Origin of the sequence: Halomonas sp. DP4Y7-1 (assembly GCF_019800705.1) — a bacterium.
GTDB classification, from domain to species: domain Bacteria; phylum Pseudomonadota; class Gammaproteobacteria; order Pseudomonadales; family Halomonadaceae; genus Halomonas; species Halomonas litopenaei_A.
In genome coordinates, this window is the sequence record NZ_JAHVKS010000003.1 from 1 (window position 1) to 57,671 (window position 57,671).

Annotated in this window: 49 protein-coding genes (1 of these 49 running past the window's edge); 8 read left to right on the forward strand and 41 right to left on the reverse strand. The window is 60.7% G+C overall.

All coding sequences use genetic code 11. The annotated features are described in order from the left end of the window. Window positions 1-471: integrase core domain-containing protein (locus KUV72_RS06400; RefSeq protein ID WP_222237813.1), on the forward strand; the 471-nt coding region annotated here is incomplete at its 5' end. Between the two features lie 231 nt (window positions 472-702). Here the strand turns inward: KUV72_RS06400 and KUV72_RS06405 are convergent. The 19 genes from KUV72_RS06405 to KUV72_RS06495 form a co-directional block, all read right to left on the reverse strand. After that, window positions 703-3,048 carry a hypothetical protein gene (locus tag KUV72_RS06405; RefSeq protein WP_222237814.1) on the reverse strand — a complete coding sequence of 782 codons (2,346 nt, stop codon included), beginning with the start codon at window positions 3,046-3,048 and terminating at the stop codon, window positions 703-705. Between the two features lie 21 nt (window positions 3,049-3,069). Next, on the reverse strand, window positions 3,070-5,958 hold the full coding sequence (locus KUV72_RS06410; protein WP_222237815.1) for a glycosyltransferase: 2,889 nt from the start codon (window positions 5,956-5,958) through the stop codon (window positions 3,070-3,072). An 81-nt stretch (window positions 5,959-6,039) separates the two neighbouring features. Next, window positions 6,040-7,320: a UDP-N-acetyl-D-mannosamine dehydrogenase gene (gene wecC, locus KUV72_RS06415; RefSeq protein WP_222237816.1), complete on the reverse strand. Its 1,281-nt coding sequence runs from the start codon at window positions 7,318-7,320 to the stop codon at window positions 6,040-6,042. A gap of 145 nt (window positions 7,321-7,465) precedes the next feature. Next, complete coding sequence (gene wecB, locus KUV72_RS06420; RefSeq protein ID WP_222237817.1) at window positions 7,466-8,596, reverse strand: non-hydrolyzing UDP-N-acetylglucosamine 2-epimerase; 1,131 nt, start codon at window positions 8,594-8,596, stop codon at window positions 7,466-7,468. Window positions 8,597-8,777: 181 nt separating this feature from the next. Then, on the reverse strand, window positions 8,778-9,272 hold the full coding sequence (locus tag KUV72_RS06425; RefSeq protein WP_222237818.1) for a hypothetical protein: 495 nt from the start codon (window positions 9,270-9,272) through the stop codon (window positions 8,778-8,780). A 3-nt stretch (window positions 9,273-9,275) separates the two neighbouring features. Next, window positions 9,276-11,063 (reverse strand): class I SAM-dependent methyltransferase, encoded by a 1,788-nt coding sequence (locus tag KUV72_RS06430; RefSeq protein WP_222237819.1) that lies wholly within the window; start codon window positions 11,061-11,063, stop codon window positions 9,276-9,278. Next, on the reverse strand, window positions 11,060-11,656 hold the full coding sequence (rfbC, locus tag KUV72_RS06435; RefSeq protein ID WP_222237820.1) for a dTDP-4-dehydrorhamnose 3,5-epimerase: 597 nt from the start codon (window positions 11,654-11,656) through the stop codon (window positions 11,060-11,062). Before rfbC ends, KUV72_RS06430 begins: the two co-directional genes overlap by 4 nt. Continuing rightward, entirely contained in the window at window positions 11,653-12,543 is an 891-nt protein-coding gene (gene rfbA, locus KUV72_RS06440) for a glucose-1-phosphate thymidylyltransferase RfbA (RefSeq protein ID WP_222237821.1), read from the reverse strand. Before rfbA ends, rfbC begins: the two co-directional genes overlap by 4 nt. A gap of 51 nt (window positions 12,544-12,594) precedes the next feature. Then, window positions 12,595-13,521, reverse strand: coding sequence for a dTDP-4-dehydrorhamnose reductase (gene rfbD / locus KUV72_RS06445; RefSeq protein ID WP_222237822.1), 927 nt, complete (start codon window positions 13,519-13,521; stop codon window positions 12,595-12,597). Next, complete coding sequence (locus tag KUV72_RS06450; RefSeq protein WP_222237823.1) at window positions 13,511-14,749, reverse strand: dTDP-glucose 4,6-dehydratase; 1,239 nt, start codon at window positions 14,747-14,749, stop codon at window positions 13,511-13,513. Before KUV72_RS06450 ends, rfbD begins: the two co-directional genes overlap by 11 nt. 9 nt (window positions 14,750-14,758) lie before the next feature. Beyond that, window positions 14,759-15,892 carry a chain-length determining protein gene (locus KUV72_RS06455; protein ID WP_261317381.1) on the reverse strand — a complete coding sequence of 378 codons (1,134 nt, stop codon included), beginning with the start codon at window positions 15,890-15,892 and terminating at the stop codon, window positions 14,759-14,761. A 52-nt stretch (window positions 15,893-15,944) separates the two neighbouring features. After that, entirely contained in the window at window positions 15,945-16,628 is a 684-nt protein-coding gene (locus KUV72_RS06460) for an ABC transporter ATP-binding protein (protein WP_222237824.1), read from the reverse strand. Then, window positions 16,625-17,362 carry an ABC transporter permease gene (locus KUV72_RS06465; RefSeq protein WP_261317414.1) on the reverse strand — a complete coding sequence of 246 codons (738 nt, stop codon included), beginning with the start codon at window positions 17,360-17,362 and terminating at the stop codon, window positions 16,625-16,627. Before KUV72_RS06465 ends, KUV72_RS06460 begins: the two co-directional genes overlap by 4 nt. A gap of 101 nt (window positions 17,363-17,463) precedes the next feature. Beyond that, complete coding sequence (locus tag KUV72_RS06470) at window positions 17,464-19,185, reverse strand: polysaccharide biosynthesis/export family protein (protein WP_222237826.1); 1,722 nt, start codon at window positions 19,183-19,185, stop codon at window positions 17,464-17,466. Further along, entirely contained in the window at window positions 19,182-19,595 is a 414-nt protein-coding gene (locus KUV72_RS06475) for a DVU3141 family protein (protein WP_222237827.1), read from the reverse strand. Before KUV72_RS06475 ends, KUV72_RS06470 begins: the two co-directional genes overlap by 4 nt. A gap of 1,488 nt (window positions 19,596-21,083) precedes the next feature. Then, a complete protein-coding gene (locus tag KUV72_RS06480) occupies window positions 21,084-22,388 on the reverse strand; it encodes an arsenic transporter (RefSeq protein WP_222237828.1) in 1,305 nt (434 codons plus the stop codon). Window positions 22,389-22,401: 13 nt separating this feature from the next. After that, window positions 22,402-23,130, reverse strand: a complete 729-nt coding sequence (gene arsH, locus KUV72_RS06485; protein WP_222162361.1) for an arsenical resistance protein ArsH — start codon at window positions 23,128-23,130, stop codon at window positions 22,402-22,404. After that, the gene (gene arsC, locus KUV72_RS06490; protein ID WP_206941850.1) at window positions 23,127-23,549 is read right to left on the reverse strand and encodes an arsenate reductase (glutaredoxin); all 423 of its coding nucleotides are present in this window, start codon (window positions 23,547-23,549) and stop codon (window positions 23,127-23,129) included. The genes arsH and arsC overlap by 4 nt, the downstream gene beginning before the upstream one ends. Before the next feature lie 16 nt (window positions 23,550-23,565). Beyond that, on the reverse strand, window positions 23,566-23,919 hold the full coding sequence (locus tag KUV72_RS06495; protein ID WP_206941852.1) for an ArsR/SmtB family transcription factor: 354 nt from the start codon (window positions 23,917-23,919) through the stop codon (window positions 23,566-23,568). Window positions 23,920-24,085: 166 nt separating this feature from the next. Here KUV72_RS06495 and KUV72_RS06500 point away from each other — a divergent pair, with 166 nt between their 5' ends. Together KUV72_RS06500 and KUV72_RS06505 are read left to right on the forward strand one after the other, a co-directional pair. Then, a complete protein-coding gene (locus tag KUV72_RS06500) occupies window positions 24,086-24,535 on the forward strand; it encodes a DUF2946 family protein (protein WP_222237829.1) in 450 nt (149 codons plus the stop codon). A gap of 269 nt (window positions 24,536-24,804) precedes the next feature. Further along, a complete protein-coding gene (locus tag KUV72_RS06505; protein ID WP_222237830.1) occupies window positions 24,805-27,084 on the forward strand; it encodes a TonB-dependent receptor domain-containing protein in 2,280 nt (759 codons plus the stop codon). A 194-nt stretch (window positions 27,085-27,278) separates the two neighbouring features. Here KUV72_RS06505 and flgL read toward each other — a convergent pair whose 3' ends face one another. The 11 genes from flgL to flgB all read right to left on the reverse strand — a co-directional run bounded on the left by flgL (window position 27,279) and on the right by flgB (window position 38,063). Continuing rightward, window positions 27,279-28,514, reverse strand: coding sequence for a flagellar hook-associated protein FlgL (flgL, locus tag KUV72_RS06510; protein WP_222237831.1), 1,236 nt, complete (start codon window positions 28,512-28,514; stop codon window positions 27,279-27,281). Between the two features lie 13 nt (window positions 28,515-28,527). Next, window positions 28,528-30,168, reverse strand: a complete 1,641-nt coding sequence (flgK, locus tag KUV72_RS06515; protein WP_222237832.1) for a flagellar hook-associated protein FlgK — start codon at window positions 30,166-30,168, stop codon at window positions 28,528-28,530. A gap of 94 nt (window positions 30,169-30,262) precedes the next feature. Beyond that, window positions 30,263-31,378, reverse strand: coding sequence for a flagellar assembly peptidoglycan hydrolase FlgJ (flgJ, locus tag KUV72_RS06520; RefSeq protein ID WP_261317415.1), 1,116 nt, complete (start codon window positions 31,376-31,378; stop codon window positions 30,263-30,265). Between the two features lie 110 nt (window positions 31,379-31,488). Further along, entirely contained in the window at window positions 31,489-32,628 is a 1,140-nt protein-coding gene (locus KUV72_RS06525) for a flagellar basal body P-ring protein FlgI (RefSeq protein WP_261315742.1), read from the reverse strand. Between the two features lie 10 nt (window positions 32,629-32,638). Then, complete coding sequence (locus KUV72_RS06530; protein WP_224851953.1) at window positions 32,639-33,292, reverse strand: flagellar basal body L-ring protein FlgH; 654 nt, start codon at window positions 33,290-33,292, stop codon at window positions 32,639-32,641. Between the two features lie 175 nt (window positions 33,293-33,467). After that, the gene (gene flgG / locus KUV72_RS06535) at window positions 33,468-34,250 is read right to left on the reverse strand and encodes a flagellar basal-body rod protein FlgG (protein ID WP_206941865.1); all 783 of its coding nucleotides are present in this window, start codon (window positions 34,248-34,250) and stop codon (window positions 33,468-33,470) included. Between the two features lie 60 nt (window positions 34,251-34,310). Beyond that, entirely contained in the window at window positions 34,311-35,066 is a 756-nt protein-coding gene (gene flgF / locus KUV72_RS06540; RefSeq protein ID WP_206941867.1) for a flagellar basal-body rod protein FlgF, read from the reverse strand. Between the two features lie 62 nt (window positions 35,067-35,128). Next, a complete protein-coding gene (flgE, locus tag KUV72_RS06545) occupies window positions 35,129-36,382 on the reverse strand; it encodes a flagellar hook protein FlgE (protein WP_222237834.1) in 1,254 nt (417 codons plus the stop codon). 120 nt (window positions 36,383-36,502) lie between these two features. Next, window positions 36,503-37,198 carry a flagellar hook assembly protein FlgD gene (gene flgD, locus KUV72_RS06550; RefSeq protein ID WP_222237835.1) on the reverse strand — a complete coding sequence of 232 codons (696 nt, stop codon included), beginning with the start codon at window positions 37,196-37,198 and terminating at the stop codon, window positions 36,503-36,505. 4 nt (window positions 37,199-37,202) lie between these two features. After that, window positions 37,203-37,607 carry a flagellar basal body rod protein FlgC gene (flgC, locus tag KUV72_RS06555; protein WP_222237836.1) on the reverse strand — a complete coding sequence of 135 codons (405 nt, stop codon included), beginning with the start codon at window positions 37,605-37,607 and terminating at the stop codon, window positions 37,203-37,205. A 39-nt stretch (window positions 37,608-37,646) separates the two neighbouring features. Continuing rightward, window positions 37,647-38,063 (reverse strand): flagellar basal body rod protein FlgB, encoded by a 417-nt coding sequence (gene flgB / locus KUV72_RS06560; protein ID WP_206941875.1) that lies wholly within the window; start codon window positions 38,061-38,063, stop codon window positions 37,647-37,649. Between the two features lie 192 nt (window positions 38,064-38,255). On the opposite strand from flgB, the gene flgA reads away from it, so the two are divergent. The 3 genes from flgA to KUV72_RS06575 all read left to right on the forward strand — a co-directional run bounded on the left by flgA (window position 38,256) and on the right by KUV72_RS06575 (window position 39,936). Beyond that, window positions 38,256-39,035, forward strand: coding sequence for a flagellar basal body P-ring formation chaperone FlgA (gene flgA / locus KUV72_RS06565; protein ID WP_222237837.1), 780 nt, complete (start codon window positions 38,256-38,258; stop codon window positions 39,033-39,035). Between the two features lie 152 nt (window positions 39,036-39,187). Continuing rightward, entirely contained in the window at window positions 39,188-39,490 is a 303-nt protein-coding gene (gene flgM, locus KUV72_RS06570; RefSeq protein ID WP_222237838.1) for a flagellar biosynthesis anti-sigma factor FlgM, read from the forward strand. Then, entirely contained in the window at window positions 39,487-39,936 is a 450-nt protein-coding gene (locus KUV72_RS06575) for a flagella synthesis protein FlgN (protein ID WP_222162350.1), read from the forward strand. Before flgM ends, KUV72_RS06575 begins: the two co-directional genes overlap by 4 nt. Window positions 39,937-40,075: 139 nt before the next feature. Here KUV72_RS06575 and KUV72_RS06580 read toward each other — a convergent pair whose 3' ends face one another. From KUV72_RS06580 to KUV72_RS06610, 7 genes are all read right to left on the reverse strand, one after another. After that, on the reverse strand, window positions 40,076-41,851 hold the full coding sequence (locus tag KUV72_RS06580; RefSeq protein WP_222237839.1) for an EAL domain-containing protein: 1,776 nt from the start codon (window positions 41,849-41,851) through the stop codon (window positions 40,076-40,078). A gap of 280 nt (window positions 41,852-42,131) precedes the next feature. After that, complete coding sequence (locus KUV72_RS06585) at window positions 42,132-42,878, reverse strand: SDR family NAD(P)-dependent oxidoreductase (RefSeq protein WP_222237840.1); 747 nt, start codon at window positions 42,876-42,878, stop codon at window positions 42,132-42,134. Window positions 42,879-42,881: 3 nt separating this feature from the next. Then, complete coding sequence (locus KUV72_RS06590; protein ID WP_222237841.1) at window positions 42,882-43,733, reverse strand: fumarylacetoacetate hydrolase family protein; 852 nt, start codon at window positions 43,731-43,733, stop codon at window positions 42,882-42,884. Then, entirely contained in the window at window positions 43,730-44,728 is a 999-nt protein-coding gene (locus KUV72_RS06595; RefSeq protein WP_222237842.1) for an aldo/keto reductase, read from the reverse strand. The genes KUV72_RS06590 and KUV72_RS06595 overlap by 4 nt, the downstream gene beginning before the upstream one ends. Next, a complete protein-coding gene (locus KUV72_RS06600; RefSeq protein ID WP_222237843.1) occupies window positions 44,725-45,516 on the reverse strand; it encodes an amidohydrolase family protein in 792 nt (263 codons plus the stop codon). Before KUV72_RS06600 ends, KUV72_RS06595 begins: the two co-directional genes overlap by 4 nt. Further along, the gene (locus KUV72_RS06605; protein WP_222237844.1) at window positions 45,516-45,950 is read right to left on the reverse strand and encodes an RbsD/FucU domain-containing protein; all 435 of its coding nucleotides are present in this window, start codon (window positions 45,948-45,950) and stop codon (window positions 45,516-45,518) included. The genes KUV72_RS06600 and KUV72_RS06605 overlap by 1 nt, the downstream gene beginning before the upstream one ends. Further along, window positions 45,947-47,269, reverse strand: coding sequence for an L-fuconate dehydratase (locus KUV72_RS06610; protein WP_222237845.1), 1,323 nt, complete (start codon window positions 47,267-47,269; stop codon window positions 45,947-45,949). Before KUV72_RS06610 ends, KUV72_RS06605 begins: the two co-directional genes overlap by 4 nt. Before the next feature lie 97 nt (window positions 47,270-47,366). Here KUV72_RS06610 and KUV72_RS06615 point away from each other — a divergent pair, with 97 nt between their 5' ends. Then, a complete protein-coding gene (locus tag KUV72_RS06615) occupies window positions 47,367-48,092 on the forward strand; it encodes a FadR/GntR family transcriptional regulator (RefSeq protein ID WP_222237846.1) in 726 nt (241 codons plus the stop codon). Between the two features lie 46 nt (window positions 48,093-48,138). Here KUV72_RS06615 and fucP read toward each other — a convergent pair whose 3' ends face one another. The 4 genes from fucP to KUV72_RS06635 form a co-directional block, all read right to left on the reverse strand. Next, entirely contained in the window at window positions 48,139-49,485 is a 1,347-nt protein-coding gene (gene fucP / locus KUV72_RS06620; protein WP_222237847.1) for an L-fucose:H+ symporter permease, read from the reverse strand. 517 nt (window positions 49,486-50,002) lie between these two features. Next, complete coding sequence (locus KUV72_RS06625) at window positions 50,003-50,194, reverse strand: hypothetical protein (RefSeq protein WP_222237848.1); 192 nt, start codon at window positions 50,192-50,194, stop codon at window positions 50,003-50,005. 58 nt (window positions 50,195-50,252) lie between these two features. Beyond that, window positions 50,253-52,727, reverse strand: coding sequence for a flagellin (locus KUV72_RS06630; RefSeq protein WP_222237849.1), 2,475 nt, complete (start codon window positions 52,725-52,727; stop codon window positions 50,253-50,255). Between the two features lie 263 nt (window positions 52,728-52,990). Beyond that, a complete protein-coding gene (locus KUV72_RS06635) occupies window positions 52,991-54,325 on the reverse strand; it encodes a FliC/FljB family flagellin (RefSeq protein ID WP_222237850.1) in 1,335 nt (444 codons plus the stop codon). 641 nt (window positions 54,326-54,966) lie between these two features. On the opposite strand from KUV72_RS06635, the gene KUV72_RS06640 reads away from it, so the two are divergent. After that, window positions 54,967-57,671, forward strand: partial view of a bifunctional diguanylate cyclase/phosphodiesterase gene (locus KUV72_RS06640; RefSeq protein ID WP_222237851.1) — the 5' portion only. The gene runs 1,282 nt beyond the window's last position; 2,705 of the gene's 3,987 nt are visible here — the first part of the coding sequence; the start codon lies at window positions 54,967-54,969; its stop codon lies off the right edge, out of view.

Sequence of the window (57,671 nt, forward strand, 5' to 3'; positions counted from 1 at the left end):
ACCCATGTGTGGTGCGGTAAGGATCGGCGGGCCAGCCTGGCGGTGATCATCGACTGTTGCACCCGAGAGATCCTTGGTTGGCGATTGTCGGACAACGGCAGCAGCAAGACGGCTGAAGCCGCGCTGGAAGAGGCTCTGGTACATCGATTCGGCGCACTGGGTCGGATTCATCAACCGCTGGCCCTTCGCTCTGACAACGGCCTCGTCTTCAGCAGTCGGCACTATACGGCGACAGTGAAGGCCTACGGGCTCACACAGGAATTCACGACGCCCTACACCCCGGAGCAAAACGGCCTGGTTGAGCGCTTCTTCCGGTCCCTGAAGGAAGAATGCATCTGGCAGCACCGGTTCGAGTCGCTGGGCCAGGCCCGAGCGGTAATCAGCCGCTGGATCCGGTACTACAACGAAGAGCGGCCACATCAGTCTCTAGGCTATGTGGCACCCCGAGCACACCCGGCGTTAGCGGCGTAGGGTGTGCAGAAACCAGGGGGGGCATTACATTTTTTTTCATAACTTGTAGAGATCGAGCTAATAGATCACATTTGGCCTCGAAGTACTCCGGAGCCATCTTCTCGATTGTATTTCGCCAGCGATACTGATTGTAGTCTCGTTAAAAATATTCAAACACCACACGCTTCATGCTCTCTTTAGCCTCAGATTATTCGTCATGACCCACGTCAATGTAGAGGCTGTAGAGGTGACTTAATTTTCGAAAACAGATCGTCTCAAATGCGTATACCATTTGGATCCACTGCTCAACGCAACATCTAAGGTTTCTGGCCAAAAGCCTTCCACTAAATCATAAAAAAGTTTTGCCGAAACCCTATCTTCCATAGAGATACTAAGAGCTGCATTAAGTATCTTCCTATTATTAAAAAGCATAACTGTTTCATGAATAGGCCTTTCTCTTTTTGCAACATTAGCAACAAAAACCCCCATACGATGCTCCCAATAGAAAAGATCGCTATAATGGTACCCTTTTCCCGCTGTTTTATGGAACTGTATGTCTCTCAAGAAAGAATCGAATACAGGCGTTAATTCATCGCGAGAGCCAGATCTAAAAAGTGATGAAATTTTTCTAGAGGTATATGCATTTTTATGATTCGCTATGTTAGAAAGGTAATAACCGCGCGCAATCTCCATTAAGTTGCTTCTTATGTGAACCCTATCTTCATCACATCCAAAAAAATTTATGTAAGATTGAATTAAATCGGCATTAGCCGTGTTACCTGGAGAATTTATTTCAAGCTGTTGATACAGTTGAGAAGATACTTTATCTCCAGCTTTTACTTTTATCTCCGAGTGTTTCAAACCAAAAACATTCGATAACTCTCGTGCAATTTCCAAGTCTCTTTTTAGATACCTATTTCCTCTAATTGAATACGTAAAATACGTTATTTTATCTTTAAAACGTCTGCTAGCTGAAAGACTAACTCTAGAGTCTAAGCCACCAGAAATAGACATGGTTAGTTTGTATCTCGATGAAAAATTCAACAACTGGTTTTCAATCGCATGCTTTATGAAATTCAAAGTACTTTCTACAGACTCATCTGCAACTAATTTATTTCTAGGAAAGTACCTTATTGGGTTTCTTTCAAAGGAAGATAAATACGTATTTGGCGTTAATTGAAAAACAGAATTAAATTCCGTAAGATTACCTGGGTAATACTTACCTCCAGCTGAAAAAACAGGGTGGTTAATCCAATATCTTTGAAAGTCCGAAGTAATAGTTCCTATTACTTTAGAAACCAAATATGCGTGAGAAGAGACACAAAATTTCGAGTTTTTATCGCTATAAAAAATCCCATATGTACCACACGCATCTGTAAAAGCATACGAAATATTGCTGGAATCAAAGACCAATACGACAAAAGACCCTGCCAAGAAGTCTAGAGCTTCATAGAACTGTGTTTTCCCCTTCTTCCAGCTTACTTGTAGAAAGTCTGCCACATCTGACTCATTCATCTCTGGTTTATCTATGTGTGTAGCGACTCCTATGATAATCAAGTCAACTTCTGCGCTTTTACATAAATAGTACCGGAGGCCTTCAGAATAATAGAAAAGAAAACCTCGGCATTCTTCTAAATTATAATTATCTTTCAGCCAGGACGCGACTGATACATTTTTTTTTGTTACAAAAAAGGATTTTTTTAATATTGAGTACTCGTTTTCTTCCCTCCAAGCCCTTTGTAGTGTTTTTTTTGTCGGAGTCCTAGAAATTTCTACGCTTTTATTTACTATTTCCTCAACCATGGACATTGGCTCCGGGCCATGACCATTTTCAGCTGAATATAGCCATGTATAAATTCGACCGTTTTCGCTTTCTCCTCCAAGTAACTCCCCCCCATTGACATCACAGAAATGAGAATAATGACTTTCTAGGTGAGAATAATCTTTAATATTTTGCACTAACAAACATTTATTGTTTTTTCCTGTCGAAAACTGAATCGCAGCATCCATTCTCTCTTTTTCGTCATGATGCAATTCCGTATCACTCTCAACTCCGAGAGAAGCTGACAAAAACTTATTATAGAAAGCCTCAGGGTAATTTTTTAGCACTACCTGGGGATTAATTGCTACAGCCGTAGCCCCTTCAATCAATGATGAGATCGTTATCGCAGCAAAACCACCAGCGGACGAACCGTAAAAAATAATATTCGAAGCATCTACTTCAAAAAATGCAGCCAGTTCTAAAACGACCTCAGCTATTAAACTCGAGAAATTATTTTTTCGATCCCCAAAGTACCAACCTATTCTTAACCTTTTATTATTAAAATACAATGAAGGATCTGAAATATTTACTACTATCCCAGGGAACTTTTCACGCCATTTCCATCTGTCAAACTTAGGCAAGGGGTGTCGATTGGGATCGCGCGCTCCAGAGAAAAGAACAAAAATCCTGTCTGGGTTTCTCAAAGACGTGTTCTGGATAAGAGTTTCTATTTTAGTATTATGTTTATAGATATTATATCTTCCATCCCCCTTATAGGACGATGAAAACACGTCCATATTTTCTATTTCTATAATGTTTGACAGAAGGTCATTCACTTCTCTTCTCCAGCTTCAGTCCTATTGAAAATAGACATCTTTCATTATTTTACTTTCAAAAGTATTAGCAATTTTTTGCCAATTCCTATTGCTTACCACCCAATCTCTAGCGTTTTGACCAAGCAATTTTCTCTTCTCTTCACTTTTTATTAATGTCGATAGAGAAAAATATAAATGTTCTATTGAACCTTTCTGAAAAATCACTCCCGTTACATCCTCAATAACCATCTCAGATAAAGCCTTCACACTTGAAACAATAACTGCTTTTTCCATAGCCAATGCTTCAAGAGGTTTCATCGGAGAAACCATTTCACATACTGGCCATGCTTTTCTCGGGAAAGGTGCTATATCAACAATAGAATAATATTTTTCTGCTATAGAGTGTGAAACTCTTCCTGTTATTAATATTTTCTTACTTATGCTACTTCCGCTAGCCTTTTGACAGATTTTTTCAAAATAGGGACCATCTCCAACGAGAAGTAACCTAAAATCCATGTGAGGATCTCTTTCAAACAATAAACTACATGCATCGATTAAATCATCCAACCCCTCGTAATCTTGGAAAGATCCTATATAACCAATCACCGGCGTATCTTTAGGTATCCCTAACTCATCTAGAAGAGATCGCGATTTTTTTTGAGGTAAAAACTTATCAGGATTCGTACTGTTCGGCAAGATTTCGATTTTATGGCTTTCAACTCCCCGTGAGATTAGCTCTTCTTTCATAGCCTCAGTCAAAGTAAAAACCACATCAGATTTCTTCGCTGTCATCGTCTCGAGGTGCCGCATTTTCTCCGTTTCATATTTTCGCTGTAGTGCTGTACTACGAGACTCATGAACTACTTCCCATAGACCAGAAATTTCATAAATGAAAGGGATGTTTTTCTTCTTAGCAGCGATAAGAGCAGGAAATGCTATTTGGTAAGTAGATCGTCCATGTACATATCCAGGGTTTTCCTTATCAAGGATATCGCTAAACACATCTAAACATTCCCTCATGTAACTTCCTTCGTTTTTTAATCTTACAGCGCTGCACGAAGTTTTACTATAAACCACGCGATCTACTTTTACCGATTCAGGTTCTTGTGTCAGACCCTTCTTGACGTCATAAGGAAAGTTCGGACGAGTATATGCTTTAACGTCGAGACCTCTATCAAGGAGTGATCTTGCCAGTCCCTGTGCTCTAGTCGCATACCCGCCAGAAAAATATGGCAGCGAACTATGTAAAAAATAAATAGATTTTTTTGAAAGAGGAGCTTTCTTTTCTTTCACACCGATGTAAAAACAATCAAAGTACTCATCAAATAACGAGAGATATCCCTTACTTTTTTCTTTAAAAACATCAAGTTCTTTTCCTATATCTCCATAGTTATTACATCTATCTATAAGCGTGTTATACTTCTGGGCATAAAAGAGAGACTTTATATAACTCTTAAATGAATACCAGCTTCCTGTTATGTGATATAGCTTTTTGGATATAGCAAGAGCTTTGCTTATTTCCCCTCTTGAGCGCAAGTCCTCTATGTAAGCTCTCAACTCTTTTTCTTTTTTAGAACAGACTTTTTCTTTACTTATGGAATCATACTCAGCCAAAAACTCGCTTTTTTCAAGAGGACTTTTAATTATTTGCTCAACTATTGGAACAACTTTATGAACAATTCCCAATATCTCTGACTTGTCATCGTTATATTTCCCACACTCGGTATAAGGTAAAACTTTCCTCAGAGCACTAGCCAATGATTCACTTTTGTAGAAAAAAACACTATCCAGACAATCCCCAACTGCATCTTCACAATAAGCCGGAAGCAAAGTTGGGATGTTTTGCGAAACAGCTTCCAAGAACTTTGTTGGCTGTACTAGACGACATACAGGATGGTTATTCCTAGGAATTACTAGAATGTCCAGCACAGAATAATACTTTATTATTTCTGAATGAGGTACTCTATGAATCGAGATCAACCACTCTGAAAAATTAGGAAAGTTCCCTATAGTTGCTAACCCAGTATTACCACTGACCAAGGACGTCTCACTACCTATCAGTAATAGTTTAAGCCTTATCCCTTGGGCGACTAACTGGCCACAAGCTTCTATCAAATCGTCGAGCCCTTCGTACGAGTTGAAAGTGCCAAAGTAACCAACCACTTTTTCATCCTCTTTGATACCTAATTTTCTCTTAAGGAAGGCATCTGGATGCATGAGCTTTGGATTTAAATCAACTCCTATAGGTACAATATCGATACACTCGTTTGAAACCCCACGCCTAGTCAACTCGCCCTTCATGGACTGGTTCAGGGTAAAGACCTTCTCGGCCTGCTTGGCGACGAAGGCGTCTCTGGTCGCCTCCTTCCTGCCCGCGGCGCTATCAGCGTAGCCAGGCTCCCGGGCGTCACGAGACAGCTCCCAGAAACCACGCACTTCGTTGTAGAACGGCAGGCCCAGGCGCCTGGCGGCGATCCAGGCGGGTAGGCCGACGATGTAGTTGCTCGCCGCCAGCACGACCGAAGGTCGATAGACGCGAAAAAGCTCGATAAACCGAGCCACCGAGGCTTCCAGGTGCTGCTTTTCGTCGCCTGGCTCCCCCCCAGCTATGCCTCCTGGCCCTCCGACGTTTGTTTCACTACCAGGCCAAGCGCTATGAATGTAGCGAACGCCGCCGATATTCGTCTCGGGCGCTATCTCACCCCGCCAGCCTTCCAGCTCCCAGGGACGACCAGGGCGAACAAAGCAAAGGGTCTCGAGGCCATGCTCATTCAAGGCCCTGGCGATGCCCTGGGTACGAATGGCATAGCCGTTGCTGGCGTAGCTTTGCCCGTGGCTGACCACATAGGCAACGCGCCCCTTGATGGGCGCGATCAGAGGAGTCGCCGGCTGTGCAGCAAGTTGGCTAGCGTGGTAGAGCAGTTCATCCATGGCGCGGGGGTACCGATATGTAAAAGATCAGGGGGGTAGCAGAGGGCTGGGGCAATGGGGGTGAAGGGCTACGACGGAGACCTAGGCGAGCAGTCCGACGGCGTCGATCACCTGCTCCTTCTGGAGCAGCACCTCTCTCTGCCGCACAAAAGGCTTGTGCTTGACCAGCACGCAGACCACGTCGGCCTGGGTCACCGCTTCCTCGAGGCTGACCAGCTCTACATTGGCGATACGCAGGCTATTGGGCAGTTCCGCCACATTGGGCTCCACCACCATGGTGCGACAGCCAAGCTCGGCGATATCCTCGGCGATCCCCAGGGCGGGGCTTTCGCGCAGGTCATCGATGTCCGGCTTAAAGGCAATACCCAAGCAGGCCACGGTCAAGTCCCTGCGTGTCGAGCCTGGCTGCTGCTGGTGCAGGTTTTCCAGTGCGGCCTTTACCTGACCCAGGACCCACTTGGGTTTGTTGTCGTTGACCTCTCTAGCAGTGCGAATCAGCCGTGCCTGTTCGGGGCAGGCACCGACGATAAACCAGGGGTCGACGGCAATGCAGTGGCCACCCACGCCGGCACCGGGCGAGAGGATATTGACGCGGGGGTGGCGGTTGGCCAGCGCGATCAGCTCCCACACATTGATGTCCAGCTCGTGGGCAATGGTAGACAGCTCATTGGCAAAGGCGATGTTCACATCGCGGAAGCTGTTTTCGGTCAGCTTGGCCATCTCGGCGGTGCGGGCCGTGGTGGGCACGCACTCCCCTTCCACTACGATCTCGTAAAGCGCACAGGCGACTTCGGCACACCTGGGCGTCATGCCCCCGATGACCCGGTCATTCTCCACCAGTTCACGCACCACGTGACCTGGCAGCACCCGCTCCGGGCAGTGGGCGATACGGATGTCCGAAGCCTCGCCATGGGTCTGTGGGAAGGTCAGATCCGGGCGCGCCTCCGCCAGCCACTCAGCCATCTGCTCGGTGGCACCGACGGGGCTGGTCGACTCCAGCACCACCAGGTTCCCGGGCTCCAGCACTCGGGCGATGGACTGACTCGCCGCCTTGATGTACTTGAGATCGGCCTGGTGGTTCTGGCCCTTGTCATCGGTATAGAACGGCGTCGGCACCGCCACCATAAAGGCATCGGCAGGTTCAGGCCGGGTCGTGGCACGCAGGTAGCCTTCGTTTACCGCCGCGTGCACCACCATATCGAGCTCAGGCTCAACGATATGAATTTCACCACGATTGATGGTATCGACGGCATTCTGGTCGATATCGACACCGATAACCTTCTTGCGGCGCGAAGCGAAGACGGCCGCGGTGGGCAGGCCAATGTAACCAAGCCCGATCATTGATATCGTATTGAATTCCATTCTGACGTTCCTTTAATAACAGTCTTGTGCCCACAAAAACACCCGAGCGAGGTCGGGCGTGGTGGCCATAGGTGGGTCAATAGGGGGTAAAGAGGGGGTAAAGAGGGGAAAAGTCGCTAGAAGCCGTTCAGCCGTCATGCGTGCTTCAGGCGTGCGCCTCGCTCTTGGCGACCAGCGCGTCCATGATGCGCTCGCAGGCCCAGCCATCGCCGTAAGGGTTGTGGGCATAGCTCATCGCCCGATAGGCGTCGGCGTCTTCAAGCAGAGTCGCAATCTCGCTGGTGATGACCTCTACATCGGTGCCCACCAGCTTGACGGTGCCTGCCGCTACCGCCTCGGGGCGCTCGGTGGTGTTGCGCATTACCAGTACCGGCTTGCCCAATGACGGGGCCTCTTCCTGAATACCGCCGGAATCGGTAAGGATGATGTGGGCCCGGTTCATCAGGTACACGAACGGTAGGTAGTCCTGAGGCTCGATCAGATGGATATTGTCGATGCCCTTCAGCAGGCGGTTCACCGGCTCGCGAACGTTGGGGTTCAGGTGCACCGGGTAGACGACCTGCACGTCGGGATGGCGAGTCGCAATCTTGGCCAGCGCCTGGCAGATCCGCTCGAATCCGCCGCCAAAGCTCTCGCGACGGTGACCGGTCACCAGCACCAGCCGCTTGTCATCATCCAGGAAGTCGAACTTGCTCGCGTAGGTCTGCGCCAGGGGCCCGGTTTCCAGCTTCTTCACCACCTGGAACAGCGCATCCACCACGGTATTGCCGGTCACGTGAATATGCTCCGGTGCCACGCCTTCGCGCAGCAGGTTGTCTCTCGAGGTGGTGGTCGGGGCGAAGTGCCTTGCCGCCAGCGCCCCGGTAAGTTTGCGATTACCTTCCTCGGGCCAAGGCGAGTAGAGATTACCGGTTCGCAGGCCGGCTTCCACGTGCCCCACCGGAATCTGCTGATAGTAGGCGGCGAGGCTAGTGGCGAAGGTCGTCGCGGTATCCCCATGTACCAGCACCATGTCAGGCGCGAACTCGCTCAGCACATCCTTGAGTCCCTGAAGAATGCCGCAGGTAATATCGTTTAGGTCCTGTCCGGGCTTCATCAGGTTCAAATCGTAGTCCGGCACCAGCTCGAACAACTCCAACACCTGGTCGAGCATCTCGCGGTGCTGGGCAGTCACACAGACCCTGGCGTCGAAGCGCTCGTCCGCGGCGAGCTTGAGGGCGAGAGGCGCCATCTTGATGGCTTCGGGGCGGGTGCCGAATACGGTAAGTACTTTCATGGGAGTCCTTGCGCTAGGCGCTGCAGAGCCCGACCCGGACTTGCGCCTGGGCCGCTATTTTCATGAGGATTTAGGGGGAAATGCGGGAAAAATGCAGAGAGCAGGAACCGCAAGTGGCAGAGGGACAGGCGCAGCAATAGGCAGAATCAGCGCCTACTACTTGTACCAACCTGACGCTAACTCACTTCCTGCTGCGCTGCTGGACCTGCCATTCCAGCTCCTGGCAGCGCACAAAGTAATGCTCCAGAAGCTTCTGGGTATGCTCGAGCTGAAGCGCCGTCCGGGCTTCCTCGGAAGCGGGCAGCTCGCCTTCTGGTAGGTGGAGCGCGGGCAGTGTAGCGCCTTGTGGCCCTGGCGAGCCGGCCGTCCAGCCGTCTGCTAGCTCGAGTACCGGTGCCCTTTCCACCACGGGCGCCGTACGACCTTCCTGTTCACCGCGCAGCAGGTAGTGCACCAGCGGGTTGACATTGCTGCGCGCGATATCCTGATACTTATCGCGATAGCCACGGGTATGGAAGTGACGCGAAGGATTGCGCCCTAGGCGCCAGCCAAGCCTGGCGAAGTGCTTGGCAGCCGGCATGCCGGCCTTAGCGACATCCGGGTAGGTCTCCAGATACCACTGTTCGTCGAAGAGCGACGAATTCTCGATTAACTCGATCTGCTGTTGGAGTTCCATGAATTATCCTTGCTGAGCAGACGGCATCGGCAGTCGCTGTTCCTGCCGGCCAAATCTCAGGTAGTGCACGAGGGGGTTGATATTGGAGTCCACGACATCCGGGTACTCGTTCAAGTACCACTGAGTGTCGAAACGCTCGCTGGGGGAGCGACCTTCCTGCCCGCCGAAACGCACAAAGTGCTCGATCGCCGGGATACCGCTGTCCTTGACATCGGGGTTCTGGGCCAGATACCACTGGCTGTCGAAAAGACCTGAGGCCTTGACCAGTTTCAGGTCCTCCTTCAACTGACGCGCCTTGGCACCGCGAGACTTGCCCGACAACGGAGGAAACGCCGGGAACGCCGAACGAAAGCCACGAGGCTCCTGGGCAGGCTTGGGTTCCGGTGAGCCAGCGTTCTGCTCTTCCAGCATGCGCGTCAGTTCCGCCAGTTCTTCGAACCTGTCGTCGAGCTGCTGCTGCAGCGCTTGATGGCTGCGCTCGACGAGTCGCTTTTCGCTCTCCAGCTTTAGATTGCGCTCCCTGGCTTGAGCGCAGTCGCTCTGCGCTCCGGCAAGCCGCTCTTCAAGCTCGGTGACACGCTGGCGCGCCTGGGCAAGCTGCGACTGGTGCTGCTTGTCGTGCTCCTTGCCCTGGGCCTTGAGCGCGGTGAACTCTCGGTCCTTGGCCTCCAGCTCCTGCTTGAGCCGGCTATTGGTCGCTTCAAGCGCCTGCTTACCTTGCTCGGCGGTTTTTTGCTGGACCTGAAGCCGGATCAATTGCTCCTGCAGGTGGTCGGTCTGGGCGGCTTTCTGATTGGCTTTGGCGAGCTCTGCAGCCATCTGCTCGAGCCGCAATGTCATTTTGGCCAACTCGCGCTGCTTGTCTTCGCCTGCCCGCGCCTGCTCGTCGCGCTGAGCTTCTGCCTGCTCCATCAGCATGGTGAGCTGGCTAAGTTCGTCGAAGCGCTGCTCGCGATCGGCCTCCAGCGCCGCCTTTTCTTGCAACAGTAGGTCTCGTTCCTGGCACAGGGTCTCCACCGAGCGCTCGACTTCTCTTAGCCGCGCGCTGCTGGCGGCCCCGGTGCCTATCCCGCTGCCGTTGGTACCACAGCAGGCCAGCCCCAGGCGCTGAAACACCTGCTGAATCAGCCGGGTGCTCTGCTCTCTGGCCTTGAACTGACAAAGTCGCTGGATGGTCTCGCTGTGCTTGGTGCCGACCGCCACTAGACCGAGGCCCTGACCCTGGTCAAAGCGGAAGTTCGGGTACTGCTCGGCGAGTTCGCGAAACAGCGCCTCCCCCGGCTGATTGCGCCCGGCCTGGCTGATCACCACCAGGCCGTGGGACGACAGGCGGGCCTTCCACTGCTCCCACTCGCGGGCGACAAAACGCGCGACCCCAGGGGCGATATGCAGAAGATCGACACTGCCTTCCGCCACCGCAGCCAGCGCCTGTAACTGCGAGGCCTGTTCTATCGCCGCGAACTCCTGATACTGGGTCTCGGTGTATTCCAGCACCTCGAGCGCGGGTTCCGTGGCGCTGAACGCCAGACACTCGGCGAAGGGCACCAGGCGTTCCACCGCCTGACACCAGGCAAACCAGGAGGCACCATCATCGGTACCCAGTTCGACCACGCGCTGGGGCAGATGGGCCTCCACCAGCCAGAAGGCGGCCGGCAGGTGGACCTGCCAGGACGAATCACTGGTGAACTTGGGCCGCCAGAACATCGACTGCAGCGAGAGCTGCGGAATAAGGACTTGGGCGGGGGCCTGACTCGCGCCTTCGGCCGCGATATCCTGAACGTATTGGGTCATGAGTCTGTCTTTTCACTGAAGGTGGAAATGCTTGGCCCGATCTTGATGAGCGCGGCAAAGTCGCCAGCCTGCCGGTCCTTGTCGGACAACAGCGGCACGTCGCCCCATTGCCAGCTATCGCGCTGCCAGTCGATGGCGAGCAGGGGGTCGTCCCAGCGCAGCGACCGCTCGTGCTCGGGGGCATAGTAGTCGGTGGTCTTGTAGAGCACCTCGGCCACATCGCTCAGCACCAAAAAACCATGGGCGAAGCCTTTCGGTACCCATAGCTGGCGCTGGTTGTCCGCACTCAGGCGAACGCTGTGCCAGTGGCCGAAGGTGGCGGAGCCCGTCCGGATATCCACAGCCACATCCAAGATCTCCCCATGGATAACCCGCACCAATTTTCCCTGGGGCTGATGCACCTGATAGTGCAGGCCGCGCAGTACCCCCTGACGTGAGCGGGAATGGTTGTCCTGAACAAAGGTGGGCGTTGTGCCAGTGGCCGCCTCAAAGTCCCGCTGATTGAAGCTTTCCATGAAAAAGCCGCGCGCGTCACCGTGCACGGTGGGCGCCATCTCCAGAAGGTCTGGGATAGGCGTCTCGATTACCCTCATCCTGGTCCTCCCAAATGCGGTTGCAGCAGGCCGATCAGATACTCGCCGTAGGACGTCTTGCTCAACAGCTCCCCTCGCCTACGCAGGTCATTGCAGGTGATCCAGCCCTGACGCCAGGCGATCTCTTCCAGGCAGGCGATCTTCAGTCCCTGGCGATGCTCGATGGTCTGCACGTACTGGGCGGCTTCCAGCAGGCTTTCGTGGGTCCCCGTATCCAGCCAGGCGAAGCCCCGTCCCAGAGACTCGACCCTGAGGTCCCCTCGCTCAAGGTAGGCGTTGTTGATCGAGGTGATCTCCAGCTCGCCACGAGCGCTGGGCGTCACCGCTCGGGCGATCTCGACCACGTCGTTGTCATAAAAGTAGAGCCCGGTGACGGCGTAGTGGGACTTAGGTGTGGCCGGCTTCTCCTCAATAGAAAGCGCACGCCCCTTGGCGTCCATTTCCACCACACCGAAGCGATTGGGCTTTTTGACGTAGTAGCCAAAGATGGTAGCGCCGCTGGTGCGTTCGCTGGCCTTGCGAAGTTGGCCGGTAAAGTGCTGACCGTGAAAGATATTGTCACCCAGCACCAGACACACCGGGTCGTCACCGATAAAGGACTCCCCGATCAGAAAGGCCTGGGCCAGGCCATCGGGGCTAGGCTGAACGGCGTATTCCAGACGCAGGCCCAGCTCGCTGCCATCACCCAGCACCCGCTGGAACTGCGGTAGATCCTCGGGGGTGGTAATGATCAAGATCTCTCTGATACCCGCGAGCATCAGCACCGACAGTGGGTAGTACACCATCGGCTTGTCGTAAACCGGTAGCAACTGCTTAGAGACGCCGTGGGTCAGGGGAAACAGCCGGCTGCCCGTTCCCCCGGCCAAAACAATGCCTTTACGGCTCATGGGAGACGCTCCCTTTAGGACGAGTGACGGCGAATACAGGTGAAGGGCGATTCATGATGACCGATGCATGGTCTGCAGCGTCTGCTTGAGTAGCGCCTGCCAGGACGGCAGCACCACCTCGAAGGTGTTGGCGAAGCGTGACGTGTCCAGACGCGAGTTGAGAGGCCGCCGTGCGCTAGTGGGGTAGTCATCGCTGGCAATGGCTATGATGCGTTCCGGCGTTATGCGAAGCGCGTGGCCAAGCTCCGGCCCCTGGCGAAAGATCTCGCAGGCGACCCCATGCCAGCTGGTCGTGCCCTGGGGGGCAAGATGATAAAGCCCCGCCACGCTCGGGTCCTGCCGGTAGCGCTGCAGCGCCAGCGACGTGGCCTCGGCGATCATCCTGGCGGAGGTCGGGGCGCCCCATTGGTCGCTGACGACCCGCAGGCTGTCATGCTGGCTTGCGTGCGAGCTATCATGATCACTACCAAGGCGCAGCATGGTCTTTACGAAGTTACGCCCGCGCTCGCTGTAGACCCAACTGGTCCTGAAGGTAAGGTGATCACAGCCGCTATCGATGATCGCCTGGTCCCCCGCGAGCTTGCTGCGCCCGTAGGCCGACAGAGGGAGCACGACGTCGCTCTCCCGCCAGGGCGCATTTCCCTCGCCGCTGTAGACGTAGTCGCTGGAATAGTGAACCAGCAGGGCGCCCTGCGCTGCGCAGTAGTCAGCAAGCAGCGCTGGCAAACGAGCATTCAGCAAGAATGCCTGGGAGGAGTCCTGCTCGGCCTGGTCTACCGCGGTGTAGGCGGCTGCGTTGACAACCACGGCGGGAAGATGTTCGGCCAGCCAGGCCTCGACGCACTCAAGATCGCTCAGGTCGAGCCGGGTGCGGTCAGGCGCATGGCCATCACCCAGCCACCATAGCGTTCTGGCAAGCTCAAAGCCTACTTGGCCCGTCGCGCCCAGCAGCAGCCACGGTGAAGCACTAGCGACCATCGCAAGCCCCCTTCTTGAGCGAAGGGGAAAGAGACAACTCTTGCTGCCCACTGCCGTCCTGATAACTCCCATCCAGAATCACTTGCCACCACTGCGGTGACGCCAGGTACCAGCCCACTGTCTTCTCGAGACCGCGTTCAAAGGTGTGGCTAGGCGTCCAGCCAAGCTCGCGCTGAATCTTGCCGGCATCAATGGCGTAGCGCAGATCGTGGCCCGGACGGTCCTCCACGAATTCGATCAGCTCCTTGTGGGAGACGATTCCCTTCGGCCTGTCTGCGAGAGCACCATCCAGCAGTTCACAGATCGCCTCGACCACCGCCAGGTTGCGTTTTTCGTTATGGCCACCGATGTTATAGGTCTCGCCGGGAACGCCCTTTTCCAGCACCTGCAGCAAGGCACTCACGTGGTCCTCCACGTAAAGCCAGTCACGGGTCTGGCGGCCATCGCCATAGACCGGGATCGGCCTGCCCGACAAGGCATTGAGGATGGCCCTAGGTATTAGCTTTTCCGGGAACTGCCGCGGCCCGTAGTTATTGGAGCAGTTGGTCACCAGCACCGGCAGGCCATAGGTTCTCGCCCAGGCCCTGACCAGATGATCGGCGCCCGCCTTGCTGGCCGAATAGGGAGAGCTGGGCGCGTAGGGGGTGTCTTCGCGAAACAGGGCGTTGCTCTCGCCCGACTGTGCACCCGGCTTTTCACACGGGTCCGCTCCCATGTCTTGCCCCATGTCTTGCCCCAGATCACCAAACACCTCATCAGTGGAGACATGCACCAGCCGGAAGGCCTCCGCCCTGTCCGGGTGCTGTCGCTCAAGCCTCGCCCAGTGTTTCCGGCTGGCCTCAAGCAATTGCCAGGTACCGATCAGGTTGGTCTGCATGAACTCAGCGGAGCCATCGATGGAGCGATCGACATGGCTTTCCGCCGCCAGGTGAAAGACCACATCAGGGGAAAATTCGGTAAACACTGCCTCCAGCGACTTGGCATCACAGATGTCGACGCGACGAAAATGGTACCGCGGGTGGTCCGCTACCTCGGCCAGCGAATGCAGGTTACCGGCGTAGGTCAGCTTGTCGACGTTGATGACCCGGTAGTCCGTCTCAGCCAATAGCCGCAACACCAGGCAGGAGCCGATAAAGCCTGCGCCGCCGGTGACCACCACACTACCACCATCACCGGCGCGAAAGCCTGTCTGTTCGAGGCTACTCGTTGTCACCCATTCGCTGTGCATCGCCCGTCCTCAGTCCCGGTGGTCACGGATGATCAGCATCAGCATGCTGGCGATGAACGCTAGGAAGATCACGACGATGGCAAACACCGTAGCGTTGTAGAGTCGCTTGGGGCTGGTCGGGTACTCCGGAAATAGCGGGCTCTGCAGCACGCTGACCTGCTTCAACTTGCGCGCCGCCTCGATGCGCGTGCTTTCCAGTGCGGCCAGGGCGTTGGAATAGGTCTGCTGGGCGAACTCCGCCTTGAGCTCCAGGGTCTTGTACTCCGAGGCGGTACGGTTGAGCGCATCCCCGGTCGCCTGGGCAAGCCGCGAGCGTTCGCTATCGATCTGCTCGCGCAGAGCGGCTATCTCGCTTTCTACACGCACGACCTCGGCCGAGCTCGCACTGGAGAAGCTGCGCAGAGCATTTTTCTGGGCGCGAAGCCGTGCCAGTTCGCCTTCCAGGGTGGCGACCACCTGATTCAGACTTTCCATGGTGGCGGTGGGTGACACCAGACCGTGCTCGTTCTGGTAGGCCAGCAGGCCAGAGCGCGCCTCTTCCAGGCGCTCGTCGAGCCGTTCGAGCTGGGACTCCAGAAACTCGACCTGCTCGGTCGCCAGGCGCTGGCCCATCTCGTTCATGTGCTGCTCGCCGGCCTTCAGCAAAAGCGCGACCAGCTCGTTGGCAAACTCCGGCGTGTAGGCCTCCGCACGGACCTCCAGCACGCCGGCGTATTCGTCCATCTCTACGGAGACGCGTTTCAGGTAGTACTCGTGCAGTGTCTCGATCGGCGCTTCGGCGTTCCACAGCGAGGCGAAGACGTCGCCGTTCTCGCTGAAGTGGGTGCGAAAGTCCAGCTCATCCTGCACCTGCTTGAGCATATCAACGGATAGCAGATATTCGCGCAGCAGCAGCAGATCACTGTCGTTCTTGCTGCCGGTCAGTAGCGATGAAAAGGACAGCTCCGGCTGGGCGATCTGCGGGCTTTCCAGCACCACCGTGGCCCGCGAGACGTAGCGATCCTCGGCCCACACCAACCAGTAGAAGGACACCACAACGATCGAGATCAGGGCCAGGGCCCAGTGAGGATTGCGCTTGATAAAGCCGGTCATGAAGACATCATCCAGTACATCGATGACGGCGCCTCGAGAGGCCCGTGTCATCCTTGATGGTTTATAACGGTAGGAACAAACCTGAAGACAAACATCGCAGGCCTTATGCCTTGCGATCAGCAGCCGCCTTATCGGTCTCTTCGTGGTAGTGGCCAATGGCGTCATTGATATCGTCATACCAGATGGCCTCGCCATCCTTGAGGTAGACTCCGGACTGACACAGGTCCTTCAGGATCCCCTCGCTATGGGACACCATGACCAGGCTGGCCTCGCCTACCTTATCCTTGAACGCCTTGGTGGCCTTGGCCTTAAAGGCGCGATCTCCCACCGAGGTGGCCTCGTCGGATAGGTAGACGTCGAAGTCAAAGGCCAGTGAAAGCCCGAAGTTGAGACGAGAGCGCATGCCCGACGAATAGGTACGGATCGGCTCATCGAAGGCCTTGCCGATCTCGGCGAAGGCTTCGACCCGCGCAATGATCTCGTTAACGTCACGACCACCGCCGTGGACACGGGCCACGAACTTGACGTTCTGCCGCCCGGTCATGGAGCCCTGAAAGCCACCGCTCAGGCCGATAGGCCAGGACACGCTGGCCTGGCGAATGATCTCACCACGGTTCGGCGTATCCATTCCCGCAATCAATTTGAGCAGGGTCGACTTGCCCGCACCATTGCGCCCCAGCAGTCCGACGCTGGTACCACGGGGAATGACGAAGTTGATGTCCTTGAGCACCCAGGCACTGCGGCTGTGCTTCTGGTAACGCTTGTAGAGGTTGCGAACTTCGATCATTTGGCTTTCAACTTGTCACGAAAGCGAATCTGCAGGATCAGACCCAGCGAGATGGTGGCCAGGGTAAACAGCCAGAAGTACAGCATGCTGGTGCCATGGACCACCTTGTAGCCATCGAAGAAACCGTGGCGGATAAACTCGAGCCCGTGGACGATGGGGTTGAGCATCAGGTATTCGAGCAGCCAGTGGGGCAGATGATTCAGCGGCATGATGACGCCGGACAAGATCAGCAGCGGCAGGGTGATCATCCGCACGATGATGGCGACCTCCTTCACCAAGGTGCCGAGCACAGAGACAATCAACCCGACCCCAAGCCCCAGGCACCACAGTGACAACCAACCAGCCATGGCGTGAATGGCATCGTCCGGCGTCATATCGACGCCAAGCATCAAGGCGCCGACAATAAAGATCATAAAAATAAAGGTACGCAGCATCCCTTCAAGAAAGTTGCGCACCAGCACCGGGTCGATGGGCTGCACCTGACGATAGGCAAACAAGGCCTGGCTGGCATCGATGGCGCCTAGGGCCCTCATCATTCCCTCACGCACCAGGAAGAACCCCATTAGGCCGACCACCATCCACGGAATAAAGGGCGCCCCCACGATGAGTCGATCACCGCGGATAAAGCTGCGAATACCTACCATAATGAGAATGAACGCCATGGGCTCGGCGAGCATCCAGAACCAGCCCATGCGGTCGGCCATGGTGCGCGAGATGGCCTCGCGCATGAACATGGCGTACCACACGCTTCGGGTCACTGCCCAGGACGAACGCGGCTTGAACGCAGAGTGGCCGCCTCGCGGGCGGCCAGCTTGGGGTGAGTCAGACTGCGCCATTAGAGGTCCACTGCCACCTTGGTGGCGACGGCGATCTGGTAGAGGATCTGGGTCAAGCTGGTGGCCAATTGCAGATTCTTGGTCGGCACTTCCGGCATCACCAGGATCTCGTCACCTGGGCGCAGGGTCACGTCCTCGGCGTTACGCACCGCACCGTTCTGGCGCACCACCAGGATATGGTCGTCGTCGCCACGCTGGGTCAGGCCACCGGCGCCGTTGATGTAGTCCCACACGTCCTGGCCGGAGCGATACACCACCGCCTGAGGCACCACCACTTCGCCGCTGATCAGCACCGAATCGGTGACCTCCGGCAGGGTGATGACGTCACCGTCCTGCAGGCGAATGTCGCTGATGCCTGCATCGTGGGCCACCACCAGACGACCGCTGGGCTCCAGCGTCCGCGCACGCTCAACGAACTTCTGGATCAGCTCGGCCTCGCGCACGCGGATCTGCGCTTCCTCGTTGGTGGAAGAGGAGGCGCCTAAGTACGTGGTCTCGAGCCGACGCAGGCTTTCCTTAAGCGCGTCCTCTTGCTGGACGGCGACACTCTCGCGCTTGATCGAGACGCTCTCTTCGGCGGTCATGTCCGCCGGTACCGCGATGGCGTCGAGGAACTCGCCAAGGCGGGCGTTACGCGGCAGGGCGTAGCGCGAGGGACCGAAGAAGCTGCCTTCCAGCGAAACGACGATGGTCTCGGCGCGGCCATCGGCGCTGAACAGCACCTCGTCACCGCTGTGCACGTTGTAGCTGGCGAACTCGTCCAGTGACACGTAGGTGGCGAAGGGCCCGGACGGCCGGTCACCGCGCAGCAGCACGTGAGAGACACCGCTCTTGAGGCGTGCCAGGTCGACGATGTCGCGACCGCCCAGGCTGGTGCCCAGCAGTTCGTAGCGATACTCGCGCTCGACGTCACCGGTCACCGCGATGGCGGGGCCACGCTCCTCGACCACGACGGTGTCACCGTCGCGAAGCTGCGGACGCGGCAGATCCCCACGCAACAAGAAGTCGTAAAGATCGATATTGGCGATGGTGCGCCCCTGGCGCATCACGCGAATGCTGCGGTAGCTGCCCAGGGCGTTGTCGATGCCGCCAGCCTGATCGAGGAAGTAAAGCACCGAGTCCGAGGGCGTTCCGGCGAAGCGTCCCGGGTTCTCCACGTAACCGGTGACGAACACGCCCACCGGCTGCACCCCTTGCAGGTTGGTGTAGACCTGGACGTTTTCGGGGTAGACGCTCTGGATCGCCTGGCGCACGCGGCCGTCGAGCTGACCGTTGCTCAAACCTTGCACCGCCAGAGGCCCGATGGAGGGAATGAAGATGTTGCCCTGGGCGTCGACCGGCATGACCCGATCAAACTCGACCGCGCCCCAGGCACGCAAGGTGATCTGATCACCGGGCTTGATCCGGTAGTCGGCGTTCAGGCCGTCGGCCATCGTGCCGCGAAAACCGCCCTCGAACAGGTTGGCGCCAAACGGCGGCAGTGCTTCCATGTCGGCCTTGGGCGCGCGGGCCACCGGGCCGTAATTGTCGTTGGACCAGTCGGCGCGGGGGCTTGAGTCGATCTGCTCGGGCACCTGCTCGGCCTGCTGTGATTGCGGCAGCACCTCGCCCGGCTGGCTGATGCTCTGAGCCTGGGCGGACAGCGAAACAGCCGCGATGGGCAACGCCAGCAGCAGTGCCTTGAGGCCGGTGACTCGCGGACTCATCGGTTGAAGGCTCATAGACTTGGCTCCATACCGTTGTAAAGCGCCGTTACCCGACGATGGGAGACCCAGCCACTAGGTGTTTCACAGGCGACCACATCTTGCTGAGAAGCATTGGACTGGCGCTGCACTGTCAGGTGACGGCAGAGTCGACCACTGGCGGCCCGGTAGGGCGCATCGGCCATGACCTCGACGGCCCCACCCCAGGGGCTGGAGGCAAGATTGACGATCGCCCCGGCGGGCGCATTGGCGAGAAAGCCGTTGAGGCTGGCATCCAGTGAGGTGCCCTGGGGCTGACCGACGATGACCGAGCCACTCGGGTTGGTCGATGTTGCAGGCTGCATGACGCAGCCGCTGAGCAGCAACAGCGCCCCCATGGCACCCAGCCACGCAACGCGTGGCGTATGGCGTGTTGTTTCGTTTGACATGACGTGTCCTGATAGCACTTGCGATGCCCACGAGGGCGACAACGATAAATCTACAAACGGTGCACAAGACCAGCACCGTCTAACCTTATTCAGTGCGGTAGTGTCTCACAGAGCGGTATGAGAGAGGGGACCACGCAGCTAACGCCTACGGCTCAGGCCTCTGGGGACCCATGGAGTGGCTCTTACCAGAAAAAGCCTGACTTGACAGTAGAACCGGGCGCAACGCTGCGATACCGCTAACCCAAATCCAGTGACGCCGCACCCGCTTGAGCAAAATTTTGGCACGCTACCGCCCTGGGATTGATTCCGGGCAATTCCCTTGCCACTCCAGCCGTCACCCTGACAGCCCATTCAACGCTAGATAATCGATAAAAAATTCTGTTTCTTTCGCGGGCGCACAGTGTAATGTGTAGCAAATGAGGATTCCATACACTCCTTTATTAATTTTTATTTTTTCACAACAATTTTTCAGATCTTTTACAAAGATTTTCCATTGACAAGCTTTAACCATTAGCTCTTACTCGAAAGCGCACGGGAAGACAAAAAAATACATAAAAATCAATATTTTGATAAATACACAGCACCATAAAGCAAGCAACTCTTACGACTAGGCCTTGCAGGAAAAGTCAAGACTATCCCTAACCATCACCTGATCATTTTTATCAAACACTACGGAATCCGAGTCATTCCTTTCGTAACTCATGAAGAGATAACGTTGTATATGCACTTGCTTCGTAGAGGAGATATCGAGGACTAAAGGAAGTAAAGCCCCATCCCTTTTTTATATAAAAATTTCCAAATAAAAAAACACTCATCGATGATAAGACGCAACATGGAAAAATATTTTTACTTATAAATAAAGTTGAAAGCAATCAACACCCATACACATAAAACATTACAAAAAAAAGGCTTGAGGCCTCTCAAAAGAATAGCAGGAAGACGTATCCCTCTACGAAAGAATAACGATATGACATCCTGTAACTTAATGATTGTTTTGGCAAAATATTGCCTGCAGCGACTACCCCAGAAGTACTAGAAGAATGTGGCCAGAAGAAGGTAATACTTTTCGACCTAGGAGGTATCTACCAAAAGGCCGAAGACACCAGCCGTAAGAAATCAACGAGGCAGGGGCCAAGCGTAAGCCCGCCAGAGGAAAAACGCTGCTGAAGGCGACTGAAAGGCTAGCCTAGCTAGCGAATATTTTATTCACGGCTAATTTAGCGTATATCCGATCCGGACTTACCCGAACGGTACAGCAGCGAGCAGTATTTGGACACTGCGCTTCGATAATGCCTTCCTGCAGTGCGTCTTGAACATGGGATTAAGACATCACCTTGGAAGGCTACCTTTCAACGACAGTGTCGCTTGGGCATCGTCTGGCTAAAAACGGACGACGTTGATGTCGAACGCAAGAGATATCGGGCGATGCAGATGTTCGGTCGACTGCTGCCGGACTGGCCTGCAACGAGAGTCAGCCCGGTGGCGGCTTCACGGCGATACCACCGGCAACCACAGCCATAGCGCCAGCAGTGCCGCCAGCAGCACGGGCGGGGTCATGACGATGCCGACCTTCATGTACTGCCCCCAGCTGATATGGGTGCCCTTGTCGGCCAGTACGTGCAGCCACAGCAGCGTCGCCAGGCTACCGATGGGGGTGAACTTGGGTCCGAGATCGTTGCCGATCACATTGGCGTAGACCATCAGCTCCCGGGTCAGATCGCTGACCTGGGCCTGGTCGATGGCCAGCGCTCCAACCAGGGTGGACGGCATGTTGTTCATGACCGACGCCAGCAGCGCCGACGCCAAGCCGGTCCCCAGGGTGGCTACCAGGGTGCCCTGTTCACCCAGCCAGGTCAGCAGGGCGCTGGCATCTGCCGTCAGCCAGGCATTGCCGAGCCCGTAGACCACCAAGTACATGCCCACGGAGAACAGCACGATCTGCCAGGGCGCTCCCTTGAACACCTTGGGCAGGGAGATCACGCTACGCCCACCCTGGACCCAGCGCCCCGCCAGCGCCACCAGGATCAGCGCGGCGGATCCGGTCACCACCGCCACCGGCACGCCCAGCGGTGCGGTGACAAAGAAGGCCACCAGCAGCGCCGTCAGCACCGGAAAAGCGGCGCGAAACACCAGCGGGTCGCGAATCGCCTGACGCGGCTCTTCCAGCAAGGCCACGTCGTACTGCCCAGGAATGTCGCGACGAAACATCCAGCCCAGTACCACCAGGGTGGCCGCCAGCGACACCAGGTCCACCGGCACCATCACCATGGCGTAACGATTGAAGGAAATGTCGAAGTAGTTGGCGCTGACGATGTTGACCAGGTTGGAGATGATCAACGGCAGGCTGGTGGAGTCGGCAACAAAGCCCGTGGCGATGATGAAGGCCAATGACGCCTGGGGAGAAAACTTGAGGCGGACCAGAATGGCCATGACGATGGGCGTCAGTAGAAGCGCCGCACCATCGTTGGCAAAGAAGGCCGCGATGACCGCCCCCAGCAAGATAATCAGCGGAAACAGGCGACGGCCGTTGCCACCGCCCCAACGGGCCACGTGCAGCGCCGCCCAGGCAAAGAACCCGGCCTCATCCAGGATCAGCGAGATCAGGATCAGGGCGACAAAGGTGAAGGTCGCGTCCCACACGATATCCCATACCACCAGCACATCGGGCAGGTCGACGACGCCAGCCACCAGGGCAACCAGCGCGCCGCCGAGGGCGCTGGTACCGATGCCGAGCCCCTTCGGCTGCCAGATCACCAGCACCAGGGTCACCACAAAAATAGCAAAGGCCAACATGCTCGACTCCCTGTCAAAGACTGTCCTGATTGACCCGCGCCGACAGCGCTTCGGCGCTTTCCACTCGCTCGGAGTAGCGCTGGGTCAGGTAGCGCGCACGGTCGCGATTAAGCCAGGTGAACTTCACCAGCTCTTCGCAGACATCAACGATACGCAGATACAACGGTGACAGACGCATCCGGCCCGCCTCGTTGAATTCATTGAATGCCTTAGGCACCGAGGACTGATTAGGGATGGTCAGCATGCGCATCCAGCGCCCCAGAATGCGCATCTGGTTGACGCTATTGAAGCTCTGACTACCGCCACATACCTGCATCAACGCCAGGGTCTTGCCCTGGGTGGGACGTACCCCGCCCAGTGACAGCGGCAGCCAGTCGATCTGTGCCTTCATCACCGAGGTCATGGCGCCATGGCGTTCCGGACTGACCCACACCATGCCTTCGGCCCAGGTCGCTAGCTCACGCAGCTCGGCCACCTTGGGATGATCGGCCTCGGCGCCGTCAGGCAACGGCAGTCCTGCCGGGCAAAACGTGCGCACCTCTGCGCCGAAAGCCGTCAGCAGCCGCGCCGCCTCCTCGGCGACCAGGCGCGAGTAGGAGCGCTCGCGCAGCGAGCCGTACAGCACCAGAATGCGCGGGGCATGGCGCGGAGCATCGGCGGGTACCAGGGCATCTACATCGATGGCCTGGAAGTGCTCGGGATCAATGTTCGGCAGATCATGCAACAAGGATGCTGCGGTCATGAGTTGCCCTCCTTGAGGGTCACGATATCGCCATCTTCCTTGGTGAAGGTGCCACCCACCCGCGACAGCGGAGCCGCCAGCAGGTCTAGCACGCGCTCGGAGGGCCGGCACAAGGCGGTGCCCAGGTCGGTGACCACGATGGGCCGATTGATCAGGATGGGATGCGCCATCATGGCGTCGATCAACGCCTCGTCCGACAGGTGCGGCTGTTCAAGGCCCAGCTCTGCGTAGGGCGTCCCTTTCTGGCGCAGCAATGCCCTCGGCGTGATGCCCATGGCATCGATCAGCGCGACCAGGCGTTCACGGCTGGGCGGCGTCACCAGGTACTCGATGACCTCTGGGGTCTCGCCGGAGGCCTTGAGCATCGCCAGGGTATTACGTGAGGTACCGCAGGCTGGGTTGTGATAGATCAGGGTCATGGTCGGGGTCGCTCCGTCAGGTGGGGTCGCTACAGCCAGGCGTCATCAGGTCGGCCAGCGGATGACACACCTCAGGACGTCCGGCGCAGCAATCGCGCACCAGGAAGTCGAGTGTCCTGGCCATGTGCGCCAGATCTGCCCGATAGACGATCGAGCGACTTTCCCGGCGCTGGCTGACCAGCCCAGCGCGGCTGAGCACGCCAAGGTGGGCCGATAGGGTGTTGTGGGGCACCTCCAGCAAGCGCGCCAATTCCCCCGCCGGTAGGCCATTGGGCTCATGCCGCACCAGCAGGCGAAAGGCCGCCAGCCGAGTAGGCTGGGACAGCGCCGCGAAGGTATCGAGAGTCGGTTGAAAGTCTTTAGTGTCCATATGTCCGGAATTATGGACATATTAAATGGCACGTCAAGGGTCTCTTGATCCACGACATCCCAAGCCCCGTCATCACCCTGGCTGCGACATCGCACCGCGCGTGAGGCCTCACTCACTGATCGGAACATCGCTAGACTGGCACAGTCTTGTGACCGGTAAGCCCTCGATGCCCTCATCACCTCCCCACGCCTTTCGTTCGCGCCATGCCCTCTGGTGGGCTCTGGTGGCGATGTGCCTGGTGGTGCTGGGACCGCTGATCGGGCAAGTCAGCGGCCACACCGGTGGACAGATGCACGGTCATCATGCGGCTCACCCTACCAGCGCTGATGCGGGGGTTCTCACGGCCCACCACACCAGCAGCCACTCTAGCCGCCACATAAGCCGCCAGGCGAATAGCCACAAGGGCCACGCCACCGACCAGGGTATCGGCCTGGCCGATGCCTGCGGCTACTGCTCGCTGTACCAGCACGTGCCGGTGCTGACCCTGCTGCTGGTGCTTGCCGCCCTGGCCGGACCGGTCCGGCGCCAAGGTGCCCGTCACAGGCCCGCACGCGGCCATTCCCGCCCCGCCATCTTTCCCCAGGCGTTGACGCGGGCGCCCCCCTGCTCTCCCTGACCATCCAGACCTAGGGAAGCGCTGAATAAATCAGCCGAGCGGCATGAGGCGCCAGGCGCCCGCAGCGCAGAACCCGGAGCCTATGCGGTATAGGTGAGGAGTTCGAGCAGCGCGTAACGCAGCGAATCGGCGGCGCAGGCATTTATGCAGTGTTTCCCTAGCCAGCCTGACCACCAAGGCTTTTATACGGGCCCCTCGCTTCCACTCTTGCGGAAGTGCTGACGGCCCCTGGATCACATCGTGCTTTTTCGCACCTGTCAGGGAAGCCCATGACCGCTTTCTGTGAACCCCTGCGCGCTCGGCGCGCCCCTCTGGCCACGGCCATCACCGTGGCGTCGCTGGCGCTGGCCGGCTCCCCGGCGCTGTATGCCAATGACGCCGCTATCGACAACACCGTCGCTTCCGGCGCCGAACCCTTGCTGTCGACGCCGACCATGGTGATTACCGCGGTGCCCCTAAGCTCGCCGGTCACCATCGTGACCGACCCCCGTGTGCCGCGTCAGCCGGTGCCGGCCAGCGACGGAGCCGACTACCTCAAGACCATTCCCGGCTTCGCCACCCGGCGCACCGGCGGCACCAACGGCGACCCGGTATTCCGTGGCATGTTCGGCTCGCGCCTGCGCATCTTGACCAATGGCAGCGAGATGCTGGGGGCCTGTCCCAATCGCATGGATACCCCGACCTCCTACATCAACCCGGAAAGCTATGACGAGCTGACGGTGGTCAAGGGGCCACAGTCGGTGCTGCACGGGCCGGGCGCCTCGGCGGCCACCGTCAACTTCGTGCGTGGTCCAGAGCAACTCGATGAGGACGGCATGCGCTTCGATGCCAGCGCCACCCTGGGCACCTACGGTCGCTTCGATCGCCGCATCGACACCGCCATCGGCGGCGACACCGGCTACCTGCGCGTCGTCGCCAACGAGTCCGAGGCCAACGACTACCAGGACGGCGACGGCGACACTATCCATTCCGAATGGGACGACCGCTGGAACGCTGACGTGGCGCTGGGCTGGACCCCCAACGATGACACCTGGCTCGAGCTGGCCGTCGGACGGGGTGACGCCGAAGCCGCCTACCCCGGGCGCATGATGGACGGCAGCAAGTTCCTGCGCGAGACCATCGACCTGCGCTTTGAAAAGCGCAATATGAGCGAGCACTGGACCAAGCTGGAAGCGAGCCTCAATTACGCCTACGCCGACCACGTGATGGACAACTTCCGTCTGCGCGAACCCAAGCCGATGAACATGGGCGGAGGTCATGGTGGTGGCCACGGCAGCGGCGGCATGGGCGGCATGGGCGGCATGGGCGGCATGGGCGGCATGGGCGGCATGGGCGGCATGGGCGGCATGGGCGGCATGCCGATGATGGCCGGTGCCATGGCTGATCGCATGCAGATGGGTGGCATGGGCGACATGTCCATGGATGACCCGCGCATGGAGAGCGAGCTCGACCGCCGTACCCGCGGTGGCCGCATCGCCTCCACCTGGGAATTCGAGGACCTTACCTGGATCGCCGGGATCGACGGCAGCACCGAGGACCATCGCAAGCGCAGAAGCGCCATCGACGATGACGGCGACTTCCTCGGCGCCGGGCACTTCGCCTGGGACAAGGACTACACCCGAGGCCAGGCCGGACTCTTCAGTGAACTGACCTGGTATGCAAGCGATATGGAGCGCTGGATCGGCGGCGCCCGCTATGACTACTACCGGGTCCAGGACGAGAACGACGAAGGCCACAGCGACAGCGCCGGCGAGGTGCGCCATGACCGCCTGCCAAGCGGCTTCTTTCGCTATGAGCGCGACCTGGCCGATACACCGGCGACCTTCTACGCAGGCCTCGGCCACGTCCAGCGCTTCCCCGATTTCTGGGAGCTAAAGCCCGACAACCTGGGGCCAAACGGTCAAGAAACGGCCTTCGAGGGCGTCGAACCGGAAAAGACCACCCAGCTCGACATCGGCCTGCAATACCAGGGTGAGCACCTGGGCGCCTGGATCTCTGGCTACGCCGGCTACGTGCAGGACTTCATCCTGTTCGACTACAACGGCGGCCCTGGCGGAGATGATACCCAGGTGACCAACGTCGATGCCCAGATCGCCGGTGCGGAAATGGGAGCAAGCTACGCCTTTACCGACGCACTGAGCGGCGACGCCAGCCTGGCCTATGCCTGGGGACGCAATGCCGATGATCACGAGGCACTGCCACAGATGCCACCGCTGGAGGGCCGTTTCAGCCTGAACTGGCACCGCGGTGACATGTCGGTGGGCGCACTGTGGCGCTTGGTCGCCGCCCAGCACCGTACCGACGAGGGCAAGGGCAACGTGTCCGGCAAGGACTTTGGTGACTCCGCCGGCTTCGGCACCCTTTCCTTCAATGGCGCCTACGACGTCAGCGAGTCAGTGACCCTGAGCGCCGGTGTTGATAACGCCTTCGACAAGACCTACGCCGAGCACTTGAATGTGGCCGGAGATGCGGGCTTTGGCTTCGACGCGAACGAGCGCATCAACGAGCCTGGACGCATGTTCTGGACCCGGGTCGATCTGCACTTCTGATCACCGCTCTTGATCACCACTCTTGTCACCACAGCCAGGCAGTCGCCGTAGAAACCCCATAGGCAATAGAGAAGAAGTCGCAAGACCCAAGGCAAGAAAAACAGCGCGCCCCGGAGAGGACGCGCCGTTTTTGCATGGGGATGGGAAGAGACATGGGGGGAAGAGACGTGGGGGCAAGCCCCACACCACCCCCTTTACAGATAGTTGAACAACGACAGGTCACGAATGCCAATGAAGGCCTGCTGGGCGGCCTGCATGCCCACCTGGCGCAGACTGTACTCAGAGATCGCCTGGTTGTAGTCCAGGTCGACCAGATCCGACATGGTCTGGGCGTAGTTGAGTTCACGGTTGCCGCTGACCGAGTCGATCACGTCCAGCTCATTGAGCCGTGCGCCGACCGAGGCGCGCTTGGTCAGCACGTTGTCGAGGCTGGCGTCCAGCTCGCGCATGGCGCCGTTGAGGGTGTTCTCCAGCGTCGCTTGCTGGGCGGGTGTGTCCGCCGGCGCTTCGAGCACCGCCAACACCTTCTCGAAGGTGGTAAAGACGTTGGTGTTCATCTCGTCGGCGGGGCCGAACACGACAGTATCGCCTGCCACAGGCTCGCCTTCGAGCTCGAGGCGCAGGCCTCCCACCTCTACCGTGGTGCCATCGGCTGCAAAGGGCTGATCCTCGAACGCAGCGCCGGCGCTGACCCAGTTGCCGCTGCCATCATCGACCTCCACGCTGTAGGTGGGCGCATCCGCCGTGCCACCGAACTCGACCCGGTAGCGATCGCCATAGCCGGCATTATCGGTGTCGACGACATCGGGGCCGGCAAAGGTCACGCTACCGGCATTGGTGCTGCCCTGCTCAGCCACGTAGCCCGCGCCGCTGGGCACGCTGGTGAAGATGTCGGCACCGGTATCCCCCACCGGCATCTTGCGCGAGGCGTCGACCTGCTGCTTGCGCACCTGATCGGAGCCAGCGTACTCGATGCCACTGCCAGAGTCCTTGAACGGTTCGCTGCCATCGGCATAGCCACCGAACAGGTAGCGTCCATTGCCATCGGTCGCATTGGCCTGACCGATCATCGTCTCGTAGATACCGCGCAAGTCGCTGGCGATGGACTGACGGTCGGCATCGCTGAGGGTGCCGTTGGCCGCCTGAATCACCAGGGTCTTGGCACTGGCCAGCGCGTCGCTGACGCTATTGAGCACGCTTTCTTCCTGGGACAGCGCATTGCGTGCGCTGACCCTGGCATCGGTGTACTGCTGGGTCACCGCCTGGGCCTGGCTGACCGACACCGCGCGGGAGGCCGCCTGGGGATCATCCGACGGGTTGACCACTCGGCGCCCGGTCGCCAATTGCTGGCTCAGGTGCATGAAGTCGGACTGCTGACGGTTCAGTGAGCTGACGCTCTGGTCAAACATGGTAACGGTGCTGATACGCATGACCTGATGCTCCTTAGCCTCTCAGTCCAAGAATGGTGTCGACCACCGAGGTAGCGGTGTCGATGACCTTGGCATTCGCCTGGTAATACTGCTGATAGCGGATCAGATTGGCCGCCTCTTCATCCAGGTTGACCCCGGACTCGGACAGCTTGACCGCGCTGAGCTGCTCGGTCAGCCCCTGCTGCGCCGCCAGATTGACCTGCACCACATTGGTCCGGTTGCCCACGTCGCTGACCAGTGACGCGTAGGCCTGGCTGAGCGTCGCGCTGCCACCGACAGTGAGCGCATCCTGCAGCCCCTGCATGGCCAGCGCATTTTCGTTGTCGCCGCTGGCTCCGGACAGGCCAGCCGCAATCTTGTCGGGATCGCTGATGGCGGTCTCGAATTCACCGGCAGCGCGACGCACCGGCTGAATCTCGAAACGGTCACCATCGGCCAGTGCCGTGGGATCGTCGATGGTGAGCGTCACGCCGCCAAAACTGAGGGTGTTCTCGACCGCATCGAAGGTCGTGGTGATCGTCTCTCCGGTATCGCTGCGGGTGACCTCGAAGGTCGGTGGTGTGGCCGCGGCATCGGTGACCAGCACCTGGTAGTCCGCCGCCTCGAGCTCGCTGATATTGGCGGTGTCGAAGCTCGCCGTCAGGGTTGCACTGCCCGTATTGGCATCGTGGGTGAAAACCCTGGGAGCGCCGATATCAAACATCGCGCCACCGTCCATTCCCTCCAGGTCTTTGCCGAGGGCGTGCTGTTCGTTGAAGGCCACCGCCATGGACACCGCCAGCTGGCCGATCTGGTTCTGAGTGCGATCCAGCGTCTCGGAGCGGAACTGGATCAAGCCTCCCAGGGAGCCGCCCTGCAGACCGTCTTCATCCAGCACCTGCAGGCCACCCCCGGGATCCTGGTAGCCAACGACGATGCGCTGGGGGTCGCTGGGAGACGATACCGCCTTCAACTGATAGGACTGAGTGCCGGCCACCAGCGGCTGACCGCCAGGGAGATTGACGCGGTAGGAGGTACCGTCCTGGACCGTCAGTTCGACCCCGATACGCTCACTCATTTCCGTGACCAGCTGGTCGCGCTGGTTGAGCAAGGCATTGGGCGCTTCGCCGGTCTTGGCCCGCGCCAGGGCAATCTCGCGATTGAGGGAGGCCAGCGCCTCGCTCTGATTGTTGATCTGGGTGATCTCGTCGCGAATCTGGCCATTGATGCCGTCCTGCATGTCCTGCAGGTAGCTGTCAAAAGCGCGGAACTGGGCACTCAGCGTATCCGCCGCTCCCAGCACGCCCTGACGGGCAGCAGGATCAGACGGTGCCGAGGCCAGGTCTTCCATCGAGGAGAAGAAGTTCTGCATCAACGGCGCCAGACCGGCGTCCTGGTCGGCCAGCAGACTATCGATCTGGTTGACCTGGGTCTGGTAGGCATTCAACGCCGAGTAGGCGCTGATCGAGCCATTGAGCTGGTCCGCCACGTACTGGTTGAACTGGCGCTCGATGTCGTTGACCTGCACCCCCTGAGTACCGCCACTTCCCTCGCCCAACACCGTGATCTCGCGGTTGTAGCCAGGGGTGTAGACGTTACTGATATTGTTGCTGGTGGTGGACAGGGCATTCTGGGCAGCATTCAGACCGCTCAAGCCGATGGAGAACATGCTCATGGTGGAATTCCTTTCGCCGATAGAAGCGTTATCGGCCAAACCGCTTCAGGCTTGAGGCCGACAGCACCATTTCGTCCGTTGCCGTGCTGCGGGTCTAGAAGACGCGGGTAGGGTTCGTCGCAATATCCGCCTGTGCCAGCCAGTCTCCGCTGTCGCTGGCCTGGCTGACGCTTGCCTTGTTATCGCTTGCCTGGCTGCTGCTGGCCTGGCGGATGCTCGCATCAGCGCTGGCCCGCTCGACGGCGGCCACCTGGGTCGCCGCGGGAGCATCACTCAGCGGACCGAAGGTATGCATGACCGCAATCAGCTTGGCGGCATAGGCCGGGTCGGTGGCGTAGCCCCCCTGCTGCAGCGCGTGGGCGGCCGCTTCCGCATCGGGGGCCGCGGTCACAGCGGCGTAACGCGGGTTGTCGCTGATCAAGCGGGCGTAGTCGGTAAAGGCTTCCTCGAAGGAGCCGTAGACACGGAAATCATCGCGAATGCGCAGGCGCTGCCCCTGCTCCACCTCGTGGGTGGTGATCCGGGTCGTGGGGCCCTCCCAACGACTACCGGCCTTGATGCCGAACAGGTTGTGGCTGTTGCCGCCGTCGGCGGTGGCGATCTCATGACGCCCCCACCCGGTTTCCAGGGCCGCCTGCGCCAGAATCAACTCTGCCGGCACGCCTGAGGCCTGACTGGCCGCCTGGGCAGGCGCGGCCAGCTTGTCGAGGAAGGCCTGGACATGGGCCGGTGTGTCGCGTGCCTCGCGGCCGCTGATCTGGGCATCCGCTGCCTGCCGATCCAGCCCCGCGGTAACGGCGCCCAGTTCATCCAGGAAGCTGGCGGGCATCTCGACCTCATCAGCGGCCGGAGCGTCGCTTCTCAATGCATTGGACAGCGGACGCGGGGTACCGCGCGGTATCCCGGCGATCAACGCCTCCACCTCCGAGCGCTGTTCTTCGCTGCTTGGCTGGGGCCCGCGCAGCTGCTGCAGCAGCTGATCCGCCAGGCCGATACCACGGCTAGCCATGGTCTGCGACCACTGCTGGTCGAGCAAGGACTGGTAATACTGGGTCTGGCGGGATTCAGTCAGGCCGCTGCTGGGCACCGCATCGCGCATGCTCTTCATCATCATGTTGATGAACATCGCCTCGAACTGGCGCGCCGCTTCAGCGGCGGCAGCCGGATCCTGCTGGCGCGCACTGGTCTTCAGTCGCGACAGTCCCTGCATGTCCAGCGCGAAGCCCGCTTGCCCCACACTGCCCGTAGCACGGCTGGCTCCTGCCAGCGCAGACCCGGACAGACCCAGCGGAAGGCTCGACGACAGATCGGATATGGCCATCAGATGATCTCCAGCTCCGCTCTGAGTGATCCTGCCGCCTTGAGCGCTTCCAGGATCGACATCAGGTCATTGGGGGTCGCACCCAGCGCATTCAGCGCGTCCACCACGTCCAGCAGGCTCGCCCCCTCAACGATCTGCAGGGTGCCCTGCTCCTCGTTGATGGTAATGTCGGAGTCCGGCACGACCGCGGTATTGCCGGTCTCGCTGAAGGGCGTAGGCTGGCTGACGCCAAAGGCGGTATCGATGACGATCGACAGGTTGCCATGGGCCACCGCTGCCCGCTTCAGGGTCACGCTGCCATTGAGCACGATGGAGCCGGTCCGCGAATTCAACACCACCCTGGCTCGAGCCGGCATTGGCGTCAGCTCCACACTCTCGACCCTGGCCATGAAGTTGACCCGAGAGTTGGCGTTGGTCGGCCCATTCAGCGCGATCACTCCGCCGTTGCGCGCTGACGCCACCGGGTAGTCGAACTCGTCATTGATGGCTTGAACCATGCGCTCGGCGGTGCCGAAATCGGCCTGGTTGAGCTGCAGTTCGAGCACCCCGTCGCGGCTGCCCAGCGACAGCGGCACGGTCTGCTCGACCATCGCACCACCGGCGATGCGACCCGCGGCCTGATGGCTGATCTGCACACTGGAACCGGCGGACTGCGCGCCGGCGCCGTTGATCAGCAGATTGCCCTGGGCCAGCGCGTAGACGTCTCCATCGGCCCCCTTCAGCGGGGTCATCAGCAGGCTGCCGCCGCGCAGGCTCCGCGCATTACCGATCGACGAGACCACCACATCCAGGCGATGTCCCGGCTGAGCAAAGGGTGGCAGGTCGGCGGTCACCATCACCGCTGCCACGTTGCGCAACTGCATGTTGGTCCCCGGCGGCACCGTAATACCCAGCTGGGACAGCATGTTGTTGAGACTCTGGCCGGTGAACGGCGCCTGCATGGTCTGGTCGCCGGTGCCATCCAGCCCCACCACCAGGCCATACCCCACCAGCTGGTTGTCGCGCACACCGGCAAAGGTGGCCAGGTCGCGGACCTGCTCGGCGCGGGCCAGGGACGACCAGGCGCTCAGGCCGATCAGCAGCACCAGCATCAGACTGCCGAGGGTCAGGATGGGGCGACGGGAAACGGGATGTCTCATGATGCCAGGCCTAGAAGGGAGAAACGTTCAGGAAGAAGCGCTGCATCCAGCCCATGTGCTGGGCCTCGTTGATATAGCCATTGCCCACGTACTCGATACGGGCATCGGCCACCGCCGTGGAGGGCACGGTGTTCTGGGTAGTGATGAAGCGCGGATTGACGACGCCACCGAAGCGAATGAACTCGGTTCCCTGGTTGATGGCGATCTGCTTCTCGCCGCGCACTCTCAGGTTGCCGTTGTTCATCACTTCGATCACCGATACGGTGATGGTGCCGGTGAAGGAGTTATTGGCCTGGGAGCCGCCGCCGCCGGCAAAGTCCGAGTCACCGTCGATCTCGAAGCCATAGTCCAGCAGGTCTTCCAGACCATCCGGCACCTGGGAGAAGGTCAGGCTGGAGCTGCCATCACGATCAGCGTTGGAGCGAGAGTTCTTGCTGGCGCTGACCTCTTCATCCAGCACGATGGTCAGGATGTCGCCAACGCTGCGCGGACGACGATCCTCGAACAGCGGCTGGTAGCCCCGTGCCTTCTGGAAGATCGAGCCGTTGGCCACCGGCAACGGGCGATCGGGGATCTCGATCTGCTCCTGCTCGCCGACCACCGAGGCATGAGGAATCTGGGCACAGCCCGACAGCGCCAGCACGGCCAGCGCCAGGGCCAGCATCACCAGGCGCAGCGCTGGCCCCAGCACCGCATGAGAGCCCCCATCAACGCCAGTACGTGGCTGCCGCAGGGAAGAGTGAGTGTCAGCGTACATGGCCGGCTCCAGCGCTATCAGGGGACGTGACTCAGGGTGTCAGCACGTCGATGGTCAGGGGCGTGTCAGTGACAGGCCGAGATCACAGCTGCGCCAGGCGCGCCAGCATCTCGTCGCTGGTCTGCACCGCCTTGGAATTGATCTCGTAGGCGCGCTGGGTCTCGATCATGCTGACCATCTCTTCCACCACGTTGACGTTGGACGTCTCGACGTAGCCCTGCAGCAAGCGACCGGCACCGTTCATGCCAGGCATCAGCTCGTTGCGCGGCCCGGAGGAGCTGGTCTCCACGTACAGGTTGCCGCCGATGGACTGAAGCCCAGTGGCGTTGACGAAGGTCGAGATGGTGATCTGGCCGACCTCGTCGGACTCACTGGTGCCGGGCTGGGTCACCGAGACGATGCCGTCCTCGCCGATGTCCACGGACAGGGCGTTGTCAGGAATGATGATGGCCGGCTCCAGCGGATAGCCATTGGCGGTCACCATCTGGCCGTTCTCGTCGAGCTGGAAGCTGCCGTCGCGGGTAAAGGCGGTGGTGCCATCAGGCATCAGTACCTGGAAGAACCCCTTGCCGTTGATCGCCAGGTCCCGGGAGTTCTCGGTCGACTCCAGGCCACCCTGGGTATGCAGCCGTTCGGTGGCTACCGGACGCACACCGGAACCGATCTGCATGCCGGACGGCAGGCGATCCTGGACGTTGTTCTGGGCCCCCGGCTGACGCATGTTCTGGTACAGCAGGTCCTCGAACACGGCGCGGGACTGCTTGAACCCGTTGGTCGAGACGTTGGCCAGATTGTTGGAAATCACGTCCAGCTGGACCTGCTGCGATTCGAGTCCGGTCTTGGCCGTCCACAGCGACTTGATCATGGTGCTTCTCTCCTCGTGCCGGGCCTTGCCAGCGCCGGCCTGTATTCAGGGGCCGTGGTATCAGCCGTTCAGCGACAGCAGGCCGTTGGCCTTCTGAGCGTTTTCGTCAGCGCTCGAGATCATCTTGGTCTGCAGCTCATAGCGGCGCGCCACATCGATCATCGAGACCATGGCCTCCACCGGATTGACGTTGCTGCCTTCCAGGGCTCCGCTGACCACCGTGACCTGCTCCGCCGCCGGCAGCTCAGCCGGCTGGCCGTTGGCGCCCGTCGCACGGAACAGTCCGTCTGCGCCACGCTCCAGCTCGCCAGGCTCGGGAGCGACCAGCTTGAGTCGACCCACTTCCGCCAGGGCGTCCGGGTCCTGGCCCATGCCGATGGCGCTCAGGGTGCCGTCGGCGCCGACAAACAGCTCGGCCTCCAGCGGGATCTGAATCGGGCCGCCCTCGCCGATCACCGGACGCCCCATCGACGTCAGCAGGCCATTGGCATCGACCTGCAGGTCTCCCCGGCGGGTGTAGGCCTCGCCGCCATCGTCACCTTGCACGGCCAGAAAGCCGTCACCGTCGATGGCCAGGTCCAGGGTGCGCCCTGTGCGGGTAATCGCGCCTGGCGTGAAGTCGGTGCCTGGCGTGGTGGCGGCGGTAGAGACCCGAGTGTCCAGACGCGCTTCGCCTTCCACCGGCACCGCGCGCATGGCATGCAGCTGGGCCCGAAACCCGGAGGTGGAGGCGTTGGCCAGGTTGTGGCTGACCACCGACTGCTGTTCCATGGTCTGGCGGGCGCCACTCATGGCGGTATAGAGCATGCGATCCATCGGCTATCCCTCTGGGGCGTCTGGGCGGCCGCTGCCTGCGGCAGCGGCCGGGGCGGTCATCATCAGCGCAGGTTGATGGCGGTCTGCAGCACTTCGTCCTGGGTCTTGATGGTCTGGGAGTTGGCCTGATACGCCCGCTGGGTGACGATCATGCTGACTAGCTCCTTGGCCATGTCGACGTTGGACGTTTCGATGGCGCCGGACTGGATGCCACCCAGCAGGCCGGTGCCCGGTGCGCCTACCAGCTCCTGGCCAGAGGCGTCCGTCGCCGCCCAGGTGTTGTCTCCGGCAGGGGACAGGCCTTCCGGATTACGGAAGTTGGCCAGGGCGATCTGACCGGCCGGACGGGTCTGCTCGTTGGAATAGCTGCGCACCACGGTGCCGTCGTCCTGGATGCTGATACCGACCAGGGCGCCGGAGGTATAGCCATTCTGGTTCAGTGCCGTGGTGCTGGCGCTGTTACCGAACTGGGTGGAGCCGGAGATATCGAAGGTCAGGCCCATGTCCGTGGCGGCGCCGTCGAAGTAGTCGGCGGAGGCAAAGGACATCGCAAACTGGCCGTTGGCCGGTGCGGTCAGCTGACCATTTTCATCGAATTCCATGGCCATGGTCTGGGGGGCACTGGGCGTCGCCCCATCCATCAGCACCTTGCCGTCCATCGCCATGGTGCCCGTCCAGGTATTCGGCCCGGTCTTCTCGTAGTAGACCGTCACGTTGCGCGGGTTGCCGAGGGAGTCATAGGCGGTGAAGTTGTTGGAGTAGTGATAATCCACCTGCACATTGGTGGCGCCACCAGACCCGGCCAGGGTCACGCTGTTGGTGTCGACACCCACTTCCTTGCGCGAGTCCAGATTGAAGGTGGTGGCCACCTCGGTGGTGGCGCTGGCCGGCATCTCGTCGGCCTCGATCTGCAATACTTCGGGCTGACCGCCGACCTGTACTTGACCGGCAGCGTTGACGCCGTAGCCCATGATGCGGGCGCCCTGGGCGTTCTGCAGGTAGCCATCCGGGGTCATCGTCAGCTGGCCATTGCGGCTGTACACCACCTGGCCGTTCTGCTCCATGCGGAAGAAGCCATCGCCGCTGATGCCCAGGTCCAGGGGACGATTGGTGGATTCCAGGTTGCCGCCGCTGAAGTCCTGCAGCACCGTGGAGACCTTGGTGCCCAGGCCGATCTGGGAATTGGCGAAGACGTCGGCGAACTGGGCGCTGCCGCTCTTGTAGCCCACGGTCTGCGAGTTGGCGATGTTGTTGCCCAGCACATCCAGGCTGTCGGCGGCGGCATTCAGGCCGCTAAGCGCTTGTGAAAAGCCCATGTCACACTCCTTAGATAGTTCCCTGCGTCGATGACTCGACGATCATGTTCTCGACCTTCAGCGGCGCACGGCAGCCTCGTCGGCACAGCCTGGACGTCGCCAGCGACCTCTCGTCTCGCCCTACAGAATCTGGCGAATATCATTGAGCGCCACCTGGCCGTAGACCGCGCCAAGGTCGAGCATGACCTGGCCGCTGTCCGTGGCCGGGGACACACCCCCCACCTGGGCATAGTTCAAGGCGGTGACCGACAGCGCCTCACCCTCGACACCGGTGGCATCGATGCTGACGCGATAGGCACCTTCAGGGGCGGCCACACCGTCCGCGGTCATGCCATCCCACTGGAACGACTCGCTCCCCGCCGATGCCGGGCCCAGGTTGTAGCTGTTGATGACTTCACCGGACTCGTTGGTGATGGTCACCTTGACCTCGGCCGCGGGGCTATCCAGCTCGACACCAAAGGGCGTGGATACCGGTGTGCCGTCGTCGTTGTGGGCCATGACGATGCGATCTCCGGGCACCAGCACGCCCTTGCCGATCAGCGAGGTCGCCTGCAGCGCCTGGCCGGCATTGATCTGGCCGGTGATCGACGACATGGTCTCGTTGAGATCCTCGATGCCGGATACGGTATTGATCTGGGCCAGCTGCGAGGTCATCTCGCTGTTATCCATGGGGTTGAGCGGATCCTGGTTCTGCAGCTGCGTCACCAGCATCGTCATGAAGTTGTCGCCGAGCTCATCGGAGGCCTGCTTGGAGCTGGCCTGAGCGGTCGCGGCATTGACGGCGTTATAGACGCTGGGATCAATGGTAGTGGCCATCGGCTCAGCCCTCGCCCAGGGTCAGCGTCTTGAGCATCAGCTGCTTGCTGGTGTTCATGACCTCGACGTTGGCTTGATAGGAGCGGGAGGCGGAGATCATGTTGACCATCTCGCCCACCGGGTCGACGTTGGGCATCGACACGTAGCCGGCATCGTCCGCCAGCGGGTGCTCGGGGCGGTACTCCTGACGCAGCGGAGAGGGATCCTCGACCACCTCGCGCACCGCCACACCGCCGATGCCGTCGCTGGCGGCGCGCGATTCAAACACCGCCTGACGCGCTCGGTAGGCCTCGCCGTCGGGGCCGGACACGCTGTCGGCGTTGGCCATATTGCTGGCGGTGACGTTCATGCGCTGAGCCTGGGCGGTCATCGCCGAGGCGGAAATATCAAAGATCGAGAACATCGACATGGAGCGCTCTCCCTGCGTGGAATAAATGGTGGCCTGGGCTTATTGCTCTGGCTGCATGGCCTGCTTGAGGCCCTGGATGCGGCTGTTGAGGATGGTCAGCGCAGCCTGATAGCGCACCGAGTTGTCGGTAAACGCCGCCCGCTCACGATCCATGTCCACGGTGTTGCCATCGAGGCTTGCCTGTTCCGGCACGCGATACTTGAGTTCACTGCCGCCCAGGGACAGCGCGCTGCCGTGCCCCGACAGGTGATGGCCAGAGGTCCGCGACAGCGCCAGCCCCGGCTGGGACATGCCGCGGGTAGCGGATTCCAGCGCCTGGGCGAAATCCATGTCGCGGGCCTTGTAGCCAGGGGTATCCGCATTGGCGATATTGCTGGCCAGCACCTTCTGGCGCTCCTGTCGCAGCGACAAGGCCTGCTGATGAAAGGCCAGAGAGGCTTCGAGCTGATCGATCATCCCAGTGCGCTCCGTAGGCAGGGAACAAAGACAAAGGTTTCGACGATGAAGAATACCCAGCCCGGTGTCAGCACAAAGCCGTGAACAGCCGTCATAAGCGTGCCCATTTCGATCCATACCGGCGCCGCGCCAAGGCTAGACTGGTGTGCCATACGCCATCCCAGGCCATGTTTTCGGCGACAGGTACCCGCCATGCCACAGCGTTCGCAGCGCCTAGAGACCCTTTCCTTGCTGGACCCGCAGCGACGCTCAAGCCTTGCGCCGCTGGCGCGACTGCTGCTGGTCATTTTCCTGCTGGCCACGTCCCTGCTGACCATTGCCTGCACAGCACAGGCCGCGGATGAACCGCAGCACACCGCGTTGCTTGATCGGGTCGAGGGGTTTCTGTTCGAACAGGCGCTGGCCGACGGCGCCTCGCCACAAGACCTGCAGATCGAGGTCTTTGCACCGGCGGCAGACCTGACGGACTGCCAGGCAGCAGAGCCCTTTCTGCCTCGCGCTGGTACGCGCCTGGCCGGACGGGTCTCGGTAGGGCTGCGCTGCGCCGGGGAGTCGCACCGCACGCGCTATCTGCAGGCTGACATCACCCGCATGGGTTGGCAGCTGGTGGCGGCTCGCGATATTGCTCCCGGGGAACGTCTGAGCGACGACATGCTGGGCCGCGAGCGGGTCGACCTGGCCCGGCTGTCCTCCCAGGCATTGAGCGACCCTGCCAGCGCCATCGGCCAGGTCGCCCGGCGCGGCATCCGACAGGGGCAGGCCCTGGCCAGCCACCAGCTCAGCGCTCCGAAACTCGTCAGACGAGGCGAACAGGTCGCGGTGGAAGCCAGCGGACGCGGCTTTCGCATTAGCCGCCAAGGCGAAGCCCTGGAGGCAGGAGGAATGGGGGACAGGGTGCGCGTCAGGGTGGATCGGCGCCAGGTGCTCGAGGCCAGGGTGGTCGATCGCGGGCGCTTGGCCGTGGCCTTCTAGCCGCTTACCTTCATGCTTGCAGCGCCCACCACTGGTCATCCAGACCCTGCTGGCCTAAAGTTTGGCGCAGCGCTGCCGATACCCTTTCTAGTTACCGAGTCAGGCACGTCAGCCGCGCCTGCTTCTAGCGCCAATCTTGTGAGGCCATGCCCGTGAAAATCGATTCGCAACAGCCGCTGACCCGCCCCGCCCAGAGCGAAGGGCCTCAGCAGAGCGAAAAACCGACGCCCGCTGGCACCTCGTCATCGGCGGAAGCCGGCGCCCAGACCCACCTCAGCCGTCCGGCGGCCGATGCCAGCCAGGACATCGACATGGCACGGGTAGAAGAGATTCGCGACGCCATTCGTGAAGGTCGTCTGAAGATCAATCCGGAGCGGATCGCCGACGGGCTGATCGACAGTATTCGCAGCATGCTGGACGAGCCGGCGACCGGCAACGGACGCGATCCGTCATGAGCCTCACCCGCCTGCTGGATCAGCAGCACACCCGCCTGAGCGATCTGCTGGGACTGCTGCAGCAGGAGCAGGAGTGCCTGGTGCAAGGCCAGGTCGACACCGAGGCCCTGGTGGGATTGGCCACGCGCAAGTCGGAGATTCAGCAGCAACTTGCCGAGACCGAGGCGCGACGTCGCCAGGTGCAGTGCCGCCTGGGCTACGCCGACGACCGCGAGGGCGCACGCCAGGCCGCCATGGATGCAGGTTGTATCGCGCAGTGGGACTCCACCATGGCGATGGCCAGGGACGTCTCCCGCGCCAACCTGCGCTGCGGGGAATTGCTCGGCCTGCGTATGCAGCACAACCAACAGATGCTCGACGAGATTCACCGCATCGCCAACGCCAGCGTCTATCGGCCAGACGGGCGTACCCGCCTGCAACCCTCGCGCCTGAACGTCTCGGCCTGAGCCGCGGCAATCCTTAGCCAGCCACTGCAGTTTTCCACACGTCAGTGACTCACACCGCGGTTACCCATACTGCTGTTACCCACACTGCGGTTGCCCAGCCAGCGCCGATAGCCGGGCAGTGGCCGAGTGACTCATATGACTACAGCGGTGCCGCCGGCCTCGCCCCCGCCGCCACCCAGGCCAGCAAGGCGTTAGCTTCCAGCGGCGCCCCCAGCAAATGCCCCTGAGCCCGCATCAGCCCCAGCGCTCGTACCGTTTCGAGCTGGCTGGCGGTTTCTACCCCAACGGCCACCGCGGTGAACTCCAGGGTCTCGAAGCAGCGAATCAGCGCCGCGACGCTCTGGCGTGCACTCGATGAGGGTTCAGCCAGCGCGCGCAGGGTATCGGGGCCCAGCTTGCCGAGGGAGACCGGCAGCGAGGCCATACCGAACAGGTCCACCGGGGACTGGCCCAGCCGGTCCACCCCCAGTCGAACGCCCAGAGCCACCAGCCGCCGCAGCAGGTGAGACTGGCGGTAGCCCACCTCAAACAGACCGATGCCATCGACCTCCAGGCTCAGCCAGTCAAGACGCTCGTCGCCGCCACTGTCTGCACTGCACAGCTGACGGAGATACAGGTCCAGCGCCCGGCCATCAAAGCTGACCTGATCGAGCAGGCAGGGATGAATGTTGACCGCCACATCCCAGTCCCCCAGCGCCAGCCCCGCTTCGCGCCAACGCCGGCGCTGGGCCACGACCTCCTTCAACACCCAGCGGTCCAGCCGATCGATCAGCTGCATCTCCGCCGCCAGCCCCAGGAACTCCTCCGGGGCGATATCCCCGCGGCGGGGGTGGCGCCAGCGCACTAGCGCCTCGAGCCCGCAGCAATGTCGCGAGGACAGATCGAACTGGGGTTGAAACACCAGGTACAGCTGCTGGTCGGGAAACATCAGCGCTTCCTGCAGCTCCTGACGGAAGCACTGCTGGATTTCCATCAACTGCTGAAGGCTGCCGTCATAGAAGGCAAAGCTGCCCAACGGCGCCTCTTCCAGCGCCTTTTCCGCATGGGCCAGCAGCTCGCCCGCCTCTTCTCCATCCTCAGGGCATAGCGCAATACCGATGCGCGGCTCGATCAGCGCAGGCGAGTAACCGGAAAGGGTAAACGGGGGTTCCAGCGCCTCCAGGCAGCGATCGGCGATCACCTGGAGGGTCTCGGGGGACATCGGATGCTCCAGCAGGATGCCCCAGCGCTCCCGGTCGAGCTGCACCACACTGTCTTCGCGTCGCAGGGTGTTGACCAGGCGGCGGCCAGCGCGGCGTGACACACGTGACGCCACCTCGGCGCCATGCTCAACCATCAAACGTGAAATACCATGCAGCTCGACCAGCATGACCCCAAGGCGCTGACCCAGGCGGTCGGCACGTTCGAAGGCGTGGGACAGACGATCTTCGAAGATCCAGGCGCTGGCCACGCTGCCGATATCCGCATGGCGGCGCTCGAGCACCGACTCGGCGTCAGCGTTGAGGTCGATAAAGGTGACCAGCCACATGAGCGGTTCTGACGGCGAGTCCGCCTCGCCCGCGTCGCGATCGAAGGAAACACAGGACATCAGGCCCAGGCGAGCATTGGCGCTGTCATCTACCAGCAGCCAGGCCTGCTGCCATTCTTCACCGGGTGACAGGGTGTGATAGCTGCCACGCTCTCCCAGCAGGTTGACGAAGGGGCGAAACAACTCGTTGAGATTACGCCCGATCAGCTCTCCGCCGGTGGGGCATGCCAGCACCGTCAGGGCCGTGTTGACCCACACCAGTCTATCGTTGGCATCAATCAGTGCCATACCGACCGGCGCCCGGTCCAATACCAGCCCCGCCACCACCGACGGGTGGCGCGTCACAGTGCCGCTGGCAGCTGCCTGCGACAGCGACCTTGGGCCCATGTTTCCTCGTCGATCCTTAGCCATGTGCCCTGCCCAGAAAAAGGTAAGCGGTGCGCATTACCTAATATAGTCATTATCGGCTGGCAAAGTGCACTCTTGAGGGCCGACATGGATGGTTTTTATACGAACCGGGCCGGGAAAATGCTGCGTAAATTGCTGTGCTCGACTTCTCGGCTGCTGGCGGCACTCAAGTTCCTCATTTAACCACTTGTAAACTCAGTTCTTTCCGTTCCGGCAGTCGCCGACCTGACATCGCTCGCTACATTTACCCAGCGCTTCGCTAGCGCGGACGCAGGCGCAGGGCGTCCATGCCACCATCCACCGGCAGGCAGACCCCCACCGTCGAGCGATTGGCGGGATCGGCCAGATAGGCCACCGCCTGGGCCACCTCGGCGGCGGCGACCAGCCGTCCGTGGGGCTGGCGAGCCTCCAGCGCCGCACGCTCGGCCTCGGGGTCCGGCGCCTGCGCGAGCAAGCGGCCGATCCAGGGGGTGTCCGCCGTGCCGGGCGAGACGCAGTTGACCCGAATGCCCTGTGACAGGTGATCGGCCGCCATGGCCCTGGTCAAGGCCAGCACGGCGCCCTTAGTCGCCGAGTACAGAGCCCTTTGCTGAATCCCCGCGGTGGCGGCGATGGACGCCATATTGACGATGGCCGCGGCGTCCGACTCGCGCAGATGAGGCAGCGCCGCCCGCGACACCCGCGCCATGCCGGCGACGTTGACCTCCCAGGCGCGCGCCCACTCCTCGTCCGGGTTGTCCGCGACGTCGCCCTGGGCACCGATGCCTGCGTTGTTGACCACGATATCGATACGCCCCAGCGCACTGGCGACCGACGCCACCGCGCGCTCTACCTGTTCGCTGCTGGCGACATCGCACGCTTTCCAGTGGTGTTCATTGGCGGGATCCTCGCGATCCAGCACGGCGACGCGGGCGCCTTCGCCGGCCAGGCACGCGGCGATCGCCGCGCCGATGCCCGAGGCGCCACCGGTGACGATGGCCACCCGTCCTTCGAATCGAGCAGTCATGGATTAGCCCTCCCAGGCACGAAAGGTCTGACGCTGGCGACCCAGGCCGTCGATCTCCACCTCGACCACGTCGCCCGGCTTGAGATAGTCGAAGCGCCCCGAGACCGCCACCCCTTCGGGGGTCCCGGTGGAGATGACGTCGCCGGGCTCGAGCTGCATGTACTGCGACAGGTCACGCACGATCTCGGCGCAGCCGAAGATCATGTCCGAGGTGCGGGAGTCCTGGCGTGGCTCGCCGTTGACCCAGGAGCGCAGGCCCACATCGGCGGGATCGAAGGCGTCGGCGGTCACGATCCAGGGGCCCAGCGGCATATAGCCCGGACTGCACTTGCCCTTGCTCCACTGGCCACCGGAGACCTCGAGCTGGAACTTGCGCTCCGACAGGTCGTTGGCGAGGACATAGCCACCGATGTGACTGGCCGCTTCCTCCAGCGAGTCGCAGTAGCTGGCGGTGCTGCCGATCACGATGGCGAGTTCGACCTCCCAGTCGGTCTTTTCCGACCCGCGCGCGATGGTGACGGTGTCGTCGGGTCCGGCGACGGTGTTGGGCGTCTTGAAGAAGACGATGGGTTGCTTCGGCGGCTCGGCGCCGGACTCCGCGGCGTGGGCGGCGTAGTTCTGGCCGATGCAGATCACCGAGCCCACCGCCGCCACCGGCGAGCCGTGGCGAACCTCGTCGGCGAGTTCAACGGCGGTCAGCCGTCCGGCGTCCAGCAGCCGGCGAAGACGCGCCACGCCGCTGTCCTTCCAGAAGCCTGGCCCGAAGTCGCCCACCGGCGAGGCGTCGTAGAGCACACCCTCGACCTCGACCAGCGGCATCTCGTTACCCATCGTTCCACGGCGCAACAGCTTCATGTGTTCTCCTTCAGCAGGCCTCGCGCCTGCAGTTCGTTCCAGAAGGCCTCGGGGATATCGCACGAGGCCAGTGCGTGATTTCGCTTCACCTGCTCAGGCGAGCGCATTCCGGCCATGACGTTGACCACGGCGGGATGGCGCCACGGAAAGGCCAGCGCCGCCGCCGGCAGGCTGACGCCGTGGGCTCGCGCCACCGCGGCGAGTTCGCGGGCACGTTCGAGCACCGCCTCCGGTGCCTGGCCGTATTCGTACCAGGCGTCGGCGGGCGGCTCGTCACGCGCCAGCAGGCCCGAATTGAAGGCGCCGACTGCGACCACGCCGACCTGGCGTTCGAGACAGGCGGCCATCAACCCTGTCTGCTCCTGTTCGAGCAGGGTGTAGCGACCGGCCAGCATGATCAGGTCGGGCCGGGCCTGATCGACGAAGCGCTTGAGCATGCCGGCGTCCTTGGAGCCCACGCCCCAGGCGGCGATCCGGCCCTGCTCGCGCAGACGTTCTAGCTCGGGGACCGCCCCCGCCAGGGCTTGTTCGAAGCGATCCGTGGGCTCTTCCGGGTCGTGGATCCAGAGGATGTCCACCGACGCCATATCGAGGCGTACAAGCGACGCCTCCAGGCTCCGCCTGACGCCCTCGGCGGTGTAGTCACGCCGCCGGATCAGGTCATCGGCCACCTGGAAGCCGTTGGCCTCGTCGCTGCCCTGGGGGGCAGGGTTGGGCCCCAACAGACGCCCGACCTTGGTGGAAATGACGTAGTCATCCGGCGAGCGCCCCTTGAGCGCCTTGCCCAGGCGCTGTTCGGACAGCCCGAGCCCGTAGTGCGGGGCCGTGTCGTAGAACCTGAGCCCCAGCTCCCAGGCGGTGTCCACGGCGGCCAGGCAGTCCTGTTCGGGGGTGACCTTGCCCATATTGCCGAACTGCGCCGCACCGACGCCGAGGCCTTCGAAGGCACGACGCAGCTTGGGCGGCAGACGGTGGGAAATCGGCGATGTCGTCATCGGGCACCCCTCCTGTGATAGATGTTCAAGGCGTTGTCCTCGGCGACGGCCTGGCGCATTTCTCCAGGCACCCGCGCCAACACCCGCTCGCACCAGTCCTTCGGGTCCTGGCTGATCGGGCGGTCGCTGCCGAGCAGGCAGCGCTCGGCGCCGAAGGTCTCTAGCGCCACGTCGACGAAATCCGCGGCGTGGCGCTCGAGTTCGTCGGCGTCGCGGCATTCCGCCGGCAGCCCGGACAGCTTGCAGTGGACCCTATCGAGCTCGGCCAGGCGCGCCAGATTGCGCTGCCAGGCCGCTCGCGCGACGCCATCACGCGGGTTCGGCTTGCCCATATGGTCGAGTACCACCGTCAGCTCCGGCACCCGCTCGAGCAACGCCAGAAGGCGCGGCAGTTCGTGATCCCTGACGCAGGCATCGAAGGGCAGGCCGCGGTCGGCCAGACGCTTCAGGCCATCGACCAGGGCCGCCGAGTCAAACAGCTCCCGGTCCTGCAACAGGCGCCTGACGCCGACCACCTGGGGCACCTCGGTCAGACTCGCCAGCGCCCGCTCGGCCTGGGGAAGCTCCAGCGCGACGCTCGCCACCACGCCGTGGACCCGCGGGTCCTGCTCGGCCAGGGCGATCAGCCAGGCGGCTTCCTCGGCGGGGTCCGGGGCGTCGGCCTCGACCAGCACATAGCGGCGGTCCTGACCATCGGGAATCGGCGCCCGGGCGGGCAGGCCCGCATCGGCGAGCCAGGGAATCCGCACCGCCGCGGTGTCCCAGACGTGAAGGTGGGTATCGATCATCAGGCAACGCCTATGGTCAGCAGAAAATTGGAGTAGGGGCGGCACTCGCCGGTGGCCACTACCAGGCACACCTCGGGGCCGCGGCAAGCGTCATAGAAGGCCCAGCGATCCAGGCTCGACCAGGCGATCTGCTGGCCGCCCCCATGCCGGTGGTCGGCCAGCCGCTGGCGGCACTCGAGCACCGATTCCGAGGCACCGCCCTCGGCGTTGACCATGTAGGTAACCTCTTCCACGAACACCGCCTGGGCCAGCGTCTCCATCACCGACAGCACCGGCACCATGCCCTCGCACAGGTTCAAGTAGACCCGGCTCGCCGCTGGCGGCGCACCGGTCGAATGCGGGTATAGCGCGTCGGCCACCAGCACCCTGGCGCCATGCCCGGCGGCGGCCAGGCCCTCGAGCAAGGGCGGATTGAGCAGCGGACCGCGGATCATGCCGGTACCGCCTGGCGCCGACGGGTCCACTCGGTGCCGTTCGGCCAGGCCCAGGCCGCCAGCGTCTCGGCCTTGATCTCGGCGGAATACCCCGGCTCACGCGGCAATGTATAGGCGCCATTTCGCACGACGCAGGGGTCGACGAAGTGCTCGTGCAGGTGATCGACGAATTCGGCCACCCGTCCTTCCACGGCCCCCGACACCGCGATGTGGTCGATCATCACCAAGTGATTGACCAGCTCGCACAGCCCCACCCCACCGGCGTGGGGGCAGACAGGCTTGCCGAACTTCCTGGCCATCAGCAGCACCGGGATGATCTCGTTGACGCTGGCCAGGCGGCAGGAGTCGATCTGCACGTAGTCGACCGCGTTGGCCTTGAGCAACTGCTTGAACAGCACCCGGTTCATGCCGTGCTCGCCGGTGGCGACGCCGATGCCGAGCGGGCGCACGCCATCGCCGATGCTGCGATGCCCCAGCACGTCATCCGGGCTGGTGGGCTCCTCGATCCACAAAAGGTCGTGATGGGACAGGGCCTCGACCCGCTCGATGGCCTCGGGCACCTCCCAGATCTGGTTGGCGTCGATCATCAGCGCCACGTCGGGGCCGATCACCGAACGGGCGATCCCCAGGCGACGCTCGTCGTCCTCGGGGTTGGCGCCGACCTTGAGCTTGATATGGCGATAACCCTCGTCCATCGCCTCCCGACACAGGCGGGCCAACTTCTCGTCCGAATAGCCGAGCCACCCAGCCGAGGTGGTGTAGCAGGGGAAGCCCTGCTCGCTCAGCGCGGCGATGCGCTCTCGCTGGAAGGGCCGCTGCTCCTTGAGCATCGCCACCGCCTCCTCGGCGCTCAGCGCGTCACCCAGGTAGCTGAGGTCGAGCTGTTCGACGAGCACCTCTGGCTCCATCTCGCAGACCAGACGCCACAGTGGCAACCCCGCACGGCGGGCGGCCAGGTCCCAGACGGCGTTCATCACCGCCGCCCGCGCCAGGTGCACCACCCCCTTGTCCGGCCCCAGCCAGCGAAGCTGCGAGTCCGCGGCGAGTTCGCGATAGATCGCCCCCGGTGCCTCACTGACCTCGGCCGCGTCGCGGCCGACCAGTGGCTGGGCGAGGGCCTCCATGGCCTGCAGGCAGATCTCGTTGCCGCGCCCGATGGTAAAGGTGAAGCCGCACCCATAAAGCGCGCTGTCATCGGTGACCAGCCTGAGATAGGCCGCCGAGTAGTCGGCGTCCTTGTTGACCGCGTCGGAGCCGTCGCTGCTGTCCGAGGTGGGAAAACGCAGATCCACCAGTTCGATTGAGGTGATGACGGACACGTATCGTCCTCCAGATTCATCAGATGTATTAAAGTGCTGCCAAAGTTTTCGATAGAATGGCGGGATTCGACCCCCCTTCCGAGCCGGAGCCCCTGCCATGACGCCGACCCCGTCCGAAAGCGACCAGCGCCGCCCCTCCCAGTACGAGGTGGTGGTGCAAGGCATCCAGGAGATGATCGTCTGCGGTGAAATCGCCTCCGGTGATCGCCTGCCCGTCGAGTCGATCCTCGCCACCCGCTTCGGTGTCTCGCGCAGCTCGCTGCGTGAAGGGGTCAGGGCGCTGGTCGCCATGGGCATCCTCGAGACCCGCCAGGGCTCCGGCACCACCGTTACCTCGCTGGACCCGGGGCTGCTGCTGAAGCCCCTGGAGTTCTGGGCGGGCATCCAGGCCGGGACCTCGTCCCGCGACCTGCACAATGTGCGCCAGGCACTGGAGGTGGAGGCCGCGGCGGTGGCGGCGCTGCGCCGAACCGATGACGACATCGAGCGCCTGAAGGCCGTACTGGCCGAGGCCGAACCCGCCATCCAGGCGATGGACCACGAAGCTGCCATGGCCGCCGACCTGGAGTTCCACCTCAGCCTGGCGAGGATTTCCCGCAACCCCGTGCTGGTCGCCCTGCTCGAGGCGCTGTCGCGGCCGACCCTGCGGATGCGGCTGTGGCAATCGATCCACCTCGGCGGTCGTATCGCCATCACCCACCAGGAGCACCTGGCCATCCTCAATGCCGTTGTCGCCGGCGATCCCAGGGGCGCCCATGCCGCTATGCAGACTCACCTCGCTCAGGTCGCCGTGGTGCTACGGGACACCCCCGATTCGCGTTAAGGCTCGGCCAGTTCAAGAGACGCCTGCCAGTACCAGAGACGCCAGCTCAGGCCAGATCGCCCTCGTCGCTGGTCTCGGGCCGCGGATGACGCTGCACATAGACGCCGAAAGCCACGATCACCGCGAAGCACACCGCCACCACCAGATAACTGGTCTGGGCCGAGGTGACGTCGATCAGCCAACCTTGGGCCAGCGGCACCAGGGCGCCACCGACGATCGCCATCACCAGGCCGGCGGCGCCGTACTTGGTGTCCTGCCCGAGCCCCTCCAGCGAGATGCCGTAGATAGTGGGGAACAGCAGCGAGATACAGGCGCTCAGTAGCACCAGGGCCACCGCACCGAGCAGGTTGCCGCTGAGCACCGCCATCAGCGACAGCGCGACGCCGAGCACGCACATCCCGGTCATCAGCTTGCGCGGATCCACCCGACCCATGACGCCGACCATGACGAACCGCGACACCAGGAACACCAGCAGAGAGGCCTGCAGCCAGTAGCCGGCCGCTTCGCTGCCGACGCCCAGCGCCTCGGTCACGTAGTGGATGGTGAAGGTCCAGGTGCAGGTCTGGGCGGCGACGTTGAAGAACTGCGCCACCACCCCGAAGGCGTAGCGACGGTTGCGTACCAGCCGCCCGAGGCGACTGCCGGACAGCGCCACCACCCCGCTTTTGCTATCCGCCAACAGCGCCTTGTGCGGTGGCACCCGCACCATGGCGATGGCGATCGCGATCACCACATAGACCAGCGCCAGGGTGATGTAGGGGCCCATCACCGCCTGCAATTCCGCCGACTGCATCTCGGCCAGCGCCTCCTGGGTCAGCGAGGCGCGCTGCTCGGCGGTGGCCGGATTGACGTGGGGCAGAATAAACACCGCCGCCAACAGCACCCCCAGGTTCGACCCCACAGGGTTGAAGGACTGGGCGAAATTCAGCCGACGCGTGGCGTTCTCGCGCGGGCCCATCGCCATCACGTAAGGGTTAGCGGAGGTTTCCAGAATCGACAGTCCCGCCGCCAGGGTGAACAGCGCCACCAGGAACATCGAGTAGGTCATCATCTGGGAGGCCGGCATGAACAGCACCCCCCCGGTGGCCGCCAGCAACAGGCCGATCAGCACGCCGCCCTTGTAGCCCAGGCGCGAATTGATCCAGGCCGCTGGGATCGCCAGGGCAAAATAGGCGCCGTAGTAGGCAAACTGCACCAGCGACGCCTGCAGCGCGCTCATCGAGAACACCGAGCCGAACACCGATACCAGGGGGTCGGTCAGATTGCCGGCGAGCCCCCAGGCGGCAAAGCAGGTGACGATAAGCACAAAGGGCAAGGTCATGCCCCGGTGCAGAAAGGAGGACGTTGCCGGCGCCGACCGTTGCCCAGCCGCCGCAGTAGAGGATGCATCCACAAGTGACTCCTTGTACGTACTTGTATGTACTTGCAGGTGGTTATCGGGAAAATTGATCAGATGAATTTAGCTAGTGAAGAAGAAGCTAGCCGAGGAACCACGTGAACACAAGGAATGAGAGATAAGACAAACGTCTTAGGGAATGCGGCAAGTCTTTACACAAACAACTGTTTTGCGAGAACTTTTGTCGCCACGGCGTGAAACAGAAAAAGCTCGAGGCAGAAACCGCACCAAGGGCATCAGGCGAATGACTTAGGCATTGCTCACGGACCTTCGCAAGAGATAGATACGATGAATAGGTCGCCTATCCATAGAGAAGACATCACGCGCGCATGCCAGCAAACGTACAGAGCAGGGTTGGAATAGACAGCTCGGCAAGCAGGGGGGACGCTAAAGAGCTGGGGAGTTATGGCGGAGGCGAAAGAGGCAAATTAACCAGGCAGGGGAATAACGCAGGGCATCTGGGATTCGTTCGAGGCGCGGAGATGGCGACAACCTCACCGCCTCAGCTCCTGCACTAGGCAAGCATCGCCAACACATGCTGGCGCTGTTGCTTCACGGCATCCCCCAGAATAGACAACAGCCGGTCGTAGTCATCAGGCATCCTGGTATCCATGCCGCTGGCTTCGAAGCGTGCGATGGTGCACTTGACCTCGTCGATCAGACGCTGCAGCTCGTCGATGACGACCTTTTGCTCGTCTTCATTCACGCAACGCCCCTATCGCCATCAGACTGAACAACCAGTTATCGTTATCCATGTGGACATATCACCCATCACCAAGCAGCGCCAGCGCGACCTCGGGCACAACGTTGGCCTGGGCCAGGACGCTTTGACCCGCTTGCTGGATGATCTGCAGCTTTACCATCTTGGCGGTCTCTTGTGCGTAGTCCGCATCAATCAATCGGGACTGAGCGCTAGCCAGGCTGGTCTCCATCATGTCATTGCCTTCGATGACGGAAGATAGCCTATTGTCCACCGCGCCCAGGTGGCTGCGTTTGGCATCGACCATGCCGATCGCCCGGTCAACGGCGGCCAGGGGATTGCGAGGCATCTGGATACGGAAATCTTCGCCCGCCTCCTGGATCCTCAAGGTAGTATGGGGCACGCCATCGTCACTTTCTCCGTCCCCATCCGTCTCGACGAAGAATGACCGGTTGACCCCACCTTCAAGGTCGGTCGGATAGTAGACCACCACCTCACTGTTGCCGTTCTCAGTGCGGAGAATGATCTCACCATTTTGATCGAAGTCGACCAGGGTCGCGGTCTTGTATCCGCCAAGCAGTGAGCTTTCTCCCGGCAACTCGAAATAATAGTTGCCGTCTTCTCCTTCCCGAAGGACCTCCTCGTAGACGCGCCCTTCGTCATCGGTATATACGACAGAAATATTGCGCGGATCGATGGTGACGGTCGAGGTGCCATAGACCTTCTCCACCACTTGATCTGCAGCGCCCAGGACGGTGGGGGCATTCTGCGTGGTGGTCGCGCGATAACCTGTCAGGACACCGCTCGAATCCAGCTTGAATTCAACACCAGCGTCGTAGAAGCCAAAACCCTCGCCGCTGTCCATCTTGCCACGAATGACCCAAGAGCCATCGTCGGTCCTCCGCACCAGTTCCGCGTCGTCGATGCCCAACCCACCGGGGAAGTCACCGACCCCCGAAGCAATACTGCCTAGCCCTGGCGCTCTATCGATATCCGCGTCAATGACAGCACTGCCACCGGCCTGCTGGAAGAGGTCGACTCCGGTGTAGGCCTGGCTATCGTTACTGACAGACAATTCGGAAGAGGCTCGGGTGATGTCATAGTACTTGTACGACCCTGCTTCTCCCGTCCTCACATAGTAACCGCCTACCCCATCTTCATCCGTGAAGCTAAATAATTCGGCGGAGTCACGCTCACTCGACTCCATACCTGAAAACGTCAGGTTATCAAAATCACTGACGGTATACGTCTCGCCATCAACTTCAACAGCATCGGTCACGCTATGCCCGGTACCGCCCGGCGGACCGACGAGTTCGTCCACCGACAACGAGAGGCGGGTATTGGCATCGTCCACGGCATAATAGGATACATCGCCGGACACATTGCTCTTGACGTAATAATGGGTGTTGCCTGCGTCATCAATACCCGTGGCCACCTCAGACGATCCGCCGCCGGGAGCATCCGGAAAACTCAGCGAATCGTAATCCGCCAGGGTATAGCCCAGTACCTTGTCACTCGACGTGTAATAGTCACCGCCATCGAGATATTCGCCTTCCGGCACAACCGTGGCGACAACGCCTCTAGCCTGGTCAAAGTCGACACTAAAACCCGCTTTCCGGTAGAACAGCGTTCCACCAGTGTTGTCTTCGATGTAGTACGTCCTGGATTCACCACCGGGTGCGATGCTTACCAGCCTCTGGTTATCGGCCAGCCCTGATATCGACTGAGCCCCGAATGCACCTGGCTGGTACATTTCCTGGGGATTGGAGATGGTCAAATCACTATGATCGGTCGCCGTCTCGTGGGTGGCTTGCCAGTCGACAAAGGCAAAGTCTCCACCTCCCATACTGACGTAGTAGCCGTTCCGTTCGTTATTGCCGGGAAGCTGGTAGAGCCCTTCCTCAGCGCCCGCAGGATAGCTGACGCTGGTGGAAGGATGATCGACCAGGATATCCTTCGCCTGACCCACCAGGGTGTCGCGAGGGGTGACACTGCCAGGATCGCCCGCCACATTGAAATCTTCCAGGCCAAGGGCCGCGACACTGAAGCCTGGCGGGCTGAAATCGAGGTTCAGCACCTGCCCGTCGTTGGCACCCACCTGCAACTGAACGTCACCAGCGCTACCGTCGAGCAAGGCAATCCCATTGTACCGAGTCGACGCAGCCAGTCGATCGATCTCCATGAGGTTCTGATTGATCTCCGCCTGGATTGCATCGCTATCCGCGTTCTGATTTGTTCCATTCAAGCCCTGCACGGTCAGTTCACGAATGCGCTGCAGCTTGTCATTAATGCTGCTCAGTACCCCTTGGGCGGTCTGCGACATGGAGATGCCATCGTTGGCGTTCCTGGCCCCCTGTCCAAACCCGACCCTTTGCGCTTCGAACCGATTGGCGATCGCCTGCGCCGCTGCGTCATCCTTTGCGCTGTTCACCCTTAGCCCCGACGACAGCCGCTCCAGCGTCGTACTCAACTGAGAATGAGAGCGAGCGCTCTGCTGCTGAGCCTTGAGCGACAACAGATTGGTGTTGATGACGGTCATGCCAACAGCTTCCTTGTTATGGGCGTACTATCATAGTTATCGGCCGCCATCGAAGAAGGCTTTAAGTATTTGCGTAACATTTTGTATGCTAACAATTAGACGCATGAATGGCAGAAAAAACCGGCCCACAAAGGGCCGGTTCCGTAAGGGGTATCTCGAAAGCCTTTGGCCTGACCTTCCGCGAAACGCAGACCTGACAAAGATAAGCCGGAGAGGAGCGGGCGCCCTACTCCGGCTCAGCCTCTATAGCCGTGAAGGACCCCTTAGCCCAGCAGCGACAGCACGGACTGCGGCACCTGGTTGGCCTGGGCCAGCACGGAAGTACCGGCCTGCTGCAGGATCTGGGCACGGGTCATATTGGCCACTTCCACCGCGTAGTCGGCGTCTTCGATACGCGAACGAGCGGCAGACAGGTTGGTCTCGGTAGTAGCCATATTGTTAATTGCAGTTTCAAAGCGGTTCTGAATCGCACCGAGGTTACTACGCAAGCTGTCGACTTCCTTAAGAGCGTTATCAAGGGTCTTCAGCGGATCAGTAGTGTTCATTGCCTGGTCAGCCTTCAGTTCCTCGCCACGGGTAACTCGCCCCTCGACATCAATACTGACTTCATAATAGCGATCAGTCCCTGAAGAACTATCCTTTATTACGTATTCTGGCGCACCTTCACCGCCATCGTAGGCATAGACATTACCTGAATCATCTAGCCCTGAGCCATCAGCAATAAATGCTTTAGAAAGACTGCCTGATTCCAGTGCGCCCCCTGCTGTGTCGACATTAGCAGCAGTTACATCAGCTGCATCTGAGTCCCAATTAACCGTGCCATCTGTAGCCACATTGGCCGTTTCGTACGTACCATCTGAAGCCTTGACGACATAACCAGAGCCATCCTTCAGAGCATAGATGCCTTCGGCAGTTTTTGGAGCAGTAGAATTCGTATCGGTGTCTGCCTGAATATTAAAAGTTACGTTTTCACCTACATACCCGTCAGATGAAGCTGCCGCTGCGACCTTGCTGGTATCAAACCCACTCCCGCTAATAACAAAGTTCGCGACTCGTGACCCACCTTCTGTCTTAAAAAGACTACCAAGGCGTCCACCATCAGCAGTCAGACCTTTATCGCCAAGTTCAATATTTATTGCTTGACCATCATTTGCTCCCACTTGAATGGTCACATCGCCAGCGCCATTTAAAATTGCCTCACCGTTAAATTCGGTCTGCTCGGTAACACGATGAATCTCGTTTAAACGTTCGTTAATTTCGTTTTGAATGGACTCAAGGTCAGAATCACTATTAGTACCATTCTGCGCCTGCACCGTCAGCTCACGCACCCGCTGCAGGTTATCGTTGACCTGATTCAGCGCGCCTTCAGCGGTCTGGGCGACGGAGATACCGTCGTTGGCGTTACGCTGAGCGGTGGACAGACCGGTGATCTGGGCAGACATGCGGTTGGCGATGGCCTGGCCGGCGGCGTCGTCCTTGGCGCTGTTGATACGCAGGCCGGAGGACAGGCGCTCCATGGAGGTGGTCAGGGCGCTCTTGGACGCGTTCAGGTTCTGCTGACCGATCATGGAAGTGATATTGGTATTGATCACGGACATGGTGTCATCCTTCCTTAAAGTGTTGGGCTCCATTGGCGGACCGTCTTGGCCTGCCGCAACGGCGCCGTTGGCCGTTACCCTCTTTTATCGGTGGCTTGGCCGGAAGCTTTAGGCTGACACCAAAAAAATTTCTCGCTGGGGCGGCCGACGGCCTTCACTAGGGAGCGCTCGCGCCACACCGGCGGGCCTGACAGATGCGCCATGGTGTCCTCTCCTTTTCTTCTCCCCCACCTTTCTCTTTTTTCTCCCCTACCTCGCCTTTCTCCATTTTCTCCACTTTCTCCCTATGCCCAATCGCTGAGGCATGCGCGATGCGGTTGTTCTTGCGCGATCAATACTGGACTCTTGTCCACCTCTCTTGATCGGATCGGCCGCAGCCGTTGCCTTACATCGTCGATACAGGTTAGCGAATCAGAGCCATTCAGGTATGTTGAGGGGTGATATGCCACCACGCGGAACGTGGTGACATCGCGTGTCGTGTGCCGCGATCCGAAGTTGCCTTCGATGGCGGCGGCAAGACGCTGCCACAGGCATCTATCAACGCTGGCACCTGCCATGCTGGAAGCGTGGTATCGAAGCAGCACAGCACCAAGGAAACGCGAGCGCCATGCATCACCGGCGCGAGGGAGGTCGAAGGTAGGATGCCGTTCAGACTTCGTGATGTAGCAGAAGACACCTGGCTGCTGATGGCCTCCTGCGGGATGTTGATGGTGGGAGCGGCAGGCCTCGCTGCCTGGCTGGTTCAGCCGGGGGGCCAGCCATTGCTGGTGCCCGATGTCGCGTTGGCCAGCCTGGCAGGCGGTGGCGGTGTGCTGCTGCAAGTGCTGGGCTACGCCAAGGGGCGCATGCTCTGTGGTGCCTTGACGCTGCTGCTGGCGCTGTACGCCATCGTCCACGATCTGGTCGCCAGCGGCCCCATGGACGTCTTCTCGCTGCTGACGGGAGGGCCGCGCATGACCAGCTGGGCCGGCATCTCGATGCTGCCGGGCTGCGTCGCCTTGATCGTTGGCGTGGAACACCGTCACGGGCGCTTCTGGTGGCGCCTTTCCGGCACCCTGCTGCTGCTGATCGGCCTGCTATTCACGGTCTGGCTGCTGATTCCCGGGCAAGCTCCGCAGATCTGGCAGGTGACTCGCAGCACCTCACCGATGGCGGTCTGTCTGCTCTACCTGCTGGCCGGCCCGGCATCGCTGGTGCTGGCCTCTCGTCCGCCCACACAACCACTGCACCTGCAACGGGCCAGCGTCGCGGTGGCCTGCGCTGGCGTGCTGCTCAGCAGCCTGGCCTGGCTGTCGCTGAATCATGTGCGCCAGAGCCACGTCAAGCTGGAAGCCGAACACACCCTGACCAGCATCGAACAGCGCGGCCACGACCAGATGGCGCTGCATCGTCGCTGGCTCGATCGTCTGGCCAATCGAATCGGCGACCAGAGCAGCGACGTGGAAACCCTGGCCGGGATGATCACCTTCTACCTGCGCGATGTGCAAAGCCTGGAAAGCCTGTCCCTGTATCGCGGCGACGAGCGCCTGTGGCAACGCTCCCGGCGCGCCCAGCCCGCCATCTGCCACGCCAGCACTCCGCTGAACCTGCCCGCTGGCGGAAGCCTCGAACTGGAGCTTCCCGACAACCCCTTGTCGGCCCCGGCACGCATGGTCAGAACCCTGGCCGATGGGCAGCTCAGGCTGATTGCCTGCATCGACCTTCCCGGGACCCTGGCTCCTGCGGTGGCTGACGACACCATTATCCTGGCCATGCAGGATGTCGACGGCGACTGGTGGTGCGGCTTCGGTCAGGACAGCATCGAGGTCAAGGACCCCACCATTCCGCGGCTGGCTGAACTCTCCCTGTCGCTGGACGGGCGTACCCTGAGCATGCGCGCCCTGCCCGGCCCGGCCAGCCCTTGGTGGCTAGCCGGTAGCCTGCCGGCGCTGATCACCCTGATCGGGCTCGTGATGTCCTACAGCCTGGCCCTGACGCTGTCGTTGATGCGCACCCTGCTATGGCAGACCCATAGCCTGGTCGCCACCCAGGACCAGCTGGAAAGCTATCAGGGCATTCAGTCGATGATCGCCCGCGAGGCGCCACTGGCGGAAACCCTGGAAGCCTGCTGCCGACTGGTCGAAGGCCAGCTGCCGGATGCCATCGCCACCGTCCTGACGGTCGACGAAGGTAACGAGACCTTGAGCCTGGTCGCCGGCCGTGGTTTACCCGCCGACCTTGCCCCACTGCTGGAACGCACGCCCATCGGCGACACCTTCGGTACCTGGGCCATCGCCGCCAAGGACAAGGCTACTCGCGTCAGCGAAGACATCAGCCACGACCCGACCTGCGCCGGCATTCATCCACGCCTCCTGGACAGCGAACTGAAAGCCTGCTGGGCCTTCGCGGTGACCGCCAGCGACGACCGCCTGCTGGGGGTAGTCAGCCTGTTCTTTCACTCGCCGGCCACCCTGGAAGAGACACACAGTCGCCGGATCGAGCGCTGCCTGGAGCTGATCGCCCTGGCGGTGGAGCGCGACCAGGACCGCCAGGCCCTGATCCAGAGTGAGCAGCGCTACCGCTCGCTGTTCACCTACAACCCGGATGCCATCTACTCGCTGGATCATGAAGGCATCTTCATCGCCGCCAACACCACCTGCTCGACCCTCACCGGCGTGCCGCTGGACGATATCCTCGGCCGTCACTACGACATGTTCGTCAAGGACCGGGACCGCGGCTGGGTCAGAGAGGCGGTGCGCAAGACCCTCAAGGGGGAAGTCACTCACTACACCCTGAACATCACCACCCCGCTGGGCAAGCGGGTGATGGACATCACCAACCTGCCGATCATGATCGAAGGGGACATTCGCGGCACCTTCGGCATCGCCAAGGACGTCACCGAGCGCCACACCCAGGAAACCCAGCTGCGTATCCTGCAGCGCAGCGTCGAGGCCAGCATCAACGGCATCGTGATTGCCGATGCGCGCCTGCCGGACTTCCCCATCATCTACGCCAATCCGGCATTCATGCGGATGACCGGCTATCCCGAAGATGAAGTGCTGGGCCGCAACTGCCGTTTTCTACAAGGGGGGGAAAGCGACCCCCAGGTGGTGGAGCGCATCCGTCGGCAGCTGGCCAATCGCAGTGAGGTGCGCGCCACCCTGCGCAACTACCGCAAGAATGGTGAAGCCTTCTGGAACGACTTGTACATTTCTCCGGTGACGGATGCCGACGGCGACATCACGCACTTTGTCGGGGTGCAGCACGATATTTCCGAGCACAAGGCCTACGAGGAAAGCCTGGCCTACCACGCCAGCCATGACGCGCTCACCGGGCTTGCCAATCGCGCGCTGTTCGAGGATCGCCT

Coding starts and splice junctions, on each gene's coding strand:
- KUV72_RS06635 (WP_222237850.1), bottom strand. CDS start 54,325: ATGTCCGTGATCAATACCAATATCACTTCCATGATCGGTCAGCAGAAC.
- flgD (WP_222237835.1), bottom strand. CDS start 37,198: ATGGCCACTACCATTGATCCCAGCGTCTATAACGCCGTCAATGCCGCG.
- rfbD (WP_222237822.1), bottom strand. CDS start 13,521: ATGGTCGCTAGTGCTTCACCGTGGCTGCTGCTGGGCGCGACGGGCCAA.
- flgF (WP_206941867.1), bottom strand. CDS start 35,066: ATGGATCGCATGCTCTATACCGCCATGAGTGGCGCCCGCCAGACCATG.
- flgC (WP_222237836.1), bottom strand. CDS start 37,607: ATGTCGATGTTCTCGATCTTTGATATTTCCGCCTCGGCGATGACCGCC.
- wecB (WP_222237817.1), bottom strand. CDS start 8,596: ATGAAAGTACTTACCGTATTCGGCACCCGCCCCGAAGCCATCAAGATG.
- KUV72_RS06460 (WP_222237824.1), bottom strand. CDS start 16,628: ATGATCGAAGTTCGCAACCTCTACAAGCGTTACCAGAAGCACAGCCGC.
- KUV72_RS06430 (WP_222237819.1), bottom strand. CDS start 11,063: ATGACCCAATACGTTCAGGATATCGCGGCCGAAGGCGCGAGTCAGGCC.
- KUV72_RS06500 (WP_222237829.1), top strand. CDS start 24,086: ATGCCCTCATCACCTCCCCACGCCTTTCGTTCGCGCCATGCCCTCTGG.
- flgG (WP_206941865.1), bottom strand. CDS start 34,250: ATGATCAAGTCGCTGTGGACGGCCAAGACCGGACTCGAATCGCAGCAG.
- KUV72_RS06595 (WP_222237842.1), bottom strand. CDS start 44,728: ATGACGACATCGCCGATTTCCCACCGTCTGCCGCCCAAGCTGCGTCGT.
- flgK (WP_222237832.1), bottom strand. CDS start 30,168: ATGAGCATGTTCTCCATCGGCTTGAGCGGTCTGAATGCTGCCCAGAAT.
- rfbA (WP_222237821.1), bottom strand. CDS start 12,543: ATGAGCCGTAAAGGCATTGTTTTGGCCGGGGGAACGGGCAGCCGGCTG.
- KUV72_RS06575 (WP_222162350.1), top strand. CDS start 39,487: ATGAGCCTCACCCGCCTGCTGGATCAGCAGCACACCCGCCTGAGCGAT.
- arsC (WP_206941850.1), bottom strand. CDS start 23,549: ATGACCCTGATCTATCACAACCCAGCCTGCGGTACCTCACGTAATACC.
- arsH (WP_222162361.1), bottom strand. CDS start 23,130: ATGACCGCAGCATCCTTGTTGCATGATCTGCCGAACATTGATCCCGAG.
- KUV72_RS06630 (WP_222237849.1), bottom strand. CDS start 52,727: ATGACCGTCATCAACACCAATCTGTTGTCGCTCAAGGCTCAGCAGCAG.
- KUV72_RS06580 (WP_222237839.1), bottom strand. CDS start 41,851: ATGGGCCCAAGGTCGCTGTCGCAGGCAGCTGCCAGCGGCACTGTGACG.
- KUV72_RS06470 (WP_222237826.1), bottom strand. CDS start 19,185: ATGAGCCTTCAACCGATGAGTCCGCGAGTCACCGGCCTCAAGGCACTG.
- KUV72_RS06530 (WP_224851953.1), bottom strand. CDS start 33,292: ATGCTGGCCCTGGCGCTGGCCGTGCTGGCGCTGTCGGGCTGTGCCCAG.
- KUV72_RS06475 (WP_222237827.1), bottom strand. CDS start 19,595: ATGTCAAACGAAACAACACGCCATACGCCACGCGTTGCGTGGCTGGGT.
- flgJ (WP_261317415.1), bottom strand. CDS start 31,378: ATGCAGGGACTGTCGCGACTGAAGACCAGTGCGCGCCAGCAGGATCCG.
- KUV72_RS06410 (WP_222237815.1), bottom strand. CDS start 5,958: ATGGATGAACTGCTCTACCACGCTAGCCAACTTGCTGCACAGCCGGCG.
- KUV72_RS06480 (WP_222237828.1), bottom strand. CDS start 22,388: ATGTTGGCCTTTGCTATTTTTGTGGTGACCCTGGTGCTGGTGATCTGG.
- flgE (WP_222237834.1), bottom strand. CDS start 36,382: ATGGGCTTTTCACAAGCGCTTAGCGGCCTGAATGCCGCCGCCGACAGC.
- flgB (WP_206941875.1), bottom strand. CDS start 38,063: ATGATCGATCAGCTCGAAGCCTCTCTGGCCTTTCATCAGCAGGCCTTG.
- KUV72_RS06450 (WP_222237823.1), bottom strand. CDS start 14,749: ATGCACAGCGAATGGGTGACAACGAGTAGCCTCGAACAGACAGGCTTT.
- KUV72_RS06525 (WP_261315742.1), bottom strand. CDS start 32,628: ATGAGACATCCCGTTTCCCGTCGCCCCATCCTGACCCTCGGCAGTCTG.
- KUV72_RS06590 (WP_222237841.1), bottom strand. CDS start 43,733: ATGAAGCTGTTGCGCCGTGGAACGATGGGTAACGAGATGCCGCTGGTC.
- KUV72_RS06505 (WP_222237830.1), top strand. CDS start 24,805: ATGACCGCTTTCTGTGAACCCCTGCGCGCTCGGCGCGCCCCTCTGGCC.
- KUV72_RS06605 (WP_222237844.1), bottom strand. CDS start 45,950: ATGATCCGCGGTCCGCTGCTCAATCCGCCCTTGCTCGAGGGCCTGGCC.
- KUV72_RS06455 (WP_261317381.1), bottom strand. CDS start 15,892: ATGACACGGGCCTCTCGAGGCGCCGTCATCGATGTACTGGATGATGTC.
- KUV72_RS06465 (WP_261317414.1), bottom strand. CDS start 17,362: ATGTTCATGCGCGAGGCCATCTCGCGCACCATGGCCGACCGCATGGGC.
- flgA (WP_222237837.1), top strand. CDS start 38,256: ATGCCACAGCGTTCGCAGCGCCTAGAGACCCTTTCCTTGCTGGACCCG.
- flgL (WP_222237831.1), bottom strand. CDS start 28,514: ATGCGTATCAGCACCGTTACCATGTTTGACCAGAGCGTCAGCTCACTG.
- KUV72_RS06425 (WP_222237818.1), bottom strand. CDS start 9,272: ATGGAACTCCAACAGCAGATCGAGTTAATCGAGAATTCGTCGCTCTTC.
- KUV72_RS06615 (WP_222237846.1), top strand. CDS start 47,367: ATGACGCCGACCCCGTCCGAAAGCGACCAGCGCCGCCCCTCCCAGTAC.
- KUV72_RS06495 (WP_206941852.1), bottom strand. CDS start 23,919: ATGGACACTAAAGACTTTCAACCGACTCTCGATACCTTCGCGGCGCTG.
- wecC (WP_222237816.1), bottom strand. CDS start 7,320: ATGGAATTCAATACGATATCAATGATCGGGCTTGGTTACATTGGCCTG.
- KUV72_RS06600 (WP_222237843.1), bottom strand. CDS start 45,516: ATGATCGATACCCACCTTCACGTCTGGGACACCGCGGCGGTGCGGATT.
- KUV72_RS06585 (WP_222237840.1), bottom strand. CDS start 42,878: ATGACTGCTCGATTCGAAGGACGGGTGGCCATCGTCACCGGTGGCGCC.
- rfbC (WP_222237820.1), bottom strand. CDS start 11,656: ATGAGGGTAATCGAGACGCCTATCCCAGACCTTCTGGAGATGGCGCCC.